This is a genomic window from Sphingobium sp. FG11 (assembly GCF_057809915.1).
On record NZ_JBMDKW010000016.1, the window covers coordinates 1 to 56,681 of the forward strand.

General features: G+C 65.0%; 52 protein-coding genes and 1 tRNA gene (1 of these 53 running past the window's edge). 34 read left to right on the top strand and 19 right to left on the bottom strand.

Going from position 1 to position 56,681, the window contains the following annotated elements; genetic code table 11:
• Together ACODSN_RS13275 and ACODSN_RS13280 are read left to right on the top strand one after the other, a co-directional pair.
• Positions 1-1,380 (top strand): TonB-dependent receptor plug domain-containing protein (locus ACODSN_RS13275; RefSeq protein ID WP_489055965.1); only part of this gene is annotated, 1,380 nt, incomplete at its 5' end.
• Between the two features lie 47 nt (positions 1,381-1,427).
• On the top strand, positions 1,428-3,524 hold the full coding sequence (locus tag ACODSN_RS13280) for a S9 family peptidase (RefSeq protein WP_489055966.1): 2,097 nt from the start codon (positions 1,428-1,430) through the stop codon (positions 3,522-3,524).
• A gap of 135 nt (positions 3,525-3,659) precedes the next feature.
• Here the strand turns inward: ACODSN_RS13280 and ACODSN_RS13285 are convergent, their stop codons facing one another.
• Positions 3,660-4,853: a DUF3644 domain-containing protein gene (locus ACODSN_RS13285; protein WP_489055967.1), complete on the bottom strand. Its 1,194-nt coding sequence runs from the start codon at positions 4,851-4,853 to the stop codon at positions 3,660-3,662.
• Positions 4,854-5,023: 170 nt separating this feature from the next.
• Between ACODSN_RS13285 and ACODSN_RS13290 the strand changes: the two genes are divergently transcribed.
• From ACODSN_RS13290 to ACODSN_RS13350, 13 genes are all read left to right on the top strand, one after another.
• A complete protein-coding gene (locus ACODSN_RS13290) occupies positions 5,024-7,078 on the top strand; it encodes a conjugal transfer protein TraG (RefSeq protein ID WP_489055968.1) in 2,055 nt (684 codons plus the stop codon).
• Positions 7,079-7,081: 3 nt separating this feature from the next.
• Positions 7,082-7,483, top strand: a complete 402-nt coding sequence (locus ACODSN_RS13295) for a CopG family transcriptional regulator (protein WP_489055969.1) — start codon at positions 7,082-7,084, stop codon at positions 7,481-7,483.
• Positions 7,480-8,466 carry a P-type conjugative transfer ATPase TrbB gene (gene trbB, locus ACODSN_RS13300; RefSeq protein ID WP_489055970.1) on the top strand — a complete coding sequence of 329 codons (987 nt, stop codon included), beginning with the start codon at positions 7,480-7,482 and terminating at the stop codon, positions 8,464-8,466. Before ACODSN_RS13295 ends, trbB begins: the two co-directional genes overlap by 4 nt.
• A 3-nt stretch (positions 8,467-8,469) precedes the next feature.
• Positions 8,470-8,811 (top strand): TrbC/VirB2 family type IV secretion system protein, encoded by a 342-nt coding sequence (locus ACODSN_RS13305; protein WP_489055971.1) that lies wholly within the window; start codon positions 8,470-8,472, stop codon positions 8,809-8,811.
• On the top strand, positions 8,808-9,080 hold the full coding sequence (locus tag ACODSN_RS13310) for a VirB3 family type IV secretion system protein (RefSeq protein WP_489055972.1): 273 nt from the start codon (positions 8,808-8,810) through the stop codon (positions 9,078-9,080). The genes ACODSN_RS13305 and ACODSN_RS13310 overlap by 4 nt, the downstream gene beginning before the upstream one ends.
• The gene (trbE, locus tag ACODSN_RS13315; protein ID WP_489055973.1) at positions 9,074-11,524 is read left to right on the top strand and encodes a conjugal transfer protein TrbE; all 2,451 of its coding nucleotides are present in this window, start codon (positions 9,074-9,076) and stop codon (positions 11,522-11,524) included. The genes ACODSN_RS13310 and trbE overlap by 7 nt, the downstream gene beginning before the upstream one ends.
• On the top strand, positions 11,524-12,276 hold the full coding sequence (gene trbJ, locus ACODSN_RS13320; protein ID WP_489056039.1) for a P-type conjugative transfer protein TrbJ: 753 nt from the start codon (positions 11,524-11,526) through the stop codon (positions 12,274-12,276). The genes trbE and trbJ overlap by 1 nt, the downstream gene beginning before the upstream one ends.
• 139 nt (positions 12,277-12,415) lie before the next feature.
• Positions 12,416-13,741 carry a P-type conjugative transfer protein TrbL gene (trbL, locus tag ACODSN_RS13325; protein WP_489055974.1) on the top strand — a complete coding sequence of 442 codons (1,326 nt, stop codon included), beginning with the start codon at positions 12,416-12,418 and terminating at the stop codon, positions 13,739-13,741.
• A gap of 3 nt (positions 13,742-13,744) precedes the next feature.
• On the top strand, positions 13,745-14,566 hold the full coding sequence (gene trbF, locus ACODSN_RS13330; RefSeq protein WP_489055975.1) for a conjugal transfer protein TrbF: 822 nt from the start codon (positions 13,745-13,747) through the stop codon (positions 14,564-14,566).
• Positions 14,563-15,399: a P-type conjugative transfer protein TrbG gene (gene trbG, locus ACODSN_RS13335; RefSeq protein ID WP_489055976.1), complete on the top strand. Its 837-nt coding sequence runs from the start codon at positions 14,563-14,565 to the stop codon at positions 15,397-15,399. Before trbF ends, trbG begins: the two co-directional genes overlap by 4 nt.
• Positions 15,396-16,586: a TraB/TrbI/VirB10 family type IV secretion system protein gene (locus ACODSN_RS13340; RefSeq protein ID WP_489055977.1), complete on the top strand. Its 1,191-nt coding sequence runs from the start codon at positions 15,396-15,398 to the stop codon at positions 16,584-16,586. Before trbG ends, ACODSN_RS13340 begins: the two co-directional genes overlap by 4 nt.
• Positions 16,587-16,589: 3 nt before the next feature.
• A complete protein-coding gene (locus ACODSN_RS13345; RefSeq protein ID WP_489055978.1) occupies positions 16,590-16,820 on the top strand; it encodes a DUF2274 domain-containing protein in 231 nt (76 codons plus the stop codon).
• Positions 16,817-17,023, top strand: coding sequence for a helix-turn-helix domain-containing protein (locus tag ACODSN_RS13350; protein WP_489055979.1), 207 nt, complete (start codon positions 16,817-16,819; stop codon positions 17,021-17,023). The genes ACODSN_RS13345 and ACODSN_RS13350 overlap by 4 nt, the downstream gene beginning before the upstream one ends.
• A 73-nt stretch (positions 17,024-17,096) precedes the next feature.
• Here the strand turns inward: ACODSN_RS13350 and ACODSN_RS13355 are convergent, their stop codons facing one another.
• From ACODSN_RS13355 to ACODSN_RS13365, 3 genes are all read right to left on the bottom strand, one after another.
• Positions 17,097-17,702: a tyrosine phosphatase family protein gene (locus tag ACODSN_RS13355; protein WP_489055980.1), complete on the bottom strand. Its 606-nt coding sequence runs from the start codon at positions 17,700-17,702 to the stop codon at positions 17,097-17,099.
• A gap of 102 nt (positions 17,703-17,804) precedes the next feature.
• Positions 17,805-19,031 (bottom strand): tyrosine-type recombinase/integrase, encoded by a 1,227-nt coding sequence (locus tag ACODSN_RS13360; RefSeq protein ID WP_489055981.1) that lies wholly within the window; start codon positions 19,029-19,031, stop codon positions 17,805-17,807.
• A 176-nt stretch (positions 19,032-19,207) separates the two neighbouring features.
• Positions 19,208-19,294 (bottom strand) — tRNA-Leu (locus ACODSN_RS13365).
• 120 nt (positions 19,295-19,414) lie between these two features.
• Between ACODSN_RS13365 and ACODSN_RS13370 the strand changes: the two genes are divergently transcribed.
• Both ACODSN_RS13370 and ACODSN_RS13375 read left to right on the top strand, forming a co-directional pair.
• Positions 19,415-20,191: an alpha/beta hydrolase gene (locus tag ACODSN_RS13370; protein WP_489055982.1), complete on the top strand. Its 777-nt coding sequence runs from the start codon at positions 19,415-19,417 to the stop codon at positions 20,189-20,191.
• Entirely contained in the window at positions 20,191-21,105 is a 915-nt protein-coding gene (locus ACODSN_RS13375; RefSeq protein ID WP_489055983.1) for a tetratricopeptide repeat protein, read from the top strand. The genes ACODSN_RS13370 and ACODSN_RS13375 overlap by 1 nt, the downstream gene beginning before the upstream one ends.
• On the opposite strand, the gene ACODSN_RS13380 is transcribed toward ACODSN_RS13375, so the two are convergent.
• Positions 21,093-21,797, bottom strand: a complete 705-nt coding sequence (locus ACODSN_RS13380; RefSeq protein ID WP_489055984.1) for an SIMPL domain-containing protein — start codon at positions 21,795-21,797, stop codon at positions 21,093-21,095. The genes ACODSN_RS13375 and ACODSN_RS13380 overlap by 13 nt on opposite strands.
• Before the next feature lie 103 nt (positions 21,798-21,900).
• Between ACODSN_RS13380 and ACODSN_RS13385 the strand changes: the two genes are divergently transcribed.
• The 3 genes from ACODSN_RS13385 to ACODSN_RS13395 are packed head-to-tail and all read left to right on the top strand — an operon-like array spanning position 21,901 to position 23,522.
• Entirely contained in the window at positions 21,901-22,335 is a 435-nt protein-coding gene (locus ACODSN_RS13385; RefSeq protein WP_489055985.1) for a VOC family protein, read from the top strand.
• A 4-nt stretch (positions 22,336-22,339) separates the two neighbouring features.
• A complete protein-coding gene (gloB, locus tag ACODSN_RS13390) occupies positions 22,340-23,074 on the top strand; it encodes a hydroxyacylglutathione hydrolase (RefSeq protein WP_489056040.1) in 735 nt (244 codons plus the stop codon).
• A 46-nt stretch (positions 23,075-23,120) separates the two neighbouring features.
• Positions 23,121-23,522, top strand: a complete 402-nt coding sequence (locus ACODSN_RS13395) for a hypothetical protein (RefSeq protein WP_489055986.1) — start codon at positions 23,121-23,123, stop codon at positions 23,520-23,522.
• Positions 23,523-23,531: 9 nt separating this feature from the next.
• Here ACODSN_RS13395 and ACODSN_RS13400 read toward each other — a convergent pair whose 3' ends face one another.
• From ACODSN_RS13400 to ruvA, 4 genes are all read right to left on the bottom strand, one after another.
• Positions 23,532-25,310: an AMP-dependent synthetase/ligase gene (locus ACODSN_RS13400; protein ID WP_489055987.1), complete on the bottom strand. Its 1,779-nt coding sequence runs from the start codon at positions 25,308-25,310 to the stop codon at positions 23,532-23,534.
• A gap of 100 nt (positions 25,311-25,410) precedes the next feature.
• Positions 25,411-26,430: a Holliday junction branch migration DNA helicase RuvB gene (gene ruvB / locus ACODSN_RS13405; protein ID WP_489055988.1), complete on the bottom strand. Its 1,020-nt coding sequence runs from the start codon at positions 26,428-26,430 to the stop codon at positions 25,411-25,413.
• On the bottom strand, positions 26,427-26,948 hold the full coding sequence (locus tag ACODSN_RS13410) for a hypothetical protein (RefSeq protein WP_489055989.1): 522 nt from the start codon (positions 26,946-26,948) through the stop codon (positions 26,427-26,429). Before ACODSN_RS13410 ends, ruvB begins: the two co-directional genes overlap by 4 nt.
• Positions 26,945-27,550 carry a Holliday junction branch migration protein RuvA gene (ruvA, locus tag ACODSN_RS13415; protein WP_489055990.1) on the bottom strand — a complete coding sequence of 202 codons (606 nt, stop codon included), beginning with the start codon at positions 27,548-27,550 and terminating at the stop codon, positions 26,945-26,947. The genes ACODSN_RS13410 and ruvA overlap by 4 nt, the downstream gene beginning before the upstream one ends.
• Before the next feature lie 141 nt (positions 27,551-27,691).
• Here ruvA and ACODSN_RS13420 point away from each other — a divergent pair, with 141 nt between their 5' ends.
• The 3 genes from ACODSN_RS13420 to ACODSN_RS13430 are packed head-to-tail and all read left to right on the top strand — an operon-like array spanning position 27,692 to position 30,286.
• A complete protein-coding gene (locus tag ACODSN_RS13420; RefSeq protein WP_489055991.1) occupies positions 27,692-28,258 on the top strand; it encodes a peptidase S14 in 567 nt (188 codons plus the stop codon).
• 42 nt (positions 28,259-28,300) lie between these two features.
• Positions 28,301-28,936, top strand: coding sequence for a DUF1345 domain-containing protein (locus tag ACODSN_RS13425; RefSeq protein ID WP_489055992.1), 636 nt, complete (start codon positions 28,301-28,303; stop codon positions 28,934-28,936).
• Positions 28,937-28,987: 51 nt separating this feature from the next.
• Complete coding sequence (locus ACODSN_RS13430; RefSeq protein ID WP_489055993.1) at positions 28,988-30,286, top strand: methyltransferase family protein; 1,299 nt, start codon at positions 28,988-28,990, stop codon at positions 30,284-30,286.
• 14 nt (positions 30,287-30,300) lie between these two features.
• Here the strand turns inward: ACODSN_RS13430 and ACODSN_RS13435 are convergent, their stop codons facing one another.
• Positions 30,301-31,674 (bottom strand): glutamate--cysteine ligase, encoded by a 1,374-nt coding sequence (locus ACODSN_RS13435; protein WP_489055994.1) that lies wholly within the window; start codon positions 31,672-31,674, stop codon positions 30,301-30,303.
• 119 nt (positions 31,675-31,793) lie between these two features.
• On the bottom strand, positions 31,794-32,558 hold the full coding sequence (locus ACODSN_RS13440) for a 16S rRNA (uracil(1498)-N(3))-methyltransferase (protein ID WP_489055995.1): 765 nt from the start codon (positions 32,556-32,558) through the stop codon (positions 31,794-31,796).
• A 92-nt stretch (positions 32,559-32,650) separates the two neighbouring features.
• On the opposite strand from ACODSN_RS13440, the gene ubiA reads away from it, so the two are divergent.
• Positions 32,651-33,565: a 4-hydroxybenzoate octaprenyltransferase gene (ubiA, locus tag ACODSN_RS13445; protein WP_489055996.1), complete on the top strand. Its 915-nt coding sequence runs from the start codon at positions 32,651-32,653 to the stop codon at positions 33,563-33,565.
• A complete protein-coding gene (locus tag ACODSN_RS13450; RefSeq protein WP_489055997.1) occupies positions 33,562-35,061 on the top strand; it encodes a phospholipase D-like domain-containing protein in 1,500 nt (499 codons plus the stop codon). The genes ubiA and ACODSN_RS13450 overlap by 4 nt, the downstream gene beginning before the upstream one ends.
• 2 nt (positions 35,062-35,063) lie before the next feature.
• Here ACODSN_RS13450 and ACODSN_RS13455 read toward each other — a convergent pair whose 3' ends face one another.
• The 4 genes from ACODSN_RS13455 to ACODSN_RS13470 form a co-directional block, all read right to left on the bottom strand.
• Positions 35,064-38,507, bottom strand: a complete 3,444-nt coding sequence (locus ACODSN_RS13455; protein WP_489055998.1) for a chromosome segregation SMC family protein — start codon at positions 38,505-38,507, stop codon at positions 35,064-35,066.
• Positions 38,508-38,587: 80 nt separating this feature from the next.
• Positions 38,588-39,322 (bottom strand): DsbA family protein, encoded by a 735-nt coding sequence (locus ACODSN_RS13460; RefSeq protein ID WP_489055999.1) that lies wholly within the window; start codon positions 39,320-39,322, stop codon positions 38,588-38,590.
• A gap of 49 nt (positions 39,323-39,371) precedes the next feature.
• Positions 39,372-40,064, bottom strand: a complete 693-nt coding sequence (locus tag ACODSN_RS13465; protein ID WP_489056000.1) for a thioredoxin domain-containing protein — start codon at positions 40,062-40,064, stop codon at positions 39,372-39,374.
• A 40-nt stretch (positions 40,065-40,104) separates the two neighbouring features.
• Positions 40,105-40,659, bottom strand: coding sequence for a DUF721 domain-containing protein (locus ACODSN_RS13470; protein WP_489056001.1), 555 nt, complete (start codon positions 40,657-40,659; stop codon positions 40,105-40,107).
• Between the two features lie 26 nt (positions 40,660-40,685).
• Between ACODSN_RS13470 and ACODSN_RS13475 the strand changes: the two genes are divergently transcribed.
• The 4 genes from ACODSN_RS13475 to ACODSN_RS13490 all read left to right on the top strand — a co-directional run bounded on the left by ACODSN_RS13475 (position 40,686) and on the right by ACODSN_RS13490 (position 44,873).
• Entirely contained in the window at positions 40,686-41,756 is a 1,071-nt protein-coding gene (locus tag ACODSN_RS13475; RefSeq protein WP_489056002.1) for an A/G-specific adenine glycosylase, read from the top strand.
• Positions 41,743-42,654, top strand: a complete 912-nt coding sequence (gene nudC, locus ACODSN_RS13480; protein WP_489056003.1) for an NAD(+) diphosphatase — start codon at positions 41,743-41,745, stop codon at positions 42,652-42,654. The genes ACODSN_RS13475 and nudC overlap by 14 nt, the downstream gene beginning before the upstream one ends.
• A gap of 88 nt (positions 42,655-42,742) precedes the next feature.
• Positions 42,743-44,089: a TldD/PmbA family protein gene (locus tag ACODSN_RS13485; protein WP_489056004.1), complete on the top strand. Its 1,347-nt coding sequence runs from the start codon at positions 42,743-42,745 to the stop codon at positions 44,087-44,089.
• On the top strand, positions 44,076-44,873 hold the full coding sequence (locus ACODSN_RS13490) for a 3'(2'),5'-bisphosphate nucleotidase CysQ (protein ID WP_489056005.1): 798 nt from the start codon (positions 44,076-44,078) through the stop codon (positions 44,871-44,873). Before ACODSN_RS13485 ends, ACODSN_RS13490 begins: the two co-directional genes overlap by 14 nt.
• 10 nt (positions 44,874-44,883) lie before the next feature.
• On the opposite strand, the gene ACODSN_RS13495 is transcribed toward ACODSN_RS13490, so the two are convergent.
• Both ACODSN_RS13495 and purD read right to left on the bottom strand, forming a co-directional pair.
• Positions 44,884-45,396 carry a hypothetical protein gene (locus tag ACODSN_RS13495; protein ID WP_489056006.1) on the bottom strand — a complete coding sequence of 171 codons (513 nt, stop codon included), beginning with the start codon at positions 45,394-45,396 and terminating at the stop codon, positions 44,884-44,886.
• Between the two features lie 62 nt (positions 45,397-45,458).
• A complete protein-coding gene (gene purD / locus ACODSN_RS13500) occupies positions 45,459-46,745 on the bottom strand; it encodes a phosphoribosylamine--glycine ligase (protein ID WP_489056007.1) in 1,287 nt (428 codons plus the stop codon).
• Positions 46,746-46,752: 7 nt separating this feature from the next.
• On the opposite strand from purD, the gene xseA reads away from it, so the two are divergent.
• From xseA to ACODSN_RS13525, 5 genes are all read left to right on the top strand, one after another.
• Positions 46,753-48,231, top strand: a complete 1,479-nt coding sequence (gene xseA / locus ACODSN_RS13505) for an exodeoxyribonuclease VII large subunit (protein WP_489056008.1) — start codon at positions 46,753-46,755, stop codon at positions 48,229-48,231.
• A gap of 29 nt (positions 48,232-48,260) precedes the next feature.
• A complete protein-coding gene (locus tag ACODSN_RS13510) occupies positions 48,261-48,473 on the top strand; it encodes a DUF2093 domain-containing protein (RefSeq protein WP_489056009.1) in 213 nt (70 codons plus the stop codon).
• Complete coding sequence (locus tag ACODSN_RS13515; protein WP_489056010.1) at positions 48,470-49,357, top strand: M23 family metallopeptidase; 888 nt, start codon at positions 48,470-48,472, stop codon at positions 49,355-49,357. The genes ACODSN_RS13510 and ACODSN_RS13515 overlap by 4 nt, the downstream gene beginning before the upstream one ends.
• Positions 49,358-49,744: 387 nt before the next feature.
• On the top strand, positions 49,745-52,450 hold the full coding sequence (locus ACODSN_RS13520) for a TonB-dependent receptor plug domain-containing protein (RefSeq protein WP_489056011.1): 2,706 nt from the start codon (positions 49,745-49,747) through the stop codon (positions 52,448-52,450).
• 70 nt (positions 52,451-52,520) lie between these two features.
• A complete protein-coding gene (locus ACODSN_RS13525; protein WP_489056012.1) occupies positions 52,521-53,555 on the top strand; it encodes a hypothetical protein in 1,035 nt (344 codons plus the stop codon).
• Here the strand turns inward: ACODSN_RS13525 and ACODSN_RS13530 are convergent.
• Positions 53,552-54,295: a 2OG-Fe(II) oxygenase gene (locus ACODSN_RS13530; protein ID WP_489056013.1), complete on the bottom strand. Its 744-nt coding sequence runs from the start codon at positions 54,293-54,295 to the stop codon at positions 53,552-53,554. The genes ACODSN_RS13525 and ACODSN_RS13530 overlap by 4 nt on opposite strands.
• Positions 54,296-54,374: 79 nt before the next feature.
• On the bottom strand, positions 54,375-56,681 hold the 3' portion of the coding sequence (gene clpB / locus ACODSN_RS13535; RefSeq protein ID WP_489056014.1) for an ATP-dependent chaperone ClpB. Its footprint extends 273 nt past the window's final position; the window shows 2,307 of its 2,580 coding nt (coding positions 274-2,580); its start codon lies beyond the right edge, outside the window; it ends in the stop codon at positions 54,375-54,377.

Consider the following 56,681-nt stretch of genomic DNA (forward strand, 5'->3'; position numbering starts at 1 on the left):
TTACAGAGCCTGAATCAGATCGCGCCTCTCAAATCAATGGGTCCTGACCCTAGCACTTATGTATCCAGGACGATCATTAGCGGATCGCCGGATACCGTATCGGATGGCTCGCTCAACATGTGGGTGGGCGAGACCAAGCTGACGGGGTCACTATTCGCTCTGCCGGGCGGAGACGCAAAGATCGCGGTCGGCGGGCAAGTTCGACGTGAAGGTCTAAACTTCACATCATATGCCGGAAGCGACGCCACCAACCGCTCGGTATTTGCTGCTTTTGGCGAGATCCAACTTCCTTTTGTTTCGGCCGCCAGCGCGGTGCCTGCCATTCATGATCTAAGCGTCAGCATCGCTGGCCGCTTCGAGCGCTACAGCGACTTTGGATCGTCTTTCGATCCGAAGCTGGGCTTAGAATGGGCACCCTTCGCGGGACTCAGGCTGCGGGGGACATGGGGTACATCGTTCCGCGCTCCCCGGCTCTATGAATTGAACCCTATTGCTAACGCACCTTTCGGCGAAGCGCGTCCTATTCCTAACACGGCAGGCGGGACGACAAATGTTGTGGTAATATACGGGAGTCGCCCAGATCTCACCGCCGAAACCTCTACGACGTGGACCGCGGGTATGGACTTCGAGCCGGCCGACAATCTGAAGTTTTCCGCGACCTACTTCGATGTTCAGTTCAAGAACCAAGTCGGTAGCCCTATTGCTGACGTGTCGCGCGTGCTCCTCGACGCGCCTCTCTACAACAGGTTTCTCAACACTAATCCCACTGCGTCCGACGTGGCGGGGTACTTCGCTCTGCCAGGGTTTTACAATCCTGCGGGCTACGCCGTTGCTGATATTGGTGCCGTTATCGACAATCGCATCGCAAATACCGCTCAGAATCATACGAGCGGTATAGATGCATCTATCAATTACTCGGTCGCTGCGGGGGCAGGTCGCCTCGGCTTACAGGTGGGTGCGACTTATCTGATCAAACGCGACATTCGATTCGTGTCGGGCGGCGCTGTGTCAAGTCAGCTCAACGATGCTTACCTGCCAGTTGATTTCAAACTCCGCGGCGGTCTGTCCTTTAGCAGCGCCAAATTCACAGCAAACGCATTCGCCAACTATGTCGATGGCTACCAAGCGCGGTTTCGCGACGGCGCTCTGCACCCCGTCTCAAGTTGGACGACGATCGACCTGACACTGCAAATTGACGCTTCCGCTCTATCCGACCGCTTGCCCTCCGGTTTCGCGATCAATCTTTCAGCGTTGAATATCTTCAACCAATCCCCTCCGACGGTGGAATCGCCCTACGCGGTTCTTCCAATCGATTTCGATGGGACCAACGCAAGTCCGATCGGTCGCTCTATCGCTCTGGAAATCGTCAAACGCTGGTAGCCACTACAAGCAATTTTCACGGCAGCGCACAGCAGAGCAGGTGTCTCATGAATAAGTTAGCCGCAATTTTCATTGCGCTTTTTACGGCACTCTCTGCTGAAGCGGCCGGGGCGCAGCCGCGTTTGGTAGGTTTGGCGGATCTTAAGGGTGTAAGCACTCTGCCCGGCAACTCCCTCGCAACGAGTGCGGATGGTAGAGTGGCAATTGAAAGCGATGGTGCACTCAGAGTGACCGACGCTGCCGGCAAAACCTTCATCGACCTAGGTCCTGGCTTGCTCCCCGAATGGTCGCCAAATGGACGCCGTCTTGCATTCTATTCATCTAGGTCGGGCGACCTGCAGATTTGGATCTGGACAGCCTCTTCCGGAGAATTGCGTCAGATTACCCACCTGCAGGGCGGGGTGGATGCCGATCCCACGACGCGCATCGACGCCGAAGTGGCTAGTGCGTTTCGGCTGAGATGGTCGCCCGAGGGCGAGAGCATCGTCTTCGCGTCTCGCGTTGCTTCAGCATCAGTGGCGAGCATGCCTGGTGCGCCTCTAGTCGTCGACAATGCATCACCCCCCGGTTTGGCTGTAGCGGGAGCGCTCCCACCGATGAGCTTGTCGAGCGGCATTCCCGAGTCTCCAGACGGCCGGTCCTACCGGTTGCGGTCGTGGAACGGACATCGATTCGATTTCAGTAAGATCCATCTTGTGAATGTGACGTCAGAGCGCGTTGTGAGCGTACTTGGCGGCCCAAACGGAGACTATTTCGCTGCGATTTGGTCAGGCGATGGCAAAAGTATTTTTGCGGTTCGTCTCGACCGCCCGGCGGGCAGCTTGTCGGTAGGCGACGTTCTGTGGGATTATCCGGGTCCCACGAAATCCACGATCGTTCAATTTGATCTGCGGTCGAGCCATGAAATGGAGATAGCCAAACTTGAAGGCGTTGGAAGCATGCTCGCCGCTTCACGCGACGGACGAAGTCTCGCGTATATTATGCACAGCGAAGTCACCAAGCCCGGAAAGCCTACCGTATTAAGGCTCGAGGATAAGAGCCGCTTCGAATACATTGCGGATGATTGGCCGTTCCAAATCGAGTGGAACGACGCATTGAGTTCCTTCTCGCTATTCACGTGTGATGCCATGTGCACGATCCAAAGCATGCGGTTGGTCGGAGATCGGCTTCTGCGCAAAGTGCTTGTCGGACCCCGAAGGATTAGTACTTGGTCGCAGAGCGCGCATGGTTCGCTTACTGTCCTGGATGGTGGCGAGCTAACAGTCAGGGCCCTCGATGGGAAACTGCATAAAATGCGCGTCGAGGCCTCCACAGACCAATTGGAACTCGGAGAAGTGCAAACTGTCTCATGGAAAGCGCCTGACGGGGAACTGCTGACCGGCACACTCCTGTTGCCGCCTAGCGCTCGCTCTGGGCGCCAATATCCGGTGATTGTCGACACCTATCCCATGACCCTTTCAGGGGGATGGATGTCGCCACACCAAGGAAATCAAGCGTGGGCCAGCGCCGGCTACGCCGTCTTTCGACCACTACTGCGCGCGCCGAATGCCTGGATGAATACCATTCGTAGCGAGGCATTTTCACTCGCGGCGAAAGGCGGCGACGGGTGGACAGTGACTATGCGAGATCTGATGGGTGGTCTTGATGCACTGGAAAAAACAGGATGGATCGACCGCAGGAGGATGTGCCTTTTTGGCCATAGCAATGGCGGTGGCGTTGCGACTTACATCATTACCCAAACAAATGAATTCCGGTGCGCGGTTATTCTCGCACCAAACTCGGTCGATTGGGTTAGTCCATCTTTGTTAGCTCCTTCTGGTCGTAAGCAATATGGGATGCTGGTGGGCCGTGAAATAGAAGAAAGTGTCAGCGAATACATAAGCTTGTCATCAGCCTTTCAACTTCACAAAGTGAAAACGCCTGTCCTGCTGGGCGTCGGCGATGATGACTCGGCGTTCTTATTGAACGCCATCGTTCTCTACAACGGTCTTCGGGCGACGGATGCACCGGTCCAATTCGTGCGATATCCGGGGCAAGGCCACTATATATCAGGTGATGCATTAAAGGACTTCTGGGCTCGCGAAATGGCGTTTTTCGACAAGTTCCTTATGCCCAGCGTAATGTCCATGAAGCCTACTCAGTGACTGTTAGCGTCCGGTTGGGAGAAGATAAGGGGGATCGTGGACTGCGTTGTCACTTCGGCGTGGAAACTGTGCCTTCTCCCGCACCAGTCACGCCGCGAAGATCAGGTCGTCAGGGGCGTGTCGCCGAGCGGCCAGTTACCCGACGTGTGCCGAAAGCGCAGCCCACTTTGCATCGTCGGCGATTTCGGCGACCAGAAAGTCGATCCAAGCCTGCGAGTAGGTGTAGGACTTGTAGGGGGCGTGGTAGGCGCAATAGTCTTTTTTGGTTGCAGCAGGATCAGCGGCCCCCGTTAGCGGCCTTGCCTTGTAGAGTTTCCAAGCCCGCTGGTGCTTGTCACTGGTGAATGGTCGCCCGCTCGCCGCGGCTACCCGCGCCGTGACCTCGCCGGGCTTGAAAGGCCAGATGTCCTCCGCAGGCTTGTATTTAATGAGGACATTTTGGATTTCTTTGCCCTCGGCCGACTCTGGTTGGACGAACTGGAAATGAGCTTTGGCTTTAGACACGCTGGTCAACGTGTAGACGACCTTGAATTGGTATTCGAGATCATCGGCGTCTCCTTCGCCTAGCTTTGCGGCTAAGGTGGCGTCGAGGGCCGCGATATGCTCGGGGACGTCGTGGCTTTGAAGCGTGGCGATTTCGGCCGACTTCAGTTTGGCGAACTGCAGCGAGAAGCCGAGGTCCCGGCCGAGCGTCAAGCGCTGACCGAATAGTTCGGTCAGCGTTTTCTCGAAATTTAGACAGGTGGACTGAAAAAGGGACAGCCACTTCTGGTCGAACACGCCGATCGTGCGGTGCTCGACCACATCACGGATTTCCTTAAGCGCTCCCAAATTCTGCTTGCACGCCTTCGACAGTGGGCAGTCGTGACGCGCGATCATCTGCGACAGCAACAAGCTGAAACCATCGGCGTTGACGATCGCTATACCCTGCCGCTCGTAATATTCGTGGAGCAGGTAGGTCCAGGCGACGTTCGCCAGCATCGAGAATGCGCCGGCCTTGAAGGCAATACGCGGCGTGTTGAACAGCTCGACGGCCAACAGCATCGCTTCGCGGGCGCGAACAAGGCGCTCGTTGTCGATCGGGCAGAGGCCGGTGACATGATCAAAGAGCAGTTTCTTCTGCCGGAAAGCTTCGACCTGCTGCTTGGTGGCAGGCACGATCGCAGCGTTGGCCTTGATCGCAGAGATGCGCCCGGAATTGACCGACGCGGTGCGACCCGTATTGATCAGCGTCTGGACATCCTGGCCCCGCCAGCCGGAATTGAGCAACGCCTTGATCACCGATTTCTCGGCGGGCGTTAGAGTCGCGCTCGACGGTGCTATTGCCATGGCAACTTCATACCATGAGGGTTTCCGAAGCAAAGTAGCTGAGCATCGTTGCGAGGGACCCCAAGAAGGCGGCTCAAGTCCCCAGCAGGTCACTGCCACGAATCCCGCCCACTTGAGACTCTAGGGCCAGCCCGCAGACACTGATGTCGGAACGCGGGCGGAGGTCTCGCGTGACACCGACAAAGCTCCTCATCGGCCAGATTCTCGTGGTGCTCGCGATCATCTTCGCGAGTGTCTGGATCGGCACGCAATGGGCCGCGGCGAGCCTCGCCTACCAGCCTGAACTCGGAGCGCCGTGGTTCATCGCGTTCGGCCAGCCGGTCTACCATCCCTGGTCGCTGTTTCCGTGGTGGTACCATTTCGACGCGTATGCTCCGATCGTATTCGACGAGGCGGGCGCGATCGCCGCGGCCGGCGGATTCATCGGTTGCGGCGCGGCGATCTTCGGCTCGGTCTGGCGTGCACGTCAGTCCAACAACCTCACCACCTACGGCTCGGCACGTTGGGCCAGGCAGGCCGACATCAAAGCGGCGAAGCTGTTCGACCAACGCGGCGTCGCGCTCGGTCGCATCGGAGGCGAAGACCTGCGGCACGATGGCCCCGAGCATGTCATGGCGTTCGCCCCGACGCGGTCCGGCAAGGGTGTCGGCTTGGTCGTGCCGACGTTGCTCAGCTGGACCGGCTCGACCGTCGTTCACGACATCAAGGGCGAAAACTGGCAGCTGACCGCCGGCTGGCGTGCGCGCTTCTCGCATTGCCTACTGTTCAACCCGACCGATGCCCGCTCGGCGCGCTACAATCCGCTGCTCGAAGTGCGGCGCGGCGTGAACGAAGTCCGCGACGTCCAGAACATCGCTGACATCCTCGTCGATCCCGAAGGGGCGCTCGAACGACGCAACCACTGGGAGAAGACCAGCCATTCGCTGCTTGTCGGCGCGATCCTTCATGTCCTCTATGCCGAGGAAGAGAAGACGCTCGCCCGCGTCGCGACATTCCTGTCCGATCCGCAGCGCAGCTTTGCCGCAACCCTGCGCCGGATGATGGCGACCAACCATCTCGGGTCCGCAGAACAGCCGCTGGTCCATCCGGTCGTCGCATCGGCTGCGCGCGAATTGCTCAACAAGAGCGAGAACGAACGCTCGGGCGTGCTGTCGACCGCCATGTCGTTCCTCGGCCTTTACCGCGACCCGACCGTCGCCGCCGTCACTGCCGCTTCCGACTGGCGCATCGCCGATCTCGTCGAAGCCGCGCATCCGATCTCGCTCTACCTCGTCGTGCCGCCTTCCGACATCAGTCGCACCAAGCCGCTGGTCCGCCTGATCCTCAACCAGATCGGTCGCCGGCTCACCGAGGAACTGCGCGGCATCGGCAAGGAAAGCGAAGCTGCTCAAGGCCGTCATCGCCTCCTGATGATGCTCGACGAGTTTCCGGCGCTCGGACGGCTCGACTTCTTCGAGACAAGCCTCGCATTTCTCGCTGGCTACGGCGTCCGCGTCTTCCTGATCGCGCAGAGCCTCAATCAGATCGAGAAGGCGTATGGCGAGCACAACGCCATCCTCGACAACTGCCACGTCCGCATCGCTTTCGCGACCAACGACGAACGCACCGCCAAGCGGATATCCGATGCGCTCGGTACGGCGACCGAACAGCGCGCCATGCGCAACTATGCCGGGCACCGCCTCGCGCCCTGGCTCGCGCATGTCATGGTCAGCCGACAGGAGACCGCACGGGCACTGCTGACGCCGGGCGAGGTGATGCAGCTCGCACCGACCGACGAGCTGGTGCTGATCTCGGGCATGCCCCCGATCCGCGCCAAAAAGCTGCGCTATTACGAGGATCGCCGCTACACCGCGCGCATCCTTCCGGCCCCGGCGCTCGATGTTGGCCCGGAGATAGCCACCTATCGCGACCTCCCGGCGGCTCGCCCGGACGACTGGGCAGGACAGGTGCGCGGCGCCGACCTGCGACTCGCCGGTGGCAATGACACGGACGAAGGCGCCGATAGCGGCGGCCTCGAACAGGCGCGCCACCCGGCACACGAGATCGAGCAGGCCGCCGCGGCCGAGCCCGAGGTCACCGATCCGCTCGGCCTGGGCGAGGACGACACCGACCAGGCGGCCGAGCGCCGCGCGATGGATCGGGTGCAGCAGCTCGGAGCCGTTCGCACGGTCTACGGCCTCGACGCCGCTTCCAGCCGTCCCGATGACCTGCAGCTGGGGTTCTGACCGATGGAGAAGGTCCGCCACCAGCTGTTCCTGCCCAAGCCGCTCTCGGACAGGCTCGAAGCATTGGCCGCGAAGCCTGGCGCGAGCAAGTCGGCGATCCTCGTCGACGCGGTGACCGCGTGGCTCAATCGTCGCGGGGCGTCCGAACTGGAGGACCGCTTCGCGATCCGCCTCGATCGGCTGACCCAGGCAATTGGCCGGGTCGACCGCGACACCTACGTCGTCCTCGAAACGCTGGCGCTGTTCATCCGCTTCGAGCTCGCAATCCAGACCCCGCTCGCCGAGAACGACCAGGCCGGCCGCGCGCTCGGCGCTAAAAGGTTCGAAGCGTTCGTCACCCAGGTCGGGCGACAGGTCTCGACCGGCCGCCGATCGCTTGGCGCGCCCACGGGAGACGGCGAATGAGCGTCGGTCTTTCCGCCGAGCGTCGTCGACGCATGCTGATCACCGCGCTCGGCACCGACATCGCCTCGGCCATGCGCGATCCGCTGGTCATCGAGATCATGGTCAATCCTGACGGCGCGCTGCGGCTCGACCGTCTCGGCGAAGGTCGCACCGATACTGAGGTGCGGCTCGCGCCCGACCAGGTCGAGCGCATCATCCGGTTGGTCGCCAGCCATGCTCGCGCCGAGGTCCATGCCGAGCACCCGATCATCTCGGCGGAGCTGCCGCCGCATATCGAGGGGCGTGCCGGCGAGCGCTTCGAAGGCGTGCTGCCCCCCGTCGCATCGGCACCGTGTTTCTCGATCCGAAAGCCCGCACAGAAGCTGCACACGCTCGACGACTATATCGCCGACGGGCTGATGACCGAGGTGCAGGCCGATGCGCTGCGGGCCGCGGTCACGCAGCGCTATAATATCCTTGTCGCGGGCGGCACCAGCTCGGGCAAGACGACGCTCGCCAACGCGTTGCTGGCCGAGATGGGCTGGGTCGATGCCCGTGTCATCCTGATCGAGGATACGCGCGAGCTGCAATGCCCGCTGCCCGACACGGTCGCGCTTCGCACGCGTCCCCCGCATGTGTCGATGACCGAGCTGGTGCGCTCGACCATGCGCCTGCGCCCCGACCGTATCGTGGTCGGCGAGGTTCGCGGGCCGGAAGCGCTCGACATGCTGAAAGCATGGAACACGGGCCATCCCGGTGGGATCGCGACGGTCCACGCCAACAGCGCGATCGCCGCGCTCTACCGGATCGAACAGCTCGTGCAGGAGGCGGTGATCACCGTGCCGCGCCAACTGATCGCCGAAGCCATCGACATCGTCGTGTTCATTTCCGGTCGCGGTGTCGACCGCCGCGTCTCGACCATCGCGCGCGTCGCCGGGCTCGACCCCGACACCGGCACCTACGCGCTCGCCGACCTTCCCAAGCTTAGCCCCAAGGAGACCTGACCCATGATCCGTGCCCTCAATTCTCGCCGCTCCCCCAATCGCCTGTTGCTCACGGGCGCGGCGCTCGGCCTCGCGCTAACGCTGGCCACCACCGTCCAGGCCGCCGGCTCCGGCATGCCGTGGGAAGAACCGCTGCAGCAGGTGCTGGAATCGGTGCAGGGACCGGTCGCCAAGATCGTCGCGGTGATCATAATCATCGTGACCGGCCTGACCCTCGCATTCGGCGAGACTGCCGGCGGGTTCCGGCGTCTCATCCAGATCGTATTCGGCCTGTCGATCGCTTTCGCCGCGTCGAGCTTCTTCCTGTCGTTCTTCAGCTTCGGTGGCGGAGCGCTGATCTCGTGATCGGCAGCGGGCAGCATATCGACGGCTTCGAGGTGCCGATCCACGGCTCCCTGGGTTCGCCGCTGCTCCTCGGCGGAGCGCCTCGCGGTCTCGCGATCGTCAACGGGACGCTCGCCGCGGCGGTCGGGCTCGGCCTCCAGCAATGGCTGGCCGGGCTCGCGCTCTGGGTCGCCGGGCACAGCCTCGCGGTGATGGCGGCACGGCGCGATCCTAGCTTCGCGCCGGTGCTGCTCCGTCACATCCGCCAGAAGGGATATCTCGGATGCTGAGCCTCCGAGAATATCGCCAGACGGCGGATCGACTGGCCGACCATCTGCCCTGGGCGGCGCTGGTCGCACCGGGCGTCGTCCTCAACAAGGATGGCAGCTTCCTCCGGGTGCTGCGCTTCCGTGGTCCCGATCTGGAATCCGCGACCGAGGCCGAACTGGTCGGCGCCTGCGCGCGGGCGAACAACGCGCTGAAGCGCTTCGGCAGCGGCTGGGCGCTGTTCTTCGAGGCCGAGCGACGCGAGGCGCACAGCTATCCCGACAGTGACTTTCCCGACGCGGCGAGCTGGCTGGTCGATGGCGAGCGGCGCGCGGTCTTCGAGGCCGAGGGCACGCACTTCGAGAGCCGCTATCACCTGACGCTGACCTGGCTGCCACCGGTCGATGCCAGCGATAGTGCCGGACGCTCGCTCGTCGATCGGCCCGACATGGAGAAGGGCCGCGACTGGCGCGGAGCTCTGGCCTCGTTCGTCGCCGAGACCGATCGCGTGCTCGACCTGCTGTCCGGATTCATGGCCGAGGTGCGCGGACTCGACGACGACGAGACGCTGACTTTCCTGCACGGCACGATTTCCGACCGACGCCATCGGGTGATAGCTCCCGATACGCCTATGTATCTCGATGGCGTGCTCGCGGACACCCCGCTGGTCGGCGGCCTCGAACCGATGCTCGGCGACCTCCATGTCCGCACACTGACGGTTCTCGGTTTTCCGAACCTTAGCCGGCCCGGCATCCTCGACGCACTCAATCACCAGGATTTCGGCTACCGCTGGGTCACGCGCTTCATCGCCCTCGACAAGACGCTCGCAACCAAGACGGTGACCTCGTTGCGCCGCCAGTGGTTCAACAAGCGCAAGTCGGTCACCGCGATGCTGCGCGAGGTGCTCTACAACAGCCCTGCGCAGCTTCTCGATAGCGATGCCGACAACAAGGTGGTCGATGCCGACCAGGCGCTTCAGGTGCTCGGCGGCGACCATGTCGCGTTCGGCTATCTCACGACGACGATCACCGTGACCGACACCGACCGCGCGGCGGTTGAGGACAAGGTTCGCGCCGTCGAGCGGATCGTCAACGGGCTCGGCTTCACCGCCAAGCGCGAGACCATCAACGCGGTCGAGGCGTGGCTCTCGTCGCTCCCCGGCCATGTCTACGCCAATGTCCGGCAGCCGCTGGTCCACACGCTCAACCTCGCGCACCTGATGCCGCTCTCATCGGTCTGGGCGGGGCCGGTCCGTAATGCGCACCTCGACGGACCGCCGCTGCTCATCGCGAAGACAGCCGGCTCGACGCCGTTCCGGCTGTCCACCCATGTCGGCGATGTCGGGCACATGCTGGTGGTCGGCCCGACCGGCGCAGGCAAGTCGGTGCTGCTGAGCCTGATCGCGCTCCAGTTCCGGCGCTACCAGGATGCGCAGGTCTACATTTTCGACAAGGGCAACTCGGCCCGCGCCGCGGTGCTGGCAATGGGCGGCGCGCACCATGCGCTCGGCGACACCGAAGCCGACGGTGCGAGCCTCGCTTTCCAGCCGCTGGCGAATATCGACCATGCCTCCGAGCGCAGCTGGGCTTCGGACTGGGTAGCCGCTCTGCTCGCGCATGAAGGCGTGACCGTCACGCCGGAGGTGAAGGAGGCAGTATGGACCGCCCTTGGCAGTCTCGCGTCGGCGCCGCGCGAGGAGCGGACCTTGACCGGCCTCGTGCTGCTGCTCCAGTCGAACGCGCTCCGTATCGCGCTCCAGCCCTATACGCTCGAAGGGCCTCACGGCCGGCTGCTCGATGCTGCCGAACAGCAGCTCGCGCTCGCCGATGTCCAGTGTTTCGAGACCGAGGCGTTGATGGGCCAGGCCGGTGCGGTCGCGCCTGTGCTGACCTACCTGTTCCATCGGCTCGAGGAACGGTTCGACGGGCGGCCGACCCTCCTCATTCTCGACGAGGCCTGGATCTTCCTCGACCATCCGCTGTTTGCCGCGCGCATTCGCGAATGGCTCAAGGTGCTGCGCAAGAAGAATGTCGCGGTGCTGTTCGCGACCCAGAGCTTAGCCGACATTGCCGGATCGCCGATCGCACCGGCTATCATCGAGAGCTGTCCGCAGCGCATCCTGCTCCCCAACGATCGCGCGATCGAGCCGCAGGGCCATGACATCTACGCGCGCTTCGGCCTCAACGACCGGCAGATCGAGCTGATCGCGCGGGCGACGCCCAAGCGGCACTATTACCTCCAGTCCGCCCGCGGCAACCGGCTGTTCGAGCTGGGGCTCGGCCCCGTCGCACTCGCGCTGTGCGGCTCGTCCGACCCGGTCGCGCAGGCACGGATCGACGCCATTCTCGCCGAGCACGGCCCCGGCCGGTTCGCGGAGGCCTTCCTGCGCTCCGCCGACCTCGGCTGGGCAGCCAACCTCGCCGCCGACTTCCCGATCCCCACCGCCCCCCAAGAAGGAGAAGAATGATGCGTATCCCCAATCGCAAGCACCTCATCGCCGCCGCCCTCGGCCTCAGCGCCGTCGGATCGCTCGGTATCGGCCTCGGCTTGATGAGCACTCCGGCCCAGGCGCAGTTCGGCGGCGTGGTCTTCGACCCCAGCAACTACGCGCAGAACATCCTGACCGCCGCGCGCACGCTCCAGACCGTCAACCAGCAGATCCAACAGCTCCAGAACGAGGCGCAGATGCTGGTCAACATGGGCAAGAACCTGACGAAGATCGACTTCCCGCAGCTCGACGCGCTCAAGCAGAAGCTTGCCGAGATCGACCGGCTGATGGGCCGCGCGCAGGCGATCGACTTCCGGGTCGACCAGCTCGACGACAAGTTCCAGTCGCTGTTCCCGAACGACTTCACCTCGGCGCTACGCACCGACGCCCGCGTCCGCGATGCCCGGGCGCGGCTCGACGCCAGCATGGGTGCGTTTCGCCAGACGATGACCGTGCAGGCGCAGGTGGTCGAGAACATCCAGTCCGACACACAGGCGCTCGCCGACATCGTCGCGCGCAGCCAAGGCGCGGAGGGCTCGCTCCAAGCGCAGCAGGCGACCAACCAGCTTCTCGCGCTCACCGCCAAGCAGCAGTTCCAGCTCCAGCACATGATGGCGGCACAGTTCCGCAGCGAGGCGGTCGAGCAGGCGCGGCGAGCCACCCAGGCCGCCGAGGCACGGGCGGCGACGAAGAAGTTCCTCGGTTCCGGATCGGCCTACACGCCCCGATAGCCCCCCACCGGGCTGGCAGGCCCGATCCGGCCAGCGGCCGGTGATGCCCCTCTCATCATCGGTCGCCGTCGCGGGGCGCGGTCCCGCTCCCCCGCTGCGCCCCGCGACATCCTCATAGCGCCGACAGGAAGGCAGTCACTTGAACGACCTCAATGTCATCGACCGCTTCCTTCAAGCGTTCATCACCTACATCGACAGCGGCTTCGGGCTGCTCGGGCCGGATGTCGGCTTCCTGACCGCGACGTTGATCGGCATCGACATCACGCTGGCCGGCCTGTTCTGGGCGCTAGGCGGCGAGGACAATGTCATCGGCCGGTTTCTTCGCAAGATCCTCTACGTCGGTGCGTTCGCCTTCATCCTGAACAGCTTCTCGACGCTGGCCGACATCATCTTCCGGTCGTTCGCGCAGGCCGGCCTCACCGCAGGCGGCGGCACGCTGTCGGCCGATGACCTGCTCAAGCCCGGGCGGCTCGCGGGCACCGGCTTCTCGGCAGCGTGGCCGCTGCTCGAACAGGCGAGCGAGATGGTCGGCTTCACGACCTTCTTCGACAATTTCCTGACGATCATGATCCTGCTGTTCGCGTGGGCGCTGGTGATCGTCGCCTTCTTCATCCTCGCGGTGCAGATGTTCGTCTGCATCCTCGAATTCAAGCTGACCACGCTCGCCGGGTTTATCCTCGTGCCGTTTGCGCTGTGGAACCGCACGAGCTTCCTTGCCGAGCGCGTGCTCGGCAACGTCGTCTCCTCCGGCATCAAGGTTATGGTGCTCGCCGTCATCGTCGGAATCGGCTCCAATTTCTTCACCGAATTCACCGAGGCGCTGCAAGGCCAGGAACCGGACATCGGCCAGGCCATGAGCCTCGTGCTCGCCAGCCTGTCGCTGTTCGGCCTCGGCATCTTCGGCCCATCGATCGCCTCCGGCCTCGTCTCGGGCGCACCGCAGCTCGGCGCGGGCGCGGCGCTGGGCACAACGCTGGGCGCGGCTGGGGTCACGATGCTCGCCGGTGGCGCCGCGGTCGGCGGCGCGCGGCTGGCTGGCGGTGCCGCGCTCGGTGCGGTGCGGTCGGGCACTTCCATGGGCTCTGCCGCCTCGACCGCCTACGGCCTCGGCAAGGAAACCGCAGCCCAGCCCTCGGTCGGGGCGGGCCTCGCTGGCGTCGCCCGGGCCGCCGGCAATGCCGCCAAGGCGCGCGCCAGTGGCGCGCTTGGCCTCGGCGAAGCGGCGGCAGGCGGCCGGCAGGCGGCATGGAACGCTCTCAACCAGAACTCTCCGTCGTCGTCGCGTGGACCGGGCGGCGGCGGGGAGACTGCCAACGCAACGGGCGGCTCCGCGCCGGCCTGGGCGCGCGCGATGCGCGCCGAACAGACCATGCGCCATCGTCGCAGCCAAGCCGTCCACGCGATCAGCCAGGGCGATCGAAGCGGCGGTTCCGCCACCCCCGACATCAAGGAAAGGAACGACTGAGCCATGTTCTTCAAGCGAAGCGTGCAACGCTACGGGCGCACGCCACTTCCCGAAACGCCTTACCAGCGCGCCGGCCAGCTATGGGACGACCGGATCGGCTCGGCGCGCGTGCAGGCGCGCAACTGGCGCCTGATGGCGTTCGGCTGCCTGTTCCTGACCGCAGGGACTTCGGCCGGACTAGCGTGGCAATCGATGCAAAGTCGCGTCAAGCCCTATGTGGTCGAGGTTGATCGGCTCGGCGAGGCGCGCGCCGTGCAGGCCGCCGATGTCGAGTATCGGCCGACCGACCCGCAGGTCGCATGGCATCTCGCGCATTTTGTCACCAAGGTCCGCTCGGTGTCGCTCGACCCGGTGCTGATGCGCCGCGACTGGCTCCAGGCCTATGACTTCGCGACCAAGCGCGGCGCGACGTTCCTCGGCGATTATGCTCGCGGCGCGGCGCCGTTCGCCAATGTGGGCGAGCGTACCGTGTCCGTGCAGGTCACGAGCGTAGTTCGCGCCTCGGACAGGTCGTTTCAGGTCAAATGGACCGAAACTTCGTTCGAGCGCGGCAGCCAGGCCGGCGTCCAGCGCTGGACCGCGATCCTGACGACCGTGAGCAGGCCGCCGACCTCGTCGGACGTCCTGCGCAAGAATCCGCTCGGCATCTACGTCGACGCGATTGACTGGAGCCGCGAACTGGACGGCGAGGCCCCGGCGCGGCCTGCGCCGGCCGCGTTACCCGCAGATGCACCTTCGATTGTCGCACGCTCGGTCCCCGCGGGGTCGCCGCTCGATCCTCCGTCCGACGCTCCGCCCACCAACGTCCAGGAGACGCAACCATGAAGTCCGCCATTCTTGCAACGCTACTTGGGACTCTCACCGCCACGCCGGCGCTTGCACAACCTGAAACAACGGCGGGGTCGGTTCGCCATGTCGCCACAGCCAATCGCGTCGCGACGTTTCGACCGGCGCCCTCCGGGTTCGTCGGTGGTGCGCAGGTCTATCCATGGAGCGAAGGAACGATCTACATCGCCTACACCGCGCCGGGCCTGGTGACCGACATCGTCCTCCAGACCGGTGAATCGCTGATCGCGGTGGCGAGCGGCGATACCGCGCGGTGGGTGATCGGCGATACCACCAGCGGCTCGGGCGATACGAAGCAGACGCATTTGCTCGTGAAGCCATTCTCAGGCGGTCTCGTCACCAATCTCGTCGTGACGACGGACCGACGCACTTACCATGTTCGACTGGTCAGCACCTCGGCGACTGCGCTGTCGTCGATGCGCTGGACCTATCCGCAGGACGAGTTGCTTGCGCTACGTCGCAAGGCCGAAGACGAACGCGCCGCCGCGCCGGTCGCCACCGGCCTGTCGGTCGATGCGCTTCACTTCAATTATGCGATCAGTGGTGACAGGCCCGGATGGCGTCCGGTCCGCGCATTCGACGATGGCCAGCGCACTTATGTCGAGTTTCCCGCGACGTTGGCGAGCAACGAGGCACCGCCGCTGTTTTTGGTCGATCGTGACGGCAAGGCCGAACTGGTCAACTACCGGCTGAGCGGTCGCTACTACGTCGTCGATCGGATCTTCGACGCGGCCGAGCTTCGGCTGGGCCTCAAGAAGCAGCAGGTCGTGCGCATCGACCGGATCGCATCTGCCAAGCGGAGGGGCGCATGACCGAGGCCGCCGCCCTGTCGCCAGCCACATCGGGTTTGCCGCCAAAGGTCGATCCCGAGACCTTGGCCATTCGTTCACGCCCGGCGCGTGCAATCCGGTTCCGCAAGGGCGCGATCATCGGCATCGCGGCGATCGGGTCCGCCAGTCTGATGGGAATCGCCTGGATGGCGCTCAAGCCCCAGGTTTTCCGACAGGTGGCGCAAGAGAGCGAACTGTCGCAGCCGATGTCGAAGCCGGCGTCGGACGCGCTGTCCGGCTTGCCGTCGAGCTACGGCGACGCGCCGAAGCTCGGGCCGCCACTCCCCGGCGATCTCGGTCGGCCGATCCTGCGGGCACAGCAGCAGGCCGACGGCCTAACCCCGGCCGCACGCGTCGACACCGCCGAAGCCGAACGTCAGCAACGCCTCGCTGACCTCAAGGCCGCGCGGGAATCAGGGTTGATGGCGCAGGTGCAATCGAGCCGTGCTGCTCCCGTTTCGATGGATGTCGATCCGGCCGCGACCGGGTCAGGCACGCCGCCGGCACCCGCCGCAACCGGCACCCGCAAGGAGCAATTCGCATCCGCGCGTGACAAGGACGGCAACCTCAATTCAGGCAGCTTGGTCGCACCCGTTTCGCCGAACAGCCTGCTTGCCGGCAGCGTGATTGCGGCGAGCCTCATCACCGGGCTGAACTCCGACCTGCCGGGCATGGTCACGGCGCAGGTGACGCAGAACGTCTTCGATACGGTAACCGGCAATGTCCTGCTGGTGCCGCAGGGCGCCCGCCTGATCGGCAAATACGATTCCGTCGTGGCGTTCGGCCAACGTCGCGCGCTGGTCGTATGGCAGCGTCTCATCCTGCCCGATGGCGGCTCGATCCGGCTCGACAACATGCCTGCTACCGATGCCGCAGGCTATGCGGGGCTTGCGGACAAGGTCGATTTCCACACTTGGACGCTGCTCAAGGGCGTGGCGATCGCTACGCTGCTCGGCGTTGGCTCGGAATTGTCGATCTCGGGTGAAAGCGATCTTGTTCAAGCGATCCGAGAGTCAGCGCAATCGAACACCGCACGGGCTGGTGACCAGATCACCCAGCGAAATCTCGATATCCAACCGACGATAACGATCCGACCGGGTGCACCGGTCCGCGTCCTCGTGACCCGCGATCTCATCCTGGCGCCCTGGCGCGGCGCGACCGGGAGCTGAGCGATGGTGGACCTGAAACTCGGCAGACTGCCGGATCGCACGCCGGTCAAGCTAGCGATCACCATCACGCCCGATCTCCAGAATGCGTTGAACGACTACGCCGCGCTCTATGCGCAGGCTTATGGTCGTGAGGAGCCGGTAATCGAACTGATCCCGGCGATGCTGACATCTTTCCTAGAAAGCGACCGCAGTTTTGCGAAGGCGCGCGACGAAGCGCGAAAGGGGCGGACATGATCGAGCGGGCTTGGGAGCAGAAGATCGAACCGCTCACGGTTCGTATCTCTACCGCTGTCCGCATCACCGGCCTTAGCCGCTCGCGGATCTACGAACTGATCCAGTCCGGCGACCTCGAGACGGTGAAGGTGGGCCGCTGCACGCTGGTTCAGTTCGAGAGCCTGAAGGCACTGACCCGTAGTCGAGAGGCGCCGGATGGCTGAGTTGGGCCGCAGGTCATTCGGACCATAGACTGATTGGACCTCCGGCTGAGGTCGCCGCGATCGGGTAGGCCTTCTATTGACCGGTGCCATCGTGGGCGCGAGCGTACAGGTCGGGACGCGTTCGCGCGAAATGAAGGCGTGTCGCGCGGGCCTCGGCTAGACCCGGTGCGGAGGTCTCCCATGCCGCCACCGCCGCGACAAGTCTGCCGGATCGCTCGAGCAGCTGGTCGGCGAGCGCGACCACGACAAGGTTCGGCGTGACCTCTGGTCTGACTGCCAGCAGTCGTTCCAGCGCCTGCGGCTCATTCCCGGCACCAAGTCGGTCGGCGAGGATCGCCAGCGCAATCCCGGCAGAACGTCCGACGCCGTGGAAGCAGTGCACCAACAATGAGCGATCGGTCCAGGACTGCGCGAAGACAACCGCCCGTTTAACGTCTTCCAGCGTGGCCACGCGAATGCCTAGGCTGTCGGTGTCGACATCCTCGAACTGGAGCACGAGATGCGCCCGTCCCGGATCTGGCGCGAAACGCAGTCTCAGGTTTGGGCGTGCAGCCGGCTCCTCGATCGTGATCACCGCGTCGAACTTGCGCTTGTGGCGCTTCGCCTGCGGCAAGCTTCCGACAGACACGCCACCGGCGACGGGCAGTGCGAGCGGAGTTGGCTTGACGTATTTCGACATGGTTCGGGCCCACGAAATTGCAGTCAGGTTAAAGACAAGACCTGCATCGTTTTGGGGAACGTGCCGGCGCCTGTTCGGCACCGGCACGTCCGTAGCCAGCGATCAGGCGCGCCGCGCCGCCGGGAAGGCCGGCCGCAGGATTTTCCCGCCATCGCGTAGCTGGTCGAGATAGTCCGACCAGCGCTGCATCATCTCGACGCGCTCGTCCCAATATTCACCGCGCGCGTAGGCGCGACGGACCTGGTTGGTATCGACATGTGCGAGTTGGCGTTCGATCGCGTCTGGGTTCCACTCGCCCATCTCGTTGAGCAAGGTCGCGGCCATTGCCCGAAACCCGTGCGCGGTCATCTGTTCGGTCGTATAGCCGAGCTTGCGCAGCCCTTGGTTGACAGCGTTTTCGGACATCGCCTTGCGCGGCTTGCCGAGGCACGGGAACAGATACTTCCACCAGTGGGTGTGCTCGTGAAGCTCCTTGAGCATTTCGATCACCTGGCGCGAAAGCGGAACGCGGTGCGGACGCCGCATCTTCATCCGCTCCGCCGGAATGAACCAGATCGCCTCGTCGAAGTCGATGTCGGTCCACTCGGCCTGCCTGAGTTCACCGGGGCGCAACAGCACATGCGGGGAAAGGCGCATCGCCATGACCGTCACCTTGTGACCGCTGTATCCGTCGATTGCCCGCAAAAGCGTGCCGACCTCCGAGGGCTTGGTGATGGCAGCGAAGTGCTTGACCTTCGGCACTGCGATGGCACCGCGCAGATCGGCGGCGACATCCTTGTCGCATCGCACGGTGGCGACGCCGTAGCGAAACACCCGGCTGAGCACGCTGCGCATGCGCCGCGCGCTTTCGTAGGCGCCCGTGGCCTCGACCTTGCGCAGGACTGCCAGCGCTTCGTGCGGCGTGATCTGTGCGATCGGGATGGTTCCGATCAAAGGATAGGCCTTGGCGAGCAACCAGCGGATTTTATCGATAGTGACGGGCGCTAGGCCGTCTCGCTCGCATTTGACGAGCCATTCCGCGGCGACTGCCTCGAAGGTGTTGGCGGCAGCATATTTGGCGGCGATCCGCGCGCGCTTCTTTTCGAGCGCCGGATCGATACCCTCGGCAATCTTCTTTTTGGCTTCATCGCGCCGCACGCGCGCGTCCGCCAGGCTGATGGTGGGCCATCCGCCGAGATGAAGTTTCTTCTGTTTGTCGAGAAAGCGGTAATTGAAGCGCCACAGCTTCGAGCCGTTGGGCTGGATGACGAGATAGAGGCTTTGAGAATCACTGAGGGTCCAAGCCTTTTCCCTCGGCTTGGCGGCATTGATCTGGATGTATGTCAGCATGGTCGTTTTCCCAGCAAAGCCGGGTCAATCCGAGGGCAACAAAAAGAGCAACATTTGTGGTCGCTGCACATGCCCTTAGCCGGATTTCGCCGGACGGTGTCTGGCGATTCTCGGTCAAGAAATGCTGTGAAACCAGCCGCTTACTGGATGCTGCTGGACGTCTCCAGAGCCAGTATTGGTGCCCAGAAGAGGACTCGAACCTCCACGACCTTGCGATCGCCAGCACCTGAAGCTGGTGCGTCTACCAATTCCGCCATCTGGGCACGGGGTAGGACGGCGCGATTAGCTGTTGGTCCTTGGGCTGTCAATTGTGACGCGTGCATTATTTTGCTGTTGCGGCGCGTGCGAGGGCCTAAGGGGCGACGTTGGAGCGTGACGGTGCCATGGCCCTGCAGGAGATGATGGTGGACCAGCAAGAAATACCCCTTCCCGCCATGTTCGCGCGGCCCGACGGTCTGCGGCTGGCCGTGCGCCATCGTCAGGGGGCGGGGCCGACGATTCTGTTCCTGCCCGGCTACATGTCCGACATGGAAGGGGGCAAGGCGGTCGCGCTGGATCGCTGGGCGGCGGCGAGCGGCCGCGCCATACTGCGGTTCGACTATGCCGGCACCGGCGCGAGCGAAGGACGGTTCGAGGACGGCACGCTTGCGGGCTGGCGCGACGATGCACTGCTCCTGCTCGACGCGCTGATCGAGGGTCCGGTCGTGCTGGTGGGGTCATCCATGGGCGGATGGATCGCGTTGCTGATCGCATTGGCCCGGCCGGATCGCATCGCCGCGATCATCGGCGTCGCCGCCGCGCCCGACTTCACCGACTGGGGCTTTACCGAGGCGGAGAAGGCGCTGCTTCTGACCGAAGGACGCATCATCGAACCGTCCGATTATGGCGACGCCCCCCGTGTCACCACGCGCGGTTTCTGGGAATCGGGTCAGGCCCTGCGTCTGCTAGAGGCGCCGCTGGCGATCGACGTGCCGGTGCGGCTGCTTCAGGGGCAGGCGGATGACGTCGTGCCGTGGGAGACGACGCTGCGGATCGCGGAGCGGCTGCGTTCATCGGATGTGCAGACGCTACTGATTAAGGATGGCGACCATCGCCTTTCCCGCGACGCCGACATCGCCCTGTTGATCGACACAGTCGCCAGCCTTCCGGACCACCCATAATGCCGTTTCTTCTGCCATTGCTGTTGTTGGCGCAGGCCTATGATCCCGAGATCGAGGCGGTGATGAACCGCAGCGCCAAGCGTCGTCAGGAGGCTGCGGCCGAGGTGCAGAGTCAGGCTCAGGCCCAGCCCGCGTCGGCGACCCCGGCGCGCGCGGACGGCCGCATTCCGGTGCCGGAAAAATTCGCCGTCCCGTTCCAGGACTGTCTCGATGCCGCGAACCAGTCGCCGGAGCAGGGCGCCGCTTTCGCCGAAAAATGGCGGATCGAGGGTGGCTCCTTCTATGCGCGCAATTGCATGGGCTATGCCTATGCGCGGGGCGAGCGCTGGGCGCCCGCGATCATCGCCTTCGAACAGGGCGCGGACGAGGCCGAGCGCGGCGGCGAGCCGGTGCAGGGCGCGCGGCTGTGGGCGCAGGCGGGCAATGCGGCGCTCGCGGGGGGTGACCCCGCCAAGGCGCGCGACGATTTCGACGCGGCGCTGGCGCGGGGCATCCCCGATGGGCTGGAGAAGGGCGAGGTCCATCTCGACCGTGCCCGCGCGCTGGTGGCGCTGGGCGACAAGGCGGGCGCGCGCCAGTCGCTTGACGTCGCGCTGGAGCAGGCGCCGAAAGATCCGCTCGCCTGGCTGCTGTCGGCGACGCTGGCGCGGCGATCCGGGGAAATGGTGCTGGCGCAGGCTCATATTGCGCGCGCCGTGCAACTGTCGCCCGACGATGCGTCGGTAGCGCTGGAGGAAGGCAATATCGCCGTCCTCACCGACCATGACGACATTGCCCGCGCGGCGTGGCAACGCGCCGTCAGGCTGGCCCCGGCGCTGCCCGCAGGCAAGGCCGCGGCGGATAATCTCAGTCGCCTGTCCCCCTCCGCGCCCGCGCCACCTGCGGCCGCGTCGACGCGCGATCAGTCGAGATAGAAGTCCACGGTGGTGACGACGCGCACCTTCTTATAGGGCGTGTCGGCTGACCCGTCGCTTTCGCCGTCGCGCGCCTCGATCGAAAAATAGCCCTGCGTCGCGCTTTTGATCCCGGCGACGCTGGCGCCGCTGTCATGGGCGAACTGTTCGGCGGCGGCGCGCGCATCGCGGGTCGCGGCGGCGACCATCGGCGGCTTCACGTCGTTGAGCTTCGTGAAGCTGTAGCGCATCCCCGATCCCTCCTGAAGCGTCACGCCGCGACGGACCAGATCGAACTGCTGCGCCACGGCACGCTGGGCGCGGCCGATGTCGGTGGTGCGCAACAGCATGCGCTGGGTGATGGTGATCGTATTGACGCCGTTGTTGATATATTGGTTCACCCCCGCGCCGACCGGGGTCAGATCGCCCGGCTTGAAGCCGAGGCTCGTGAAATAGGCCTTAAGCTGGCTGGTATTATTGTCGATCTCCGCACGTACGGCGGGCAGGTCGAACCCGGTCGCGGCATAGCTGATCGACCAGGTGGCAAGATCGGCGGTCACATTCTTCTCGGCAAGGCCCCGCACCGTCACGGACCGATCCGCCGCCTTCGCCCGCTTGAGACCATCCCCCAGCAGATAGCCGCCGCTCACCAGCCCGACAGCCAGCAGCCCCGCGCAACCCAGCAGCACCTTATCCCTTATGTCCAAGGCCATGATCGCACCCTCTTCCTTCCCTGATCGCGCAGTCCTATGTTGGGGACTGATGTGCCCTAGCTGAGCTGAACCGTTGCTTTATGGCGGTGAATGGAGCCGAGACGTGACCAAATATCTCCACACTATGATCCGCGTGACCGACATCGACAAGAGCATCGCCTTCTTCAACCTGATCGGGCTGGAAGAACAGAGGCGCTTCGATAGCGACAGCGGGCGCTTTACTCTCGTATTCCTCGCCGCGCCGGGTGATGAAGAGGCGCAGGTCGAACTTACCTATAACTGGCCCGCCGAGGATGGCAGTTCCGCCGAACAATATGGCGAAGGGCGCAATTTCGGCCACCTCGCCTATCGCGTCGACAATATCTACGCCACCTGCCAGCGGCTGATGGACGCGGGCGTCACCATCAACCGCCCGCCGCGCGACGGCCATATGGCGTTCGTGCGGTCGCCCGACAATATTTCGGTGGAACTGCTCCAGGACGGCCATCTCGAACCCGCCGAACCCTGGGCGTCGATGCCCAATGTCGGGGTCTGGTAAGCCGATGCTGGAAGTCGTCCGCATCCCTGTGCTCAGCGACAATTATGTCTGGCTGGTGCACGACGACCTCAGCGGCGAGACGGTGGCGGTCGATCCCGCCGTCGCCGATCCGGTGCTGGCTGCCGCCGCCGCACATGGATGGACCATTGGCCAGATCTGGAACACCCACTGGCATGGCGATCATGTCGGCGGCAATGCCGGGATCAAGGCGGCGTCGATGGCCTGGGGCGGCTGCACCATCACCGGCCCGGCGGCGGAGGCGGCGAAGATCGGTACGCTCGACCGGCTGGTGGGGCAGGGCGATAGCGTGCGCATCGGCGATCACATCGCACAGGTGCTGGCGGTGCCCGCGCACACGGCGGGCCATATCGCCTATCATCTGGCCGACGACGCCATGATCTTCGTCGGGGACACGCTGTTCGCGATGGGCTGTGGCCGGCTGTTCGAGGGCGATGCGGCGCAGATGTTCGCCAATATGGCGCTGTTGAAGGCGCTTCCCGAGGGTACGGCGGTCTATTGCGCGCATGAATATACGCAATCCAACGGCCATTTCGCCCTGACCGTCGAGCCGGACAATGCGGCGCTTCGCGAGCGGGTGAAGGCGGTGGACGCTGCTCGCGCGCTCGGCCAGGCGACGGTGCCCACGACGATCGGGCTGGAGCGTGAGACGAACATCTTCATGCGCGCTGCGAATGTGGGCGAACTGGCGGCGCGTCGAGCGGCCAAGGACGCGGCGTGACGGTTAAGGGCGGTCGGCGACGTCGAAAAGGAGAAGGAACGTGACCATGACCAACTGGACCTTCATCACGCCGCTTCTGCTGCTCGCCGGTTGCGCCGGAACCTATCAGCCTGAACCGCTGACGCAGAAGCAGGCCGCCAAGCTCGAAAAGGCGCTCACCGGCCTGACGCCGGGCGAGAAAGTGAGCTGTATCAGCCGTTTCCCCTCGTCCAGCCTCACCGTCATCAGTGGCAATGTCCTGCTCTACAGGGTCAGCGCCCGGCTGATCTATCGCAACGACCTGATCGGCAGTTGCCCCGGCCTCACGCGCGGCGATACGCTCATCACTCAAAGCTTCGGCTCGCAGCTGTGCCGGGGCGACATGGCGCGCAGCGCGGACCTGACGGTCGGCATTCCTACCGGCGCCTGCGCGCTTGGCGATTTTACCCCCTATCGCAAGCCGCGCTGACACAGGCGCTCACGCCTTATACAGCGCGTCCAGCCGGTCCCGATAGCGCCCGCAGATGACATGGCGGCGGATCTTCATCGACGGCGTCATCTCCTCATTCTCGATCGTGAAGGGTTCGTCCGCGAGAATGAAACGCCGCACCCGCTCGATCACCGACAGGTCCGTATTCACCCGGTCTACCGCCGCGCGCAGCGCCGCCAGATAAGCGGGATCGCTCGCCACAGTCTCGACGGACCGCCCGTTGGCCGCTGCCCATTCGCGGGTCCATTCGGCATCGGGCACGATCAGCCCGACCAGATGGGGCCGCCGGTCGCCATGCACCATCGCCTGACCGATCTCGGGTTGCAGCGTCAATATCCCCTCGACCTTTTGCGGTGACACATTGTCGCCCTTGTCGTTGACGATCAGGTCCTTCTTGCGATCGGTGATGCGGATGCGCCCGCGCGCGTCGATCTCGCCGATATCGCCCGTATGCAGCCAGCCGTCCTTCAGCGCCTTTTCGGTCTCCGCCGGATTGCGCCAATAGCCATGCATCACCAGTTCGCCACGCACCAATATCTCGCCATCCTCGGCGATCCTCACCTCGACATCGTCGAGCGGCGGCCCGACCGTATCCATGGCGATGCCGGCGCGGCGGCGGTTGCAACTGATGACCGGGCCTGCCTCGGTCTGGCCATAGCCCTGCAACAGCGTCAGCCCCATGGCGTCGAAAAACAGGCCGACATCGGGATTGAGCGGCGCGCCGCCCGACACCATCGCCTTCATGCGTCCGCCGAACCGCGCGGCGATTTTGGGCTTGAGCGTCTTGCCAAGCAGCGCCTTCATCGGCAGGTCGAAGATGGATCGCGCGCCGCGCTGTTCCTTCGCCCCGATGCGCAGCGCCTGCTCCATCAAATAGGTGGCGAATTTTCCCTGCTTCTCGATCGACTTGATGACGCGGGCGCGCAATACCTCGAACAGCCGGGGGACGACGACCATGATGGTCGGCCGAACCTCCTCGATGTTGGAGGCGAGCTTTTCGAGACCTTCGGCATAATAGATCTGCCCCGCCAGCATGATCGGCAGGAACTGGCCGCCGCTATGCTCATAGGCGTGGCTGAGCGGCAGGAACGACAGGAACACTTCGTCGTCCCAACCGAAATCCTCGGCGAGCAGCCGCCCGGCGCCCTCGACATTGCTCAGGATCGCGCCATGATGCTGCATCACCCCGCGCGGCGCGCCGCCGGTGCCGCTGGTATAGATGATGCAGGCAAGATCCCCGCGCTGCGCCGTCTGCTCCATCGCGCAGGCCTGCGGATCGGTCGGATAGCGGGCGATCAGGTCGCTCCACAAATGGCAGGCACACTGGCCCTGCATCCCCCGCAGCGGTTCCATGCCGATCACGAATTGCGCCTGCGACCGCAGCACCGCCGGCATCAATGTCGCGGCAAGTTTCGCCGTGGAAACGATAACCGCGCGCGCGCCGCTGTCAGTCAGCACATGCTGATGATCGCGCGTCGTGTTGGTGGTGTAGGTCGGCACGGTGACGCAGCCCGCCGCCATGATGCCCAGGTCCGCGATGCAGAATTCCGGCCGGTTCTCGCTCACCAGCATGACCGGCTCGCCCGGCCTCAGCCCCTGCGCCCTGAGCGCGCTGGCGAGCGCGGCCACCTGGCCCGCCACCTCGGCCCAGCTGATCGGTGCCCATGCCCCGGCCGTCTTGCGCCACAGGAACGGCGCATCGCCCTGTTCCTTCGCGCGCTCGAAAAACATGGTCACCAGATTGGGATAACGCTCGATCGCCCGCAAAATCACTGCTCCTTGACGGACGGCGCATCTCTCGCGCGCCTCTCGACCACCCAGCTATAGCCGCGTCCGGGCGGGACGGCCACGGATTTCCGCCATTCCTTCAGTCGAAAAGGCCGTCCTGCGAACCGGCGGGCGGGTTGAGACCCAGATGCTTCCAACCCGGCCCATTGAGGCAGCGCCCCCGCGCGGTGCGGGCGATCAGGCCAAGCTGGATCAGATAGGGTTCGATCACTTCCTCGACCGTGTCGCGCGGCTCCGAAAGCCCGGCCGCCAGCGTCTCCACTCCCACCGGCCCGCCGCGATAAATGTCGGCGATCATGTGCAGATAGCGCCGGTCCATCAGGTCGAGGCCCAGTTCATCGACCTCCAGCCGCGCCAGTGCTCCGTCGGCGACCTTCGCGTCCACCGTCGGCGCGCCCGCGACATTGGCGAAATCGCGTACCCGGCGCAGCAGCCGCCCGGCGATGCGTGGCGTGCCGCGCGAACGGCGCGCAATCTCCACCGCTCCGTCCGATGTGATGGCGAGGCCGAGCAACCGCGCCGCGCGCCGCACCACCAGTTCCAGCTCGTCCACCGTGTAGAATTGCAACCGCACCGGAATGCCGAAGCGGTCGCGCAGCGGCGTCGTCAGCAGCCCCTGCCGGGTCGTCGCCCCGACCAGCGTGAAGGGCGGCAGGTCGATCCGCACGCTGCGCGCCGATGGTCCCTCGCCGATCATCAGGTCGAGCGCGCGATCCTCCATCGCCGGATAGAGCACTTCCTCCACCGCCGGGTTGAGCCGATGGATCTCGTCCACGAACAGGACGTCGCCTTCATCCAGATTGGTGAGTAGCGCAGCCAGATCGCCCGATTTGGCGATCACCGGGCCAGACGTTGCGCGAAAGCCGACACCCAGTTCCTTGGCGACGATCTGCGCCAGCGTCGTCTTGCCAAGGCCGGGCGGTCCGAAGAACAGCACATGGTCGAGCGCCTCGCCGCGTTGCTTGGCCGCTTCGATGAACACCCGCAAATTGCCCTTGGCCGCCTGCTGCCCGATAAATTCCTCAAGGCTTTTCGGCCGCAACGCGGCATCCACATCCTCCGCGCGCCGGGCGGGGGTGATGAGGCGGTCGTCGGTCATACGGGCTTGGCTTGAGAAATTTCAGACGGGTGGACGACCCAATAACCTGTGCCCGCGAGTAATACGCCCATGGAAAATGCGATTGCAGATAGCCATCCCGAAATCTGGGTTGGACGTGCCACTTTCGTGGCCTTAGCCATTTTATGTTCCATAGTCTTCAGGGCTTCTAAATCGAGTTCACCTTCATGCGCCACTGATAACCAAAACCCTAAAAATTCGGCAACGGGATTAAGCATTGCCCTGTTGGCACGCTGGCTGAACCAAGCACATAATAGCGCCATAATAATACCAAGAAAGAAGAGGAAACCCGAGCCAGCTACATATACGCGCGGCATATTTAATTGACCCACCAACGCCACTATGCCGCCACCATTTACGGCCAAGAGAGAGGCCGTAAGCCAACGGAACGAGGCGGAGTGCTGTTCTAGTAAAGCCCTTTTGCTCTCCAGCAAGTTGGCGATTTCGGTTTCAGCTATCCGCCGGACTAAAGCGGGTTTTAAGACGAATTGGTCGCTCATTTCGCCGCCTTGCGCAGCGCCAGCCGTACCAGCGCGTCAAGGCTCGCGCCTTCGCCGATTTCCGCTTCCGCCGCCGCGACCGCAGTGCTCGCCTCGGCTGGCCTGAAACCCAGATTTTGCAATGCCGACAGCGCATCCGCGCCATGGCTGCCCGCTGGTGCGACCACCGTCCCCGCCGCGACGGCGCTGCCGGCTGGCGCCACGCCCACCTTGTCCTTCAGTTCCCGCACGATCCGTTCGGCCAGTTTCGGCCCGACGCCGTTCGCGCGCGTCACCATCGTCTTGTCGCCCATCGCGACGGCGCGGTGCAACTCGGCCGGCTCCAGCGCCGAAAGGATCGCGATCGCCACGCGCGCGCCCACGCCCTGCACATGGACGAGCAGGCGAAACCAGTCGCGCTCCTCCGCGCTGGCAAAGCCCATCAGCCGGATCGAATCTTCCGCCACCAGCATTTCGGTATGGATCGTCACCGCTTCGCCCACCGGACCCAGCGCCGAAAGGGTGCGCGACGACGCGCCGACGAGATAGCCGACCCCGCCCACGTCGATGATCGCATGGTCGAGGCCGGTGCTGTCCAGCCTGCCTTTGAGTTTCGCGATCATGTGGCCGCCCCTATGGTCATGATCTGTTCTTTACAGACTGTGGCGGCCTGCGCCAGCCTTAAAGAATCGACACACCCCGGCACCATTTTTGATTCCGTGCGTAATGCAGGCCGACTTCACCCCGCATCGAGAGCCTCGCATATGCTGCCCCAACTGACCGCCCGCGATTTTGAATTTCCCGCCATCATGCTGGCGGGCGCGGTCGACCATAATATGTATCTGCATTTCAAGAATGTGCTGGCGACCGCGCCGCAGGAAGGGTTGGTGGTCGTCGAACTCTCCACCCTCGGCGGCGATCCGGAAATCGCGCGGATGATGGGCGAGGATATCCGATTTCATTCCGATCTCTACCCCCACCGCAGGCTGGTGTTTCTCGGCAAGACCGCCGTCTATTCGGCCGGGGCGACCTTCATGGGCTTTTTCGCGGTGGAGAACCGCTATCTGACGCGCGGCACCCGCGTCATGATTCATGAGCGCATCATCACCAAGAATATTCACCTGCAAGGGCCGCTCTCCACCTGCGTCGCCTCGCTCAAGGCCGCGCTGAACGAAATCGAGGCGTCGATCGCGATCCAGAATGAAGGCTTCGCCAATATCGTGCTGGGGTCGCAGGTCACGATGCAGGACGTGCTGACCCGCTCGACCGAGAACTGGTATCTCGAAGCGAACGAGGCCGCCGCCGTGGGTCTGGTCGCCGCGGTATTGTGAAGGGGCTTGCGGGCGCTGCTCATTCCGTCTCATGATGCGCGCATGACCGACGCCGCCCGCAGCCGCATATTCCCCTGGCGTTACGGCATGTTCCTGGTGCTGCTGGCGGCCGCCGCGCCGCTGGCTTTGCTGCTGCCCTGGCATGAAGCGGTGATGGCGGGGTTCGACATCGCCGCTTTCGCCTTCATCCTGTCGGTCGCGCCGTTGATGGACGCCGATGCGGCCACCATGCGTCGCAACGCCGCCGCGAACGACGCCAATCGCGGGTTGATGCTGCTATTGACCGGCATCGTCTCCATGGTGGTGCTGGTCGCTGTCGGCATGGCGGTGGCGCAGCATGGCGGTCCCAATACCGGCAGCATCGTGCTGCTGCTCACGACCTTGCTGCTCGCGTGGCTGTTTTCCAACCTCGTCTATGCCATGCATTATGCGCATATCTTCTATCTGCCCGGCGAGGCGGGCACGGATACCGGCGGCATCGACTTTCCGGGCACGGACGAGCCGGCCTATTGGGATTTCCTTTATTTCGCTTATACGCTGGGCATGACGTTCCAGACGTCGGACGTCGATATCACGTCAACGGACGTGCGCCGGATCGTGCTGTTCCACTGCCTTGCCGCCTTCATCTTCAATCTCGGCATCCTCGCCTTCACGATCAATGTGCTGGGTGGCGGCTAAAAGTCTGGCAATTCACGGCTTGCTTACCATTTTTGCGCTAGAAGCCCGTCCATGACCAAGGCCGCCGATCCCTGTCCGCCATCCGCCGTCAGCCATGGCGTCGGTGTGGCAGGGCTTGCGGGTCTGGCCCTTTGGACGCTCGTCGCGCGCCATTTCGGCATGGACGGTCCCCATGCAGGGCTGGCGGCAGTGGTCGCGTGCGGCGTGCCGATGGTGCTATGGTCGCTGCTGGTGGACAAGGTGCATCGCAACCCTTCGACCGGCCTGGACTGGAACGCGCCGGCCAGACCCATCCGCGACAGTCTGGACATCAGCATCGTCAAGATCGCGGCCCTGTGGGCGACATGGCTCGGCATCGCCATCTGCTACTGCATCGCGCGCTGGTATTGGGACGGCAATTACCGCTTTTCGATGAACCTGTTCATGGCGGCGGCGCCTTGGCTGCTGCTATTGTCCATTCCCTATATTCTCTGGCTCGACCGGCGGCTGGCCGATCCGCGCGACGCCAGCTTTCATTTCGGTCAGTGGGTGATCGGCGGCGCTGCGGGATCGCCGGACATGGCGCAAGTCGCCCATCACGCCCGCGCCTGGGCGGTGAAGGGCTTTTTCCTCGCCTTCATGCTGTCGATCGTGCCGGGCAATTTCGCCAGCGTCGTGGACTGGCGGATCGAGGATGCTTTTGCCCATCCGGTGGCGATGGCGGGCTTCCTGATCGCGGTCATGTTCATGATCGACGTGTGCATGGCGACGGTCGGCTATCTGCTGACCTTCAAGCCGCTCGATTCGCATATCCGCACCGCCAATCCCTATCTGTCGGGCTGGGTCGCCGCGCTGATCTGCTATCCGCCCTTCGTGCTGATGGGTGGCGGCGGGCCGCTCGACTATCATGCCGGCGGCGCGGAATGGGATGTGTGGACGCAAGGGCAGGCCGCGCTGCAATGGCTGCTGGGCGGCTGGCTGGTGCTGCTGACCGGCCTTTATGCCTGGGCGACGGTGGCCTTCGGTATCCGCTTTTCCAATCTCACCCATCGCGGCATCCTGACCCACGGTCCCTATCGCTGGACGCGCCACCCGGCCTATCTGGCGAAGAATCTCTTCTGGTGGTTTTCCTCGCTGCCCTTCCTCGCCACCAGCGGATCGATGGTCGATATCGTGCGCAACTGCGCGCTGCTGGCGATCACCAACGCGGTCTATTACTGGCGCGCGAAGACCGAGGAAAAACATCTGTCCGCCGATCCGGATTATCGCGCCTATAGTGCGTGGATGGCGCGCAACGGCCCGGTGCCACGCCTGTTCGCATGGATGACCGGCGGCAAGCGCGAAGCGGCAGCCTTCAATCCGGCAGAATAACCGAACGGGGAGGCTTAGAAGCTCTCTTCCGCGTACACCCGGCTGACATCGCCCTGCCATTCGCCATGATAGCGTTCCAGCAGTCGTTCGGCATGGGTCTTGCCCGACGACACGACCTCGTCCAGCGCTGACAGATAGCCGGTTTCATTGTCGCCCGCGCTATTGAGCCGCCCGCGCGCCGCAAGGCCCGACCGCGCGATATCCAGCACGTCGCGAGCAATGTCGCGCAATCGCCGCCCGCCGTCGATCGGCGCGTCGAGGCCCAGCTTCGGCACGGAATCGCGCAGCGTCTGCCGTTCCTCCATGCTCCAGCCCTTGACCAGATCCCACGCCGCGTCGAGAGCGCCCTGATCGTAGAGCAGGCCGACCCACAAGGCGGGCAGCGCGCAAATGCGGTTCCACGGGCCACCGTCGGACCCCCGCATTTCGAGAAAGCTTTTCAGGCGCACTTCGGGGAAGGCGGTGGAGAGGTGATCCTCCCAATCCTTCTCGGTCGGCTTTTCGCCGGGCAGCACGGCCAGCTTGCCGTCCAGAAAGTCGCGGAAACTATGGCCCGCCGCGTCGATATATTTGCCGTCGCGGTAGACGAAGTACATCGGCACATCGAGCGCATAGTCGGCATAGCGTTCATAGCCAAAGCCGTCCTCGAACACGAAGGGCAGCATGCCCGTGCGCCCCGGATCGGTATCCGACCAGATATGGCTGCGATAGGAGAGATAGCCATTGGGCTTGCCTTCGGTGAAGGGCGAGTTGGCGAACAGCGCGGTCCCCAGCGGCTGGAGTGCGAGCGAGGTGCGGAATTTCTTCACCATGTCCGCCTCGCTGCCATAATCGAGGTTGGTCTGGATCGTGCAGGTCCGCAGCATCATGTCGAGACCCATCGATCCCACGCGCGGCATATGCCGCAGCATGATCTCATACCGCCCCTTGGGCATGATCGGCAGGTCGGCGCGGGTCTTGTCTGGCCACATGCCAAGGCCCAGGAAGCCCAGCCCCAGCTTGTCGCCGACATATTTGACCTGTTCCAGATGGTGGCCGGTCTCGGCGCAGGTCTGATGCAGATTGTCGAGCGGCGCGCCTGACAGTTCGAGTTGTCCCGCCGGTTCCAGGCTGATCGTGCCATCCACGCCGGACAGGGCGATGATGTTTCCGCCTTCAAAGACGGGTTGCCAGCCATAGCGGGTCAGGCCGATCAGCAGCGTGTGGATGCCCGACTTTTCCTCATAGGAAGGCGCATGATGGTCGCTCGTCGCATAGACGAACTTTTCATGCTCGGTGCCGATGCGCCAGCGGTCCTTGGGCTTTTCGCCGCCCGCAAACGCCGCGATCAACTGGTCGCGGCTCTCGATGAGGGGGTCGTTCTTCCCTGAGTCTGTTCTTGTGCTCATGCCCCGCCCTTAACGATTCCCCTTGGCGCGTCAAAGCAGAGCGCGCGGGGCACAGATAGGTTGCGCGGACAGATGCTTCAATCCGATTTCGGAATGAAACGGAAGGTTTGGGGCATTGATTACGCGCCAGTCGCGGTAGAAGCCCAGTCGCCGTTGATCGCCATCCACGCCGCCGTCGCGGCGATCGCCGCCGTCTCCGCGCGCAGAATGCGCGGCCCGAGCGACACCGGCACGGCCCCTGCGGTGGCGCGGATTGCGTCGCGCTCGGCCGGATCGAACCCGCCTTCCGGCCCGATCAGAAATGCGGCGGGACCGGGATGCGCGGCCAGCGCGTGCCGCAACGGCGCGCCGCCGGTCTCATCCGCGAAGAACAGATGCCGCCCGTCGGGCCAGCCTTTGAGCAATGCGTCCAGCTTCATCAATCCGCCCAGCTCGGGCAGCGCGGTCCGCCCGCATTGCTCTGCCGCTTCGACCAAATGGGCGTGGAGCCGGTCGAGATTGAGCTTGTCGACCACCGCCCGCCGGGTCAGCACCGGCTGCAATTTCGCGACCCCCAGTTCGCACGCCTTTTCTGCGATCAGGTCGATCCGACCCTTGCGGATAGGAGCGCAGCACAGCCAGAAATCGGGCACCAATTCGGGTGGCTTCGTCCGGCTCACGCAATCGAGCATCAGATCCCGCTTGCGCACGTCGCGCACCCGCGCGGCCCATTCGCCCGATCGCCCGTCAAACAGCAGCACGATATCGTCCGGCTTCACCCGCATCACATGGATCAGATAATGGGCGGGGTTGCCATCGACGGATACGGCGACGCCTTCGCCCAACTGCGTCTCGACATGCAGCCGGGGGGCGCTTTGCGGGGGCCAGGCGGGGGTAGCGGTCATCGTCGCACTCTCTCATTGCGCTTGTCGAAATGCCGTTTCACTCTTTAGGGAAGTCGCGGGCTGCGACAAGCGCGGCGCGAACGGAGTTGCATGTGAGCCAGGCCATCGTCCCCGACAGCGAAGTGCGCGGACCGATCCGCAGGCTGTTCGCGCGGTTGCCGGCGCTCCCCCGCAATCTCGCGCTGCTGGCGCGGCTCGACCGGCCGATCGGCTGGTGGCTGCTTTATTGGCCCGGCGCATGGGCGGTCGCGCTGGCGGGCGGAGTCGGGGATCGCTGGCCGCTTTTCTTCTGGCTGCTGCTCGGCAGCATCGCGATGCGCGGCGCGGGCTGCGTCTTTAACGACATCGTCGATCGCGATCTCGACGCCAGGGTGGCGCGCACCGCCACCCGCCCGCTGGCGAGCGGCGCGGTGTCGCTCGCCACCGCCTGGGGCTGGCTGCTGGCGCTCTGCCTCGTTGGTCTGCTTGTCCTGCTTCAGTTGCATTTCCTCGCCCAGATCGTCGCTTTGGGAAGCCTCGCGCTGGTCGCGGCCTATCCGTTCATGAAGCGCATCACCGGCTGGCCGCAGATCTGGCTCGGCCTCGTCTTTTCCTGGGCCGCGCTGGTCGGCTGGACGGAGGTCGCGGGCGACCTGACGATGCCGGGGCTGCTGCTCTATGGCGGGTCGATCTTCTGGGTGATCGGCTATGACACTATCTACGCGCTTCAGGATCGCGAGGATGATGCGCTGATCGGCATCGGGTCTAGCGCGCTGTCGATGGGCGGACATGTGCGCGCGGGCGTGACGTTGTGCTATGCGCTGGCGCTGCTGCTGTGGGCCGGGGCGCTCTGGCAGGTTCGGCCCCAGCCGCTGGTGCTGCTCGCGCTGCTGCCGATGGCGGGGCATCTGCTGTGGCAGGTCGCCACTCTGCGTGAAGATGGCGTCGATCCGCTGGCGAAATTCCGCTCCAACCGCTTCGCCGGTTTCCTGATGCTGCTCGCCTGCCTCGTCGTGGGTGCGGCATGAGCGCGTCCGGTCCCGTAGCGGGCGAGGATTGCTGGCGGATCGAACAGGCGACCCGCGCCAGCGTCATCATCGACGCCGACACTTATTTCCGCCACGCTCGCGCCGCCATGCTGAAGGCCAAGAAGCGGATCATGCTGATCGGTTGGGACTTCGACGCGCGCATCACCCTGATCCGCGAGGACGAGGCGGATGACGGCGCGCCGGTCATCATCGGCGATTTCATCAGTTGGCTGGTTGAACGCAATCCGGACCTCGAAATCTATCTGCTGCGCTGGGATATCGGCGCGATGAAATCGATGATCCGCCCGACCAACCTCGTCACCACGCTCAAATGGATGTGGCATCCGCGCGTGACGGTGAAGCTCGACAGCCATCATCCCCCGGCGGCCTCGCATCATCAAAAGATCGTCGTGATCGATGATTGCTTCGCCTTTTGCGGCGGCATCGACATGACCGGCGACCGCTGGGATACGCGCCATCACCGTGACGAGGACCCCGGTCGCCGCCATCCCGACGGCTCCGCCTACGGTCCCTGGCATGACGCCACCACGGCCTTGCAGGGACCTGTCGCCGCCGCGCTGGGCGATCATGCCCGCGCACGGTGGAAAGGGGCGGGCGGCGAGGATCTGTCGCCCATCACGGGCGAGCATGACTGCTGGCCTGACGCCCTGCCGGTCCAGTTTCGCGACGTCGCCGTCGCCATCGCCCGCACCGCGCCGGAGATGGACGATCAGGACGAACTGATCGAGATCGAGCGGCTCTATTGCAACCAGATCGCCGCCGCCCGCAGATGCATCTATGCCGAAAGCCAGTATTTCGCCTCCCGCCGCATCGCCGAGGCGATCGCCGCTCGGCTGGGGGAAGCGGACGGGCCGGAGATCGTCATCATCAACCCGACGCAGGCGGACGGCTGGCTGGAGCAGCAGGCGATGGACACTGCCCGCGCCCGCCTGTTCGAAGCACTCAAGGCGCGGGATTCGCACGGGCGGCTGCGCATCTATCATCCCTTCACGATGCGCGGCGCGCCGATCTATGTGCATGCCAAGATATTGATCGTCGATGACCGTCTGATCCGGGTCGGCTCGTCGAACATGAATAATCGCTCGATGCGGCTCGACACCGAATGCGACGTCTGCATCGACACCCTGTCGCCCGGCAATGAAGGCCATGGCGCGGTGATTTTGGGCATACGCGACGAACTGATCGCCGAGCATCTCGACCTGCCGGCAGAGCGCGTGGCGGCGGTGATCGCCGAGCGCGGCCTGATCGGCGGGATCGAGGAATTGCGCGCCAAGCCGGGGCGAACGTTGCGCGCCTATGCCACGCCCGACCTCAACGATGTGCAGGCCTGGCTTGCCGACAATGAGATACTCGATCCGGAAGGACCGGGCGAAATGCTGGAGCCGATCCACGAGCGCGGTCTGTTCCGGCGGATGCGGCTGGCGACGAGCAGGTTCAACCCGCTCGCGCATCGGGATGGCGACGCAAAAACCTGACCCTATTCGGCCGCCAGCAATGATTCCGCGCCGTCCAGATTTACCGAAACCAACCGGCTAACCCCCGGCTCCACCATGGTCACGCCGAACAGCCGGTGCATCCGCGCCATGGTGACGGCATTATGGGTGACGATCAGATAGCGGGTCCGCGTCTGTTCCACCATTGCGTCAAGCAGGTCGCAGAAGCGCTCGACATTGGCGTCGTCCAGCGGCGCATCCACCTCGTCCAGCACACAGATCGGCGCGGGATTGGTCAGGAACAGGCCAAAGACCAGCGCGACGGCGGTCAGCGCCTGCTCGCCGCCGGACAACAGGGTGAGCGTAGCGAGCTTCTTGCCCGGCGGCTGGGCCATGATCTCCAACCCCGCCTCCAGCGGATCGTCGCTGTCGATGAGGGCCAGATGCGCCTGCCCGCCGTTGAACAGCGTCGTGAACAGCCGGCGGAAATGGCCATCCACCGCCTCGAACGCGGCGAGCAACCTTTGCCGCCCTTCGCGATTGAGGCTGCCGATCGAGCCGCGCAGCCGGTTGATCGCCTGCGTCAATTCTTCGCTTTCGGCCCGGCTCGTCGCCTGCGTCGCTTCGAGTTCGACCAGTTCCTGCGCCGCGACCAGATTGACCGGCCCGATCCGCTCGCGTTCGGCGGACAGGCGATCATGCTCGGCCTGTTCGGTCTGCGACAGGCGGATATCGGCGCTGTCGAAACCGATCCGTTCGGGCAGCAGCGGCGGGGGACATTCGAACCGTTCGCCCGACTGCCGCCCGGTCTCGATCCGCCGTTCGTCCGCCGCCTCAGCCCGCGCAACCGCGCCTGCCCGCGCCTCCCGCGCAGCGCTCGACGCTTCGTTCGCCTGTGCTGCCCGCGCCTCGCACTGTTTGAGCTGCCGCTCGGCCTCCGTCTCGGCGAGCCGTGCCTGTTCGGCCTGTTCGGCCAGCGACGCGCCTTCGCTGGCCAACGCCGCGATTGCCGATTCGAGTGTGGCGGGCTGATGCTCGATGCTGCTGCGGTCCACCGCGATCGCCTCGCCGCGCGCCACCATGGCGGCGATCCGTTTCGCCGCTTCGCCCGCTCGTCCGCGCCAGCGCCTGATCTCGCCTTCTGCCGCCGCCGCCTGTTCGCGGTCGCCCGCCAGGCTGCGATCCGCCAGTGCCCGGTCCGCCTGCAACTGGCTGACCGTGAGCCGCGCCTTTTCGCTCGCCAGCGTCAGCGCGGCAACCAGCGCGCGGGTTTCGCCGCCATCGGGCATCGATGCGCGCGCCGCGAGCGCAATGTCGTGGTCTGTGGCGGCCGCTCGCTCGTCGCGCCGCGTCTCGACCAGCCGTTCCTCGATCCCCTCGCGCCGACCGGCGAGACGCTCCAGCGCCGTCACCGCCTGATCGGCGGCGCGCAGGGCCGAGCGTAGCCGTTGATCGGCTTCCCCCGATGCCGCGCGTGCCGCCGTCAGCGCCTGCACCGCCGCGCGTTCGGCCTGCCCGGCGGTAGTCTGCGCGGCCTGCGCCGCATCCACATCGGCCTGCAAAGACGGCCGCGCTCCCTCGATAGCGTCCAGCCGGTTGAGCCGGATCAGCCGCTCTGCCGCCGCCGCACCACCCTCGCGCGCGACATAGCCGTCCCAACGCCGCATCACGCCATCGGTCGTCACCAGTCGCTGGCCGACCTCCAGCGGCTGGCCTTCGTCGGTCGCAGCCACCCCGATCTGCGCCAGTCGCCGCGCCAGTTCCGGCGGCGCGGTCACATGGCGGGAGAGAGGAGAGCATCCGGCCGGAAGCGGGGGGTCCTTAGCCGTCCGCTCCGCCCCCGCCCATCGCCGCGCACCGTCGAGGGCGATCGGCGCTTCGAGATCATCGCCCAGCGCCGCCGCCAGCGCGCGCTCATAGCCGGGTGCCGCCTTCAGCCGATCCAGCGCGCGCTCCCGACCGCCGCCGCTGCTGTCCACCGCGCGCCGGAGCGCCGCCGCTTCGCTATCCAGCGCCGCCAGCGCAGCGCAAGCACCCGCCAGCGCAGATTCGGCCAGCGCGCGGCGGGCGCTCGCATCCTGCCGTGCGGCCTCGGTCGCCGCGATTTGCGCCTCCGCTGCCTCACGCTCCGTCGCGGCGAGACGCTGCGTTTCGATCGCCAGATCGCGCTGCGCCTCGATCGGCGCGATTGCGGGCAAGGCCGCCGCTTCCCCCTCCAGTCGCGCAACATCCTGGCGGCATTTGTCGAGCCGGCCGCGCGCAGCGGCCAGCGCGGCGTCGGCGACCCGCAACTCGGCCTGCTCGCCCGCCTGCCGGGCCATCGCCTTCGCCAGATCCAGTTCGGCATCGCGCGCCAGCGCCTCGGCTTGCGCGATCCGGCTGGCCAGATCGGGCTGCGCGGCCTCCGTTTCCATGATCCGCGTGCGGAGCGACTGGGCTTCCCCGGTCAACCGGGCGATCGCTTCCGCCGCGTCATTGGCGAGCGTCCCTTCGCGGTCGCGGTCCTCCGCCAGCCTTTCCATTTGCGCGGCAAGGTCTGCAACGCGGCGGATGGCGGCGTCCCTCTGCGTGCGCAGCGCGGCAAGCCTGTGCCCCGCTTCACTGGCAGCGTCCCGCGCGATCCCGGCGGCGGCGCGGCTTTGGGCCAGCGTTTCGACCGCCGCACTGGCCTGTCCGGCGGCGCTGGCCTGCGCCTCCTGCGCGATCGCCACCAGCGCCTCGGCCTGTTTCGCTTCGGCGCGGGCGGCGTCGGCGCTCGCGCTCGCCTCGCGCCACCGGGCGAAGATCACCCGCGCCTCCGCCACCCGTATTTCCGCCGACAGGCGGATATAGCGTTCCGCCGCCCGTGCCTGACGCCGCAAATTGCTGGCGCGGGCATCCATGTCGATCAGGATTTCGTCGAGCCGCGCCAGATTGCCCTCCGCCGCGCGCAATTTCTGTTCGGCGTCGCGGCGGCGCACATGCAGGCCCGCAATCCCCGCCGCTTCCTCCAGCATCGCGCGGCGTTCCTGCGGCCGGGCGGCGATCACCGCGGCAATCCGTCCCTGACTGACGAGCGCCGGGCTGTGCGGGCCGGTCGCGGCGTCGGCAAAGACCAGCGCGATATCCTTCGCCCGCACGTCGCGGCCATTGGCGCGATAGGCGCTGCCCGCGCCGCGCTCGATCCGGCGCATGACCTCCAGTTCGCCGTCGGCGCCGACCTCGACCGCGCCGAACAGTTCGCCCTGTTCCTGCACTGTCAGCATCGACACTTCGGCGAAATCGCGCTGTGGCCGCGTCGCCGTGCCGGCGAAGATCACATCGTCCATGCCGCCGCCGCGCATCGATTTCGCGCTGGATTCGCCCATCACCCAGCGGATGGCCTCCAGCAGATTGGATTTGCCGCAGCCATTGGGACCGACAATGCCGGTGAGGCCAGGGTCGATCCGCAGCTCCGTCGCATCGACGAAGCTTTTGAACCCCGACAGCTTGAGACGCCGGATCTGCATCAGCGCGGGTGCGGGCAGCGGGCGGGCGCTTCCCCCTTAGCGGGCTTCGCCGCCGGACAAGGCAGCCCCCCGCCGCCCAATCAGAGGCCCGCTTCCTTGAGCTTGGGCTTGAGCACCGCCCAGCTTGCAGCGTTTTCCACTACCGCATCGTTGATGATGAAGGTGGGGGTGCCGCTGATTTGATAGCGGCTATTGGCGGCCTCGACCCCCTTGGCCAGCTTTTCGGCAGCAGCGGTGTCGCCGAGGCATTGCTGCGCCTGCGTCTGCGCGATGCCGCGCTGCTTGGCGAAGTCCACCAGACCCACAGCCTCCGCCAGCTGGCCGAAGCGCTGCTTGGGCGGCGCGCTCATCAGCGCCTGATATTTCGCGTCGCCCAGCGCCTGCGCCTTGGCAAACATCGCATTCTGGTTCGTAAAGAATTGTTCGGAAATCGGGTAGAAAATATCCTTGCCGCCGCAACGGGCTAGCAAGGCGGTGGCGATGTCGATCGGATCGCGCACATAGTTGCGAAATTCGTAACTCATCTTGCCCGTATTCACCATGCCGCGGATTTCTTCCGACGCCTCGGCGGAAAAGTCACGGCAATGGCTGCATGTGTAGGAGGCATATTCGGCCAGCTTTATCCTCGCCTGCGGATTGCCCATGATGAAATAACCATCGGGCGAAATGTTGACCGTCTCGGCCCATGTCGTCCCGGCCGGGGGTGCGACGGCGGCGATGGGATCGCCCGAAGGCTTGGGCGATCCGTCGCTCTTGCCGCAAGCGGCGACGGTGAGGCTGAGGGCAAGGGCGAGAAGACCGGGCAGGAGTTTCACGACGCGATTGGCTCCGGATTGTTCGAATGACGGACGGGATTAATTGAGTTCACCGTGATCTAGTGGACTGAGCGGCGGCGGGCAATGCCGCCTGAAGCGTCGCCCAGTCGGAGCCGCCGACAAGCGTCCCGTTGACGGTGAAACTCGGAGTGCCGCCGATCTTGATCTTGTTCCATGCCTCGTCCGTCATGGCGACGATCTGCTTCGTGGCGACCGGATCGTTGATGCACGCATCCAGTTGCGGCGAGGTGAACCCGCGCTTGGCCATTAACGCATAAAGGCCGGTTTTCTGGCCGATGTCGCGCAGCGCCGCCTTCTGATCGGTAGGTCTGGTCGTCGGGTCGCGATCATAGGCTTCGACCTGTTCCAGCCATGGCCCCTGATTGGCGAACAGCGCCTCATGATTGCCGAAGAAATGGCGTGGCCCGCCGCACCGGGCGAGCAGCGCTGCCGCCAGATCATATTTGTCGCGCACCGCATTGCGGGCTTCGACGCTGACCTTGCCGCCCTTCACATAACCGGCCTTGAGCGGCGCGGTCGCCTCCCCCACGAAGTGGGCGCAATGCGTGCAGGTGTAGCTGACATATTCCACCAGCCTGGTCGGTGCGGCCGGATTGCCCATCACATGACCGCCGATCGGCGACAGCGCGACGCGGGCGATCCAGTTCGGCGCGGGGCGCGCGGCGATGACGGGCATGGGCAGAAATAGCAGGAGAAGGGCAAGCAGGCGGATTTTCATCATCGGACGGTCCATTATGCGCTCCAACGGCCGGAGCATGCAGTCAGCTGATCTTGGGCAGGCCGCGCGAATTGGCAAGCCCCTGCGCCAGCGATTCGAGCACGGCGCGCAATTCGGGATCACCGATGTCGCGCAGCGAATCACCCAGCTCGACCGGCAAAGGTTTGAGGTTCCGGGGCGGGGGGCGTCGCTCGGCGTCGACGGGCCGGATCTGGCCCTGCCGCATCGCGACTTTGGCGACGGCGGCATAGCCGAAGAAGCGGTTCACCCGCTCGATAATGTCGGGCAATACATGCTGGATCATCGGCGCATGGCCGCTCATTACCGTCAGTTGCAGAGTGCCCTCCGCCTTTTTTCCCACAGGGAAGCGGATCGATTCGGGCGCTGTCACCGCCGCATAATGTGCGCCCACTATGTCGGTCCAGCGGGTGACGATGCTCGACTGGACGAAGCCGAATTTGCGAAAAGCGGCGCGGCCGATCTCCGGCATCAGGTCCGCGATCGCGCGCGGTCCGCCGATTCGCGGCCGTTCGGCAGGCGCGGCCTGACAGCTGGTCGATTTTGCGGCCGGTTTTGGCGAGGCGGGGCGTTCCGTCATGACCCGTACCATGGCATAGGGCGGCCATGCCCGTCGAGATGCCCCGCGCCGAAATCGCCCATGCCCTGCTCGCGCATTATGACATGCACGCCCGCCGCCTGCCCTGGCGAGCGCCGCCGGGCAGCAATGCCGCCGATCCCTATCGGGTGTGGTTGTCGGAAGTGATGCTTCAGCAGACGACCGTGGCTGCGGTCGGTCCCTATTTTGAGCGCTTCACGCAGCGCTGGCCCGATATCGCCGCGCTGGCGGTGAGCGAGGATGCGGACCTGATGGCCGCCTGGGCGGGGCTTGGCTATTATGCGCGGGCACGCAATCTGCTCGCCTGCGCCCGCGCGGTCGTCGCCGATCATGGGGGCGTCTTTCCCGATACGCAAGAAGGGCTGCGGGCGTTGCCGGGGGTCGGAGCCTATACCGCCGCCGCCATCGCCGCCATCGCCTTTGGCCGCCGCGCGGTCGTGGTCGACGCCAATGTCGAACGGGTGGTAGCCCGGCTGTTTGCGATCTCGACGGCCCTGCCGGGGGCGAGGCCCGAAATCCGCGCCGCGACCGACGCGATCACGCCCGATGCGCGGGCGGGCGACTTCGCGCAGGCGATGATGGATCTGGGGGCGACCATCTGCACGCCACGCAATCCCGCTTGCGGCATCTGCCCGCTGCGGGATGGCTGCGCGGCCTTCCGCACCGCCGACCCTGCCGCCTTCCCGGTCAAGGCCGCGAAAAAGGCACGCCCGCACCGGCTGGGCCATGGCTGGTGGATCGAGGATGGCGACGCCCGGATATGGCTGGTGCGGCGGCCCGACAAGGGCCTGCTCGGCGGCATGCGGGGCCTTCCCACATCGGACTGGAGCGCCGCGCCCGACGCGACGCCGCCTGTCGCGGCGCAGTGGACGACGCTGGCCGCGCCGGTCGATCATGTCTTTACCCATTTCTCGCTCGCCCTTGCCATCCATGTCGGGCGGGTGGAGAGCAGTTGCGTTCCGCCCGGTCCCGGTGAATGGTGGCCGATCGCGCATATCGAAGAGGCTGGCCTTCCCACGCTGTTCCGGCGGGCGACAGAGGCGGTGATGCAGGAAAGGGTTAAACATGCACGGCAGTGAGAGCCGCGAAAGGGCAGTGCCGGGCTTCGCCGGTGGCACGATCGACCGGGTCGATCATGTGCGCAGCAATCCCGATCTGCTCGCCCGCGCCTTTGCCTCCCCAGATGCTCGCCTGCTCCTGCTCGACGGCCTCGATCCCGTGGCGCAGGACGGCCATCTGGTGATGACCCCGCTCCCGTCGGCTGCTGTGGTCGCGGATCATGTGCTGTTAGGCATGGACGTGCGGGACCGTCCGATTTTCGCGCGGCTGATGTCGAACCTCCCGCATGGCGCGGCCGGGTCCCCGCGCAGCTGGTCACTCGCCAAGGAGATTTCGGCCGAAGAACTCGCGCTCTTTGGCACCGCGCGCAGTCTGGTCGACTGGCATGCGCGACATGGCTTCTGCGCCAGTTGCGGGGGCGTGACCGCCCCGGAAAAGGCAGGCTGGGCGCGCCGCTGCGGCAGTTGCGGAACCGAGCATTTTCCGCGTGTCGATCCGGTGGCGATCATGCTTGCGGAACATGATGGACGCGTGCTGCTTGGCCGCCAGCCGCGCTTTCCGCCGCGCAGCTATTCGGCGCTGGCCGGCTTCATCGAGCCGGGCGAGACGATCGAGGAAGCGGTCACGCGCGAATTGAAGGAAGAGGCCGGCATTGCCGTCCATTCGGTGCGCTATGTCGCCAGCCAGCCCTGGCCGTTCCCCTCGTCCCTGATGATCGCCTGTATCGCGCAGGCGCAGGACGATAAGCTGACGCTGGACGAGACCGAGATCGAACATGCCTTCTGGTGCGATGCCGCCGGCGTGCGCGCGGCGCTTGCGGGCGATCCCGACGCGCCCTTCGTCGCGCCGCCGCCCATGGCGATCGCCTGGCATCTTTTGACCTGTTGGCTGGAACAGGCGGACACGCTCGTCGCTTGAACCTGCATGTCGCGATCCGTTGCGCCCCATGGTTCGAGCGCGTAAGGCGCGCATAATCCCTTTCCACCCAAGGATCGTCCCAAACATCATGCTCAGCCTCGAAGAAGCCCAGTCGCGCGCGCAGGATCTGGTCAGCGCCGCGCGCAGGGCGGGTGCGGATGCGGCCGATACGCTTTACGTCTGCAACGCGTCGACCAACGTATCGGTGCGTCTGGGCGAGCTGGAGGATGTCGAGCGCTCCGAAGGCGAGGAGATCGGCCTGCGCGTCTTCGTCGGACGGCGTTCGGCGAGCATTTCCGCGTCTGACATGAATCCGGCGACCCTGGGCACGCTGGTCGATCGCGCCATCGCCATGGCGCGCGAGGCGCCGGAGGACCCCTATGCCGGGCTTGCCCCCGAAGACCGGCTGTTGCGCAAGCGCCCGCCCATGCTCGACCTGGCTGACGAGGCGGAACCCGAACCTGCGGCGCTCAAGCAGCGTGCGCTGATCGCCGAGGAAGCCGCACGCGGCGTGCCGGGCATCACCAACAGCGAGGGCGGCGGCGCATCGAGCGGCCGCAGCCAGATGGCGCTCGCCACCAGCCACGGCTTTGCGGGCGCTTATGCGGGCACCAGCCATTCGACCTGGGCGAGCGTGCTGGCGGGCAGCGGATCGGCGATGCAGCGCGATCATGCGAGCCACAGCGTTCGCCATCTGGAGGATATCGACGATGCCGAAGCGATCGGCGTGCGCGCGGGCCAGCGCGCCGTCGCGCGGCTCAACCCGGTCCGGATCGAAAGCGGGGTCCTGCCGATCATCTTCGATCCGCGTGTCGGATCGAGCCTGATCGGACATCTGATCGGCGGCATGGTCGGCCCCGCCATCGCCCGGCGTTCAAGCTTCCTGCTGGACAGTCTGGGACAGGCGCTGTTCAATGCGGGCGTCACCATTATGGACGATCCGCTGCTGGAGCGGGGACTGCGCTCGCGCCCGTTCGATGGTGAAGGATTGCCGACCCGGCCACGCGCCCTGATCGACAAGGGCGTGCTGACCGGCTGGCTGCTCGACAGCGCATCGGCCCGGCAACTGGGGCTTGAACCGACCGGCCACGCCAGCCGGGGCGGCGGCGGACAGCCCGGCGCGGGCGTCACCAACGTCCATATGGAAGCGGGTATGGCGACGCCCGGCGAACTGATGGGCGACGTGCGGCGCGGCATCTATGTGACCGAACTGATCGGCATGGGTGTGAACGGCGTGACGGGCGACTACAGCCGGGGCGCGTCCGGCTTCCTGATCGAAAATGGCGCGGTCGGCCACGCCGTCTCCGAAATCACGATCGCGGGCAACCTCAAGGATATGTTCCGTTCGCTGGTTCCGGCCAACGACCTGCATTTCCGTTACGCGATGAATGTGCCGACGCTGCGAATCGACGGGATGACCATTGCCGGGAGCTGAGGTCGATCTGAACCGTGTCGTTGCGGCGGTGACGCAAGCCGGCGCGCATGCGTTCACGCTCTGGGCGAATGGCGAAACGCGCGTGCGGCAGTGGGAAAAGGAGCCGGGCCACCCGGTGTGCGAGGCCGATCTGGAGGTCGACGCCCTCCTGCGCGGCCTGTTGCGGGACATTGATCCATCGGCGGGCTGGCTGTCGGAAGAGACCGCCGACACGGTGCATCGGCTGGACCAGTCGCGGGTCTGGGTGGTCGATCCGATCGACGGCACGCGCGATTATCTGCGCGGTCGGCCAGGATGGTCGGTTTCGGTCGCGCTGGTCGAGAATAAGGCGGTGCGGATCGGCATCCTCGCCGCACCGGCACGAGGCGAAATCTGGATCGCGCAGGCGGGCGGCGGCGCGACCCGCAACGGCGAGGCACTGCGCGCCGGATCGCGCACGAGCCTGCCGGGCGCACGCGTGCCCGCCGATCAGTTGCCGCGTTCCGAGCGCGATCTCGTCGCCGTTGCCAAGCCCAACAGCATCGCCCTGCGCATGGCAATGGTCGCCGCGGACGAGGCGGATCTGGTCGCGACCCTGCGCTGGGGCAATGAATGGGACGTCGCCGCCGCCGCGCTGATCGTGCAGGAGGCGGGCGGCATCGTCACCGATGCTCTGGGCGCGGGGCTGGCCTTCAATCAGCCGGACCCGACCGCTTTCGGCCTGCTGTGCACCGCACCCGGCATCCATGACGCGGCAGTGGCCCGGCTGGCCCCGCGCGTGCGGGACATTGCGGGCGACGCGTAAGACGCGTTAGCTACAGCTTGCCATATTTGGCTTCGAACCCGGCAACGTCGCCAGCCGCAAGATATCGCGCCTGATCCACCCACTGGTCGCGGACGGCGCGGCCCTTGAACGTGCCGAGCTTCGCGTCGATCGCCATGATGTCGGCATCGGTCCAGCTGGCGATCTGGGCGAAGCGCCGCACACCGAGTTCGATCAGCAGGCTGTTGAGCTTGGGACCGACGCCCTTGAGGTGCAGCAGATCGTCGGGCTGATCCGCGTCTGGCGCGGCGGTTGGAATCGGCTGGGCCTCCTGCATGACCGGATCGGGTGCCGGGGCAGGCGCTGCGGCCACGATCGGCGCAGGCGGTACACTGATCTCCGGCTCCTGGCCCTCCAGCGCAGAGGGCATGGACGACGGCAAGATCTCGTCAGCCTCGACAGGCTCGGATTGCCCGCGCCGCCCCGACAGCAGGAAGATGACGCCGATGATCACGAGCAGCGCGATCAGCAGCCACAGGCCGTAATCGATGAAAAATTCCTGCATGCCTCATATCCTCCCTGTCGGCTCAACCCTGCAAGAGCGCGCCGCGTTCCAGTGTCGCCATGTCAGGCGGTCTCTCCCCGCTCGCGGGCGACTTCGCGCCAGCCAATGTCGCGGCGGCAGAACCCGCCCGGAAAATCGAGCGCATCCACCGCCGCATATGCCGCCTGCTGCGCCGCGCCCACGCTGTCGCCGGTCGCGGTCACATTGAGCACGCGTCCGCCGCTGGCGACGAGCGTGCCATCCTTTTCCGCAGTGCCGGCGTGAAATATCCGGGCGCCGGTCGCTTCCGCCACAGCGATGCCCGCGATCGACCCACCCTTTTCCGGCGTGCCGGGATAGCCCTTCGCCGCCACCACGACGGTCAGTGCGGTGCGCGGCGCCAGTTCGACCGGGCCATATTCGGCCAGATGCCCCTGCGCCACCGCCAGCAGCAGCGAGACCAGATCGCCATCGAAGCGCATCATCAGCACCTGGCATTCCGGGTCGCCGAACCGGGCATTATATTCGATCAGCTTTGGACCGTCCTCGGTCAGCATCAGCCCGGCATAGAGGACGCCCGAATAGGGCATGCCCTCGGCGCTGAGCGTTTCGACCGTGGGGCGAATGATCGTGTCGATCACCCGTGCTTCCAGTTCGGGCGTCAACACTCGCGCGGGGCTGTAGGCACCCATCCCCCCGGTATTGGGTCCGGTGTCGCCATCGCCCACCCGCTTGTGATCCTGCGCCGATCCGAACGGCAAAATCGCCTCGCCATCGGTCAGCGCGAAGAAGCTCGCTTCCTCGCCGGTCATAAACTCTTCGAGCACGACCTCCTCGCCCGCCTTGCCAAACGCACCGGAAAACATCGTGTCGAGCGCGTCGAGCGCTTCGGCCCTCGTCTCCGCGATGATGACGCCCTTGCCAGCCGCCAGCCCGTCGGCCTTGATGACCACCGGCAAGGCGAAATCGTCGAGCGCCGCGATCGCACCGTCCTTGCTGGTCACGCGGACATAGGCGGCGGTCGGGATGTTCGCGCGCTTGCACAGATCCTTGGTGAAGCCCTTCGACCCTTCGAGCTGGGCGGCCTTGCCGCCCGGTCCGAACACCGCCACGCCCATGGTGCGCAAATTGTCGGCAAGGCCGTCGACCAGCGGCCCCTCCGGCCCGATGACGACCAGCCCGATCGAATGGCGGGTGCAGAAATCCAGCACCGCGCGATGATCCGTGGTGTCGATATCGACCAGTTGCGCATGCTGGGCTATGCCGGGGTTACCGGGCGCGGCATAGAGGGTGGAACAGGATGGCGATTGCGCCAGCTTCCACGCCAGCGCATGTTCGCGGCCACCGCCGCCAAGCAAAAGGATGTTCATTTCGCCCATGTCCCCGGAATATGAAGCTGGTTTTGACGTGTCGGGCCGCCTGTTAGCGGAGGAAAGGCCCGGCGACAACGCGCCGCCGTTGAGCGTCAGCGAATTGTCGGCCTCGCTCAAGCGCGCGGTGGAAGACCGTTTCGGTCATGTTCGCCTGCGCGGCGAGATTTCGGGCTTCAAGCGCGCGGCCTCTGGCCATCTCTATCTCTGCCTCAAGGACGACAATGCCGTGATCGACGGCGTGATGTGGAAGGGCGGGGCCGGGCGTCTCGCCTTTGCCGCGCAGGACGGGGTGGAGGTGATCGCGACCGGCAAGCTCACCACCTATCCCGGCCGGTCCAAATATCAGATCGTGATCGAACGGATGGAGCTGGCGGGCGAAGGCGCGCTGATGGCGCTGCTGGAAAAACTGAAAGCGAAACTTGCCGCCGAAGGGCTGTTCGATGGCGATCGCAAGCGACCTCTGCCGTTTCTGCCGCGCACCATCGGCGTCGTCACGTCGCCGACCGGCGCGGTGATCCGCGACATTCTCCATCGCCTCGCCGATCGCTGCCCGACCAATGTGCTGGTCTGGCCGGTACTGGTGCAGGGGCAGGGCGCGGCCGAACAAGTCGCCCGCGCCGTGCGGGGCTTTAGCGCCATGGACGGCGGCGGCACGCTGCCCCGGCCCGATCTCGTCATCGTCGCGCGCGGTGGCGGGTCGATCGAGGATTTGTGGAGCTTCAACGAGGAAATCGTCGTCCGCGCCGTGGCCGAATGTTCGATCCCGATCATCTCCGCCGTGGGCCATGAGACTGATACGACTCTGTGCGACCATGCCGCCGACATGCGCGCGCCGACGCCCACCGCCGCCGCCGAAATGGCAGTGCCGGTGCGGGCGGACCTGCTGGCGGGCCTCACCGATCTGGGGCTGCGCGCCGGTCGCGCCGCGCGGCGTGGCGTAATGCAGGCCCGCGACCGGCTCGACATGCAGGTGCGCCTCATGCCGACGCCCGACACGCTGCTTGCGGGCCAGCGCCAGCGGCTCGACCAGCTGTCCGACGCGCTCGCCAGCGGCCTGCGCCATCGTGCCGCCGATGCGCGGGCTAGGCTGGCCCATGTCGGCGGGGCGTTGCGCCCTCCGCTGCTCGGCCGCCAGCTCGATCGGGCACGCGAGAGGCTCGACCGCCTTCGCCTGCATCCCGACTATCTGGCGCGGGTCCATCGCGACCGGGCCACGGCGTTCGATCGCCTGTCCCGGCTGTTCACATCGCTCGATCCCGACAGGCCGCTGGCGCTGGGCTTCGCGCGGGTCATGGCGGAGGGCCATGTCGTGGGGTCCGCCGCCAAGGCGCGGGCGGCGGGTGCGGTGACGCTGTGGTTCAGGGACGGGCCGGTTAACGCGCAGGTCGGCGACGGCATGGCCGAAGCACCATCCACCCCGCGCGCGGCAGAGCGCAAGCCGCGCGAGGTGGGAAAAGCGGGTCAGCCGGACCTTTTTTCCTGATCCGCCGTCAGTTGGAAGGATAGTCTGTCATGCTCATGTCTCAACGCGACCGCCCTGCGCGTCTCCACTATATGGCTTACAGCTTTCGCGTGCTTCAGCCGGGCGACCATGTGCTGTGCGCCGTCACCGGAGCGCGGATCGCGCTGGAGGATCTGCGCTACTGGAGCATCAAGCGGCAGGAACCCTATGCCAGCGCAGAAGCGTCCGTAGCCGCCGAACTGAACCGTCCGCAGGCGGGATGAAGGGCGTGCGCAGCGCGCTGATCGCCATCCCGCTCATGTTGACCAGCGCCGCAACGGCCGCCCCGGTCCCGCCCGCCCCGGTAGCCGCATCTGCCGACTTCGCCCTTACCGGCGTACTGACGCAGGGCGGCGTCGCGCTGGGCAAGGCGCCGCCCGGCACGGTGGAACTGCGGCTGGACGGGCAGCCTGTAGCCTTCGATGCCGATGGACGGTTTCTGGTCGCCTTCGATCGCGACGCGAAGCCTAACGCCCGGCTTTCCGCGCGGCTGGCGAACGGCCAGATGAAGGAACGCGCGCTGACGGTCACACCCCGCGACTGGCGAATCGAGCGCATCGATGCGCCGATGCGACCGACGAAGAATAGCGAGGCGTTCATGGCGTTGCGCCTGCCCGAACTGGCGCGAATCGCGGAAGCGCGCGCCATCCACGCCGAAAGCAAAGGCTGGCGGCAGCGCTTCATCTGGCCGCGCCGGGGGCGGATATCGGGCCTGTTCGGCGCGCAACGCATATATCAGGGCACGCCGGGCGCTTATCATGGCGGCGTGGACATAACCGGCGCCGTAGGGGAAATGGTGGTCGCGCCGGCCGATGGCGTGGTGATCCTGGCGGCGGACAGGCCCTTCACTCTGGAAGGCAATCTGCTGATGATCGATCATGGCCATGGCCTCAACAGCGCCTTCCTGCATCTGTCGCGGATCGACGTGAAGCTGGGCGACCATGTGGCGCAGGGTCAACGCATCGGCGCGGTGGGTGCGACTGGCCGCGCGACCGGGCCGCATCTCCATTGGGCGATGAAATGGAACGACGCGCGCCTCGATCCCATGCTTTTGGCCGGGACGATGGGGCCGGAGCCATGCGCCGGAAAGACGCCTTGCGCGCAATGAAAGCGCGCTGTTGAGCAATTGCTCAACAGATTGCTGCCGTCATCGTTCCTTTCCCCGCAACAAACTTATCTTGTCCCGCTTTGAACCGCTTGCGCTTGGCTGTTGTAAATTTGTTACAACGGAAATCAAATGTGAATCCGCCCGAGCGCGGCGCTTTACAGTCGTAAAACCGCCGCGCAGACTGGATCGCAGTACGGATGAAAGGGGCGTTGTCGGGCGCTCTACCCTTTCATCGGTCAATGTTATGATCGGGGGAAACCCCGTTGTTACTCCAGAGCAAGGGACTGGATAATGAATAGACTTTCGAAGAACGCGCTTCTGCGCGGTTGCGCAACTATGTCTGCACTGGCTTTTACCGGGGCAGGCATATTTGTTTCAGCGTCCGCTATGGCGCAGGCCGAGCCGCAGGCGGCAACGCCTGCTGATGATGGCGCCACCATCATTGTCACAGGCTCGCGAATCCAGCGGCCCGATCTGGCCGCGTCCAGTCCCGTGGCTGTCGTCACGGCGCAGGAAATCAAGCAGACCAACGCCGTTACCGTCGAACAGATTCTGCAAAGCAATCCGCAATTCGCGGCCGGGTTCGGGCAGAGTGCGAACAATCCCGGCGACGGCGCGGCGACGGTCAATCTGCGCGGGCTGGAAGAGGTGCGCACGCTCGTCCTGATCGACGGCAAACGCGCCCCGTCCTATGACACCAGCGGCGCGGTCGATGTCAATTCCATTCCTGCCGCGCTCATCAAACGGGTCGATGTCCTGACAGGTGGCGCTTCGGCGGTGTACGGTTCGGATGCGATCGCAGGCGTGGTCAATTTCATCCTCGACGACCGGTTCAAGGGTATTGTCGCCGACGCCAGTTCGCAGGTGACGACGCGCGGCGATGGCGCGATCTATAATCTCAGCCTGACAGGCGGCTTCGAAACCGCCGACGGTCGTGGCAACCTGGTAGTGTCTGGCGGTTATTCTAAGCGCGAAGGTGTATTTTATGGCGCGCGTCCGCGCCTTGCCAATTCGATCGACAGCGATGATCTCGTCAGTTCGGGCGGTTCGAGCAACACCTTTCCGACGGCGTTTGACGTGCCGGGCGGCGGGCGGCAGCAGGTGCAGCCCGACGGCAGCCTGAGCAGCAATGTTGGCTTGTATAATTTCAATCCCGTCAACTATGCCCAGTCGCCGTTCGAGCGCTGGAACTTTATGGCGCTGGGCCGATATGAGCTGGCGGACGGCATAGAGTTTTATGGTCGCGCCAATTATTCGGACGTGAAGGTCGATCTGCAACTTGCACCGACGGCTACGGCGGGTTTCCTGTTCAACATCGATCCCAACAATCCTTATCTGTCACCTGCGCAGCGATCGGCGTTTTTCGATACTGCAGCCAATTCGGGATTGCAGATCAACGACGGATCCGGCGTCGGAAGCGATCCGACCGCGCGTGCGGGCACGTCCGTCATCGGCATTCGTCGCCGCATGATCGAAACCGGCGGGCGCCTGGAAAATTTCCGGACGAAGAACATGCAGTTCGTTGGTGGCTTCCGGGGTGATCTCGGATCGCTGCGGTGGGACGTCTTCGCCCAATATGGCCAGTCAAAGAAAAGCTCGATCCTGCGCAACGACCTTTCCTATACAGCCCTTCAGCAGGCACTCGACGTCGTGGCTGGTCCCAATGGACCGGCTTGTTTCGACCCCTCGAATGGATGCGTACCGCTTAACGTTTTCGGCTATAACAGCATCACGCCTGCCGCTCTTGCCTTCCTCACCAGCCCGCTGGCGGACAAGCCGGCTGCTTTCTCTATAGGTGTCGAATATCGTAAGGAAAAGGGCAGAACGAGCGTCGATCCGCTCTACGCCTCGGGCGATCTCATCTATTATGGTCAGGGTCAAAATATCAGCGGCGACTATGACGTCAAAGAAATCTATGGCGAACTTAAGGTTCCGTTGATCACCGACCGTCCCTTCTTCGAATCGTTGAATCTCGAAATTGGCGGACGCTATTCCGATTATTCGACTGTCGGCAGCGTGTGGACTTACAAAGCTGGCGGCGACTGGTCGCCAACCAATGGTGTCCGGCTACGCGGTATTTATCAGCGGGCCGTGCGCGCGCCGAACCTCTATGAGCTTTACTCGCCGGTAGTGGCGGGCACCGGCGGCCTGGGTACCGATCCTTGTTCAGGCACCGTCAGCGATGCGGTTAAGGCGGTCTGTATCGCACAGGGTGCGCCGTCATCGGCTTTCCCCGGCGGAGGCAACACCAGCATCATTCCGCAGCCGATCTCGGGTCAGATCAACATCTTCACCGGGGGTAATCCGAACCTGAGCGAAGAAAAATCGGACACCTGGACGCTGGGCGTCGTACTCAGTCCTCCGCAACTGTCGGGATTCACGGCGTCGGTTGATTATTTCAATATCAAGATCGCCAACGCGATCAGCGACACGCCGCCCTTCCTGACCATCGCGTCCTGCTTTAACAATCCCAGCGCATCCAGTTCGGTGTGCCAGAGCATCGTGCGCAATACCGTGGACGGCTCGCTGAGTGGCCCGACCAATGTCGGCGTTCCATCGACCTTGGGTAATGTCGGCGCGATCAAGACTGATGGTTTCGACTTCTCGCTGGGATATCGCGGCGGCGTGACTGAGGGTTTCCATTATTCCCTTAATTTCTCTGGCACTTGGACTCGGAACTACAAATTCAAGGCAGATCCGACGGCTAATGCCGAGCAGTGCGCGGGCTATTTCGGCCCGGTGTGCGATTATGAGCCGATGCCCAAATGGAAGCATGTCGCCGAAGTCATGCTGGCATGGAAAGAATTCAGCCTGATGACCCGCTGGCGCTATCTGGGGGGGATCAAAGCGGACGCATCGCTTTCCAGCATCCTGGTCCAGAAGATCCCGGCGTTCAGCTATTTCGACAGCACGCTGAGCTACGACATAGCCGAAAAATATACGCTTCGGCTGGGCGTGCTCAACATGTTCGACAAGAAACCGCCGGTCGTCGGCGACACCACTGGCGCTACGGCCGGTGGGGGTAGCACGTTCCCCAACACCTATGACGTGCTGGGACGCTCCGTGTTCGCCAGCGTGACGGCCCGGTTCTGACATGACTGACGGGTGGGGAGGCGGTACACCGCTTCCCCACCCGTTTTTTCGCGTCTACGGCTAGGCTGCTATGAGCCGCGACGTCGATGCCCTTCTATCCGACCCCCATCTGCTTCCGCACGCGCTGGACATGGATCGCCATGCGATCCTGTTTCTCTCCAGTGATCCCGACCGGGTAGCGTCTGCCTCCTTCATCGACGGTCGCACCGATTTCAGCAACGCGCCGCCCATCCTGATCCCGTGGACGGACATCGTGCGCCATGTGTCGCAGCAGCCTTCATCGCTCTGCCGCTTCATCTTCCATGTCGGATTTTGCGGCTCCACCTTTCTCTCGCGGCTGCTCGACGCGCCGGGCCGGGTCCGCGTGCTGCGCGAACCCAATATCCTGGCCGACATCGCCCGACATCAGGCGTCGCTCGATATGAAGGGCCAGATCGATCCCGATTTCGCTTCGCTCTGCCACGCCATCTGCACGATGTTGCACCGCCCCTGGACTTCGGGCGAAACCGTGGTCGTCAAACCCTCCAACTGGGCCAATAATCTGCTGCCCGGCCTGGCGGGCGAAGTCGGATCGACGCGCGCGACATACCTCACCCCCTCACGCGCGGCGTTCGTACGGTCGATCTTCCGCGGCGGCCACGACCGGCTCGCGTTCGCGGCGCGTGCGGCGGTGCATCTGTCCAGTCGCCACCGATCCGATGCGGAGCTGGTCGCTGCGGCGCTGGCGCGGAACGGGGATGATCTCGATCGGCTGGCCGGTCTGGCGGTCGCACTGCACGCGATTCAGGCGGGAATGTTCCTCAACGCCACCGGCAGCCCCGAACCGGAGAGAGCGAACCTGTTGCATCACGACATGATCGCCGCCCGGCCCCATGTCGCCGCCAAAAGCGCTCAACGGGCGTTGGGGATCGATATTCCGGACGATCAGCTTGACGCAAACCTGATCCGCTGGTCGGGTCATCATGCCAAAGCACCCGACACCCCATATTCCTCAGCCGCCGAGCAACACCATATTTTGGAGACAGAGGCGGCTCATGGCGACTATATCGCCCGCGCGCTCGATTGGGCGACCGAGACGATCGGGGAAGATCCTTTCGCCCGCTAATCGGGCGGTGGCTCCGCGCGCAGCCACCCTGTGAGGGACAGTCTCTCCATCGGCGCATAAGGGGCGATATAGCTTACGCTGTGCGGCTGACGCACCGCAAACAGGCTAAGACTGTTGAAGCGGGGCGTCACGACATCGATGACGCCGCCATCGGGGTCGTTGAACAGGAGCAATCCCCCCCATTCGGCCTGCCAGCCGGGTGTCATGCCCAGCACATAGGCGAGTTGGCGGTTCTTGCCCGCCACAGCGTCATCATGGCGGGTCAGGAAATCGCCTTTTCGGTAGCGGGTGGCCTGCGCATCGGCAAAAGCGATCGACGCCGCCCCGGTAATGGTGCGCAGAAGTGCGAGCGTGGCCGGGGCGCTCATAAGTTGCGCAAAAACGTCGATCGGCGAGGCTGAAGCGAGACGCGCCGCCCGGCCATCGGGCACGCGGATAGTGTCGAACTGAAACTGGAAACCATGCCCTGCCTTGGCGAACATCGCATCTTCGATCCGCTGCCGCTCCGCTACAGGCAAGGCGTCATACTGATCCGCCGGAATCTCGAAGATTTGCGAATCCCCATTGATGACATGACGCCAGTCTGTCCGTCCGCAAAGATGGGTGCGCAGTGCTTCAGCGGCGTCCGGCATCAGAAAATCCGCAATTTGAAGCCGCCCATTATCAGCGAACTGGCGCGCCAGGCTGACTGCGTCGAGTTTCGGGTTAAGCGAGATCGCGTTCGGTCCAGCCAACGTCATATATCCCCTTTAGCGCATCGAGGCCCGATCGGACATAAGGCGGAGCGGCGCGCCTTGTATTGCATGCCGCTCCGGCCTCTCAGCCGACTTCCAACGCCAGCGCGCCGTCGCCATCCTCCACTCGCACGGTCGAACCATCCGGAACCTCCCCGCGCAGGATCAGGTCAGCGAGCGGGTCCTGCAGATAACGCTGCACCGCGCGCTTTAATGGCCGCGCGCCATAGACCGGATCATAGCCGACCCGCCCCAGCCACGCGCGCGCGCCGTCGGTCAGGTCCAGCACCACCTTACGATCCCTGAGCAGCTTCTGCACGCGGCCGACCTGAATATCGACGATCGGCGCCATATGCTCCGCGCCCAGCCGGTGGAACAGAATGATCTCGTCCAGCCGGTTGAGGAATTCGGGCCGGAAATGCCCGCGAACGATCTCCATCACCTGCGGCTCGACATCCTCGACCTTCTGTCCGTCAGCAAGGCCGGTCAGATACTGGCTGCCAAGGTTCGACGTCAGAACGATGATCGTGTTGGTGAAATCGACCGTGCGCCCTTGCCCGTCCGTCAACCGGCCATCGTCCAGCACCTGGAGCAATATGTTGAACACATCGCCATGCGCCTTCTCCACCTCGTCGAACAGCACCACCTGATAGGGGCGGCGGCGCACGGCCTCGGTCAGCACCCCGCCTTCCTCATAGCCGACATAGCCGGGCGGTGCGCCGATCAGCCGGGCGACGCTGTGCTTTTCCATGAACTCGCTCATGTCGATGCGCACCATCGCGCTGTCGTCGTCGAATAGGAAACCGGCCAGCGCCTTGGTCAATTCCGTCTTGCCGACCCCGGTCGGGCCAAGGAACAGGAAGCTGCCGAGCGGCCGATTGGGGTCCTGCAACCCCGCGCGGCTGCGACGCACGGCCTTCGCCACGGCCTTCACCGCATCAGCCTGCCCGATGACGCGCTTGCCCAGTTCCGCTTCCATCGCGAGCAGCTTTTCGCGCTCGCCCGTCATCATTCGCTCGACCGGAATGCCGGTCCAGCGCGCGACGATGCCGGCGATATCCTCAGCTGTCACTTCCTCGCGCAGCATTGCGCCTTCACCCGCTTCCTCGACCTCGGCCAGCTTGCGTTCGAGCGCCGGGATCGTCCCATAGGACAGCTCGCCCGCCCGCCCGAGATCGCCCGCCCGCTGCGCCTGTTCCAGCTCCAGCCGCGCGGCATCGAGTTGTTCCTTGATCTTCGCCTCACCGGCAATCTTGTCCTTTTCCGCCTGCCAGCGCCGGGTAAGCCCCGCAGATTGCTCCTCCAGATTGGCGAGGTCGGCTTCCAGCGCCACCAGCCGGTCGACGCTCGCTTTGTCGGTCTCCTTTTTCAGCGCCTCGCGCTCGATCTTGAGCTGGATGATCCGCCGGTCGAGCGTCTCGATCTCCTCGGGCTTGCTCTCCACCTCCATGCGCAGGCGCGACGCGGCCTCGTCCATCAGGTCGATCGCCTTGTCGGGCAGGAAGCGGTCCGTGATGTAGCGGTTGGACAGCGTCGCCGCGCTCACGATCGCCCCGTCGGTGATCCGCACGCCATGATGCAGCTCATATTTTTCCTTGAGGCCCCGCAGGATGGAGATGGTGTCCTCGACCGTCGGTTCGCCCACGAACACCGGCTGGAACCGACGCTGGAGCGCGGGGTCCTTTTCGACATATTTGCGATATTCATCGAGCGTCGTCGCGCCGATGCAGTGGAGTTCGCCGCGCGCCAGGGCGGGCTTGAGCAGATTGCCCGCATCCATCGCGCCCTCGGATTTGCCCGCGCCGATCAGCGTGTGCATCTCGTCGATGAACAGGACGATCTGCCCCTCGGCGGCTTTCACCTCGTCCAGCACGCCTTTCAGCCGCTCCTCGAACTCGCCGCGATATTTGGCGCCCGCGATCAGCGACCCCATGTCGAGCGCCATCAGCGCGCGATCCTTGAGCGTGTCGGGCACGTCGCCATTGGCGATACGCAGCGCCAGCCCCTCGGCGATGGCTGTCTTGCCCACGCCGGGGTCGCCAATCAGGACCGGATTGTTCTTGGTGCGCCGCGCGAGGATCTGGATGGTGCGGCGGATTTCCTCGTCGCGACCGATCACAGGATCGAGCTTGCCCGCCTTCGCCGCTTCGGTCAGGTCGCGGGCGAATTTCTTCAGCGCATCATACCGATCCTCGGCACCGGCGGTGTCAGCCGTCCGTCCGCCGCGCAAGGCATTGATCGCGCCGTTCAGCGCTTCCGCCTTCACACCTGCGGCACTGAGTGCTTTGCCAGCCGCTGTGGTGGTCGCAAGGGCAAGCGCCAGCAGCAGCCGCTCGACGGTCACGAAGCTGTCGCCTGCTTTCTGTGCGACCTGTTCCGCGCTGTCGAGCAC

Excerpts from the sequence above, each read along its gene's own strand:
- trbG (WP_489055976.1), top strand. The coding sequence starts at position 14,563 with ATGAAGTCCGCCATTCTTGCAACGCTACTTGGGACTCTCACCGCCACG.
- ACODSN_RS13430 (WP_489055993.1), top strand. The coding sequence starts at position 28,988 with ATGACCAAGGCCGCCGATCCCTGTCCGCCATCCGCCGTCAGCCATGGC.
- ACODSN_RS13360 (WP_489055981.1), bottom strand. The coding sequence starts at position 19,031 with ATGCTGACATACATCCAGATCAATGCCGCCAAGCCGAGGGAAAAGGCT.
- ACODSN_RS13395 (WP_489055986.1), top strand. The coding sequence starts at position 23,121 with ATGACCAACTGGACCTTCATCACGCCGCTTCTGCTGCTCGCCGGTTGC.
- ACODSN_RS13340 (WP_489055977.1), top strand. The coding sequence starts at position 15,396 with ATGACCGAGGCCGCCGCCCTGTCGCCAGCCACATCGGGTTTGCCGCCA.
- ACODSN_RS13305 (WP_489055971.1), top strand. The coding sequence starts at position 8,470 with ATGATCCGTGCCCTCAATTCTCGCCGCTCCCCCAATCGCCTGTTGCTC.
- ACODSN_RS13370 (WP_489055982.1), top strand. The coding sequence starts at position 19,415 with ATGGCCCTGCAGGAGATGATGGTGGACCAGCAAGAAATACCCCTTCCC.
- ACODSN_RS13465 (WP_489056000.1), bottom strand. The coding sequence starts at position 40,064 with ATGATGAAAATCCGCCTGCTTGCCCTTCTCCTGCTATTTCTGCCCATG.
- gloB (WP_489056040.1), top strand. The coding sequence starts at position 22,340 with ATGCTGGAAGTCGTCCGCATCCCTGTGCTCAGCGACAATTATGTCTGG.
- ACODSN_RS13295 (WP_489055969.1), top strand. The coding sequence starts at position 7,082 with ATGGAGAAGGTCCGCCACCAGCTGTTCCTGCCCAAGCCGCTCTCGGAC.
- ACODSN_RS13280 (WP_489055966.1), top strand. The coding sequence starts at position 1,428 with ATGAATAAGTTAGCCGCAATTTTCATTGCGCTTTTTACGGCACTCTCT.
- ACODSN_RS13425 (WP_489055992.1), top strand. The coding sequence starts at position 28,301 with ATGACCGACGCCGCCCGCAGCCGCATATTCCCCTGGCGTTACGGCATG.
- ruvA (WP_489055990.1), bottom strand. The coding sequence starts at position 27,550 with ATGATCGCGAAACTCAAAGGCAGGCTGGACAGCACCGGCCTCGACCAT.
- ACODSN_RS13495 (WP_489056006.1), bottom strand. The coding sequence starts at position 45,396 with ATGCAGGAATTTTTCATCGATTACGGCCTGTGGCTGCTGATCGCGCTG.
- xseA (WP_489056008.1), top strand. The coding sequence starts at position 46,753 with ATGTCCCCGGAATATGAAGCTGGTTTTGACGTGTCGGGCCGCCTGTTA.
- ACODSN_RS13350 (WP_489055979.1), top strand. The coding sequence starts at position 16,817 with ATGATCGAGCGGGCTTGGGAGCAGAAGATCGAACCGCTCACGGTTCGT.
- ACODSN_RS13475 (WP_489056002.1), top strand. The coding sequence starts at position 40,686 with ATGCCCGTCGAGATGCCCCGCGCCGAAATCGCCCATGCCCTGCTCGCG.
- ACODSN_RS13375 (WP_489055983.1), top strand. The coding sequence starts at position 20,191 with ATGCCGTTTCTTCTGCCATTGCTGTTGTTGGCGCAGGCCTATGATCCC.
- ACODSN_RS13485 (WP_489056004.1), top strand. The coding sequence starts at position 42,743 with ATGCTCAGCCTCGAAGAAGCCCAGTCGCGCGCGCAGGATCTGGTCAGC.
- ACODSN_RS13435 (WP_489055994.1), bottom strand. The coding sequence starts at position 31,674 with ATGAGCACAAGAACAGACTCAGGGAAGAACGACCCCCTCATCGAGAGC.
- ACODSN_RS13450 (WP_489055997.1), top strand. The coding sequence starts at position 33,562 with ATGAGCGCGTCCGGTCCCGTAGCGGGCGAGGATTGCTGGCGGATCGAA.
- ACODSN_RS13470 (WP_489056001.1), bottom strand. The coding sequence starts at position 40,659 with ATGACGGAACGCCCCGCCTCGCCAAAACCGGCCGCAAAATCGACCAGC.
- trbF (WP_489055975.1), top strand. The coding sequence starts at position 13,745 with ATGTTCTTCAAGCGAAGCGTGCAACGCTACGGGCGCACGCCACTTCCC.
- ACODSN_RS13355 (WP_489055980.1), bottom strand. The coding sequence starts at position 17,702 with ATGTCGAAATACGTCAAGCCAACTCCGCTCGCACTGCCCGTCGCCGGT.
- ACODSN_RS13420 (WP_489055991.1), top strand. The coding sequence starts at position 27,692 with ATGCTGCCCCAACTGACCGCCCGCGATTTTGAATTTCCCGCCATCATG.
- ACODSN_RS13525 (WP_489056012.1), top strand. The coding sequence starts at position 52,521 with ATGAGCCGCGACGTCGATGCCCTTCTATCCGACCCCCATCTGCTTCCG.
- ACODSN_RS13285 (WP_489055967.1), bottom strand. The coding sequence starts at position 4,853 with ATGGCAATAGCACCGTCGAGCGCGACTCTAACGCCCGCCGAGAAATCG.
- trbB (WP_489055970.1), top strand. The coding sequence starts at position 7,480 with ATGAGCGTCGGTCTTTCCGCCGAGCGTCGTCGACGCATGCTGATCACC.
- trbE (WP_489055973.1), top strand. The coding sequence starts at position 9,074 with ATGCTGAGCCTCCGAGAATATCGCCAGACGGCGGATCGACTGGCCGAC.
- nudC (WP_489056003.1), top strand. The coding sequence starts at position 41,743 with ATGCACGGCAGTGAGAGCCGCGAAAGGGCAGTGCCGGGCTTCGCCGGT.
- ACODSN_RS13520 (WP_489056011.1), top strand. The coding sequence starts at position 49,745 with ATGGCGCAGGCCGAGCCGCAGGCGGCAACGCCTGCTGATGATGGCGCC.
- ACODSN_RS13410 (WP_489055989.1), bottom strand. The coding sequence starts at position 26,948 with ATGAGCGACCAATTCGTCTTAAAACCCGCTTTAGTCCGGCGGATAGCT.
- ACODSN_RS13530 (WP_489056013.1), bottom strand. The coding sequence starts at position 54,295 with ATGACGTTGGCTGGACCGAACGCGATCTCGCTTAACCCGAAACTCGAC.
- ruvB (WP_489055988.1), bottom strand. The coding sequence starts at position 26,430 with ATGACCGACGACCGCCTCATCACCCCCGCCCGGCGCGCGGAGGATGTG.
- trbJ (WP_489056039.1), top strand. The coding sequence starts at position 11,524 with ATGCGTATCCCCAATCGCAAGCACCTCATCGCCGCCGCCCTCGGCCTC.
- ACODSN_RS13440 (WP_489055995.1), bottom strand. The coding sequence starts at position 32,558 with ATGACCGCTACCCCCGCCTGGCCCCCGCAAAGCGCCCCCCGGCTGCAT.
- ACODSN_RS13345 (WP_489055978.1), top strand. The coding sequence starts at position 16,590 with ATGGTGGACCTGAAACTCGGCAGACTGCCGGATCGCACGCCGGTCAAG.
- ACODSN_RS13380 (WP_489055984.1), bottom strand. The coding sequence starts at position 21,797 with ATGGCCTTGGACATAAGGGATAAGGTGCTGCTGGGTTGCGCGGGGCTG.
- ACODSN_RS13455 (WP_489055998.1), bottom strand. The coding sequence starts at position 38,507 with ATGCAGATCCGGCGTCTCAAGCTGTCGGGGTTCAAAAGCTTCGTCGAT.
- ACODSN_RS13510 (WP_489056009.1), top strand. The coding sequence starts at position 48,261 with ATGCTCATGTCTCAACGCGACCGCCCTGCGCGTCTCCACTATATGGCT.
- purD (WP_489056007.1), bottom strand. The coding sequence starts at position 46,745 with ATGAACATCCTTTTGCTTGGCGGCGGTGGCCGCGAACATGCGCTGGCG.
- ACODSN_RS13515 (WP_489056010.1), top strand. The coding sequence starts at position 48,470 with ATGAAGGGCGTGCGCAGCGCGCTGATCGCCATCCCGCTCATGTTGACC.